A 57,452-nucleotide genomic window follows, 5' to 3' on the forward strand; every position below is an offset into this window, starting at 1 on the left:
CACGCTCGCCGCACGGTGCGGAGGGCCAGGTGGCTCCGCCACATGACCCTCCGCACCGCACGCCGATCGCACGCACCGAACGCCGCTCCTTCTCCTGCGGAGATCCATCAGAAGGGCCCTAGGCCGGCGTCGTCATGCGGGCCGGCTCAGCCGAAGAACACCCCGACTTCCTCGTACAGCCTCGGGTCCACCGTCTTCAGCTTGGCCGTGGCCTGAGCGATCGGGACGCGGACGATGTCGGTGCCGCGCAGGGCGACCATCGTGCCGAAGTCGCCTTCGCGCACGCAGTCGATGGCGTGCAGGCCGAAGCGGGTGGCCAGCCAGCGGTCGAAGGGGCTGGGCGAGCCGCCACGCTGCACGTGCCCGAGGACCGTGGTACGGGCCTCCTTGCCGGTGCGCCGCTCGATCTCCCTGGCGAGCCACTCGCCGACGCCGGAGAGGTGCATCGGTCCGGGAGAGGCCGGTGAGTCGGTCCTGAGCAGCACGTCGTCCTCCTTCGGTCGAGCCCCCTCGGCGACGACCACGATCGGGGCGTACGAGGCCCGGAAGCGGGACGTCACCCAGGCGCACCTCACTGGTGAAGTACCTGTCGACCGGCAGGAGCGTTTAGTCCACGGGGGCCTGCTCGATGAAGCTGGTCAGCGAGCCATAGTTAGTCTCGATCACGCGGTCGGTCACGACGCCGCTGCCGGAGATCTCGCGTCGGCCGTCCCGAAAGGCCAGGTTGGGAATCTGACCCAGGAGGTCCGGGTCGCTGATCCGGCCGTTCTTGGTCACGAGGTCGGCCAGTGCAACCGCTGCGGCTTCTCCAGGGCCGCGGACCACGACGTCCACCAGGCGCTCGCGCAGGATGCTGCGGTAGGCCAGTGACGCGTGGTAGCCACCCCATACGAGCGGAATGCCTGGGGCGTGATCGCGCACCGCTTCGATGGCATCGAGGACGTTCCCGATGCTCGGGCCGGTCATGCAGGAGACGCCGACGTAGAGCGCGTCCCGTGCCTCCTGCGCCAGCCGTGCCCTCCAATCGGGGTCAATCTGGCAGTCGATCACGACCGGGACGTGTCCAGCGGCCCGCAGCGCCGTGCCGACGGTCAGCACGGACAGCGGATGCCACGGGTAGGTGGACTCACCTGTGGACAGGGGGTCAACCCCGGCAAAGAGGATGACTTTTCCCACGGCGTTCACACTCCAAGGGCGAGGGTCGTTGGCGGCTCGGTGGCGCACGTCCTTCAGCCTGGACGGCTCGCGATGGCGTCGGTACGCCATTGGTTTGCCACTCCACTGCCACTTCGCTTCGCGAGGGCGGCTGCCTCTCGCCCGGGTGAGCTGATTCGCCGGGCTGCGCCGTCCCTGCCGTCGACTGGTGGCGCTGGGTCACGGCGCCCGTGCCGCAACTACCCCCGGGGCCCTGGCTGCTCCCAAAGGGATGAATGCCTCATCCGTGACGCGAATAGGAGGCCGGGGCACGCAAATGGCAGATGAGTGGCAGACGAATGGCGTACCGACGACCACTCACAGCCCGGAACGCTGATGTTGTGCACGCGGCGAGTCCCCGACTTCGAACTCGTCGGTGCGCCGCGGTGAGAGCGGATGGGAGGAGAAGGCTGCAATGTCCGTGAGCATCTCCGCAGCCGCGCTGTTGCTGATCGTCGTGATCTTTCTGATCCGCAAGAGCGGCCTACGGCCGACCCACGCCGTAGCCAGCATCCTTCTGGGCTTCTACCTCGCCGGATCGCGGTTCGCACCCGAGCCGAAGCCTGCCGCCGCACCTGCTCGATCTGTCGCTCGATGCCGCGCAGGCTCTTCTGTAGGTCCATGGTTACGTCGACGGTGACCTCCGGCGGATCCGCGAGGAACTCCGCCTCCCTCTCACCCAATGCTCTCAGCTCGACGGCACCGACCGCACCGGAAGCACCGGCGCTCCAAGCCGGCCGTCAGTGCCCTGCCCCGGGCTGCGCCAGCAGCCATGACGCTGGAACTCGTCCACCCACAACTCCGTGCGGAGCGGCCCGCTACCGCGCTATTCCCGGTAGCGGGCCCCCTGCATCTGGTTACGACGACGCGGGCACCGAACCCCCTCGCCTCGACGGGGCTTCTTCGCACCGCCCGCGCCGAACACCTCGTCCTGGCCGACGCCTTGCTCCCGGTCTGCTCCCAAGCTGCCCACAGGCCCGCGGCGGTGCGTAATCCATGGGGACGCTTGGGGCGGCAACACAGTTGTACCCATAACGGCGTTTTTCTGATCGCCTTTGAACGCACTCCGGTAGGGCCCCGGAGTGAAATCCGACCTCGACCACCCGTGACTGCAGATATTTTGAAAGATTTCCCGGCACGACTACACAAAATTCTGCGAAACCATACGGACACGACGTGACGGACTGGGGCTGACTATCCGCCACTGCAGGACGTCCGATAACTTCGGCTTACCTCGTTCGCCTTACAGACGGCCAACGACGATTCCACAACGTTGAAGCAAGCAAGATACCGAATCGCGGGCATGCGTGAGCTCGCGGGCCCCCGACCCTGGGGCTGGAAGGACGTGACCTAGGAGCAAAGAAACTCAATACGGCACCCCAGCCTGCGCAACGCGACATGGCCCGTATTGCGGCAACCACTCCTCGCGGTAGCCCTACGCTGCCACCGGCCGATGCTGGCCAGCGCAGCTCACGTCGTTCCGACGTCATTACGCCGGGGAATTCCATCTACTTGACGGTCGGGTCCGCAAGAGGTTCCGCCGCCAGGAACCGGCCAGCGTCCCTGTCGTCGCCCGAGAGTAGCCCGACAGCCCCTCCAGGCCTGCCCGGACACCGTCCAGGCAGTGCCATCACCCTCTTACATTCCTCTACAAGTGTTTACGACATTTATTGATATAGCGGGGCAAACTCGGCCAATCACCCCTGTCGCAACTGGATGGCTTGAGCTAGCGTCACATCCGTTCATAAACACCTGTTGATGGATGGCTCTGGTGTGCTCGCATCGCAAGGTCGGCGCCCGACCAACCCGCCACAGGTGGAGACGCGTGGCTACAGGAGGTGCGATCTTGCCGGATGCCAAGTTCGGACGCAGGAGGGCCTCGGCTTCGAGTTCACCCGGCATAGTGGACTCGGATGCCCCGACAAGTACATCAAATAAGGCAGGAACACCGACTTGGTATTTCACCTTCAACACGGCGCCGATGGACTAATCGCGGTCTTCTGCGCGCCTATCCTCTTGGCCCGTACTACCGACCCGGTCCAGGAGACAACCGGGGAGGAAACAGGAATGGCAGTCGTGTGCGCTACAGCGAGCAGCAGGTTAACGACTTGTTCGAGCGCATCAAGAAGGGTGAGCTTGCCATCCCTCCCAAGCCACTGGATCCCTAGGTGTTATGGGCTGAGAACAGACCGTCTTCTCTCACGGAAGGGACACATGGCTGAGTCCGACGCACCGTTTGATCGGTGGCATAAGAAGTACCCGAAACCAGGTGATACCCCGTGCAAGTGCGGCACCAAGAGGAGTCCGTTCTATCCATCAGCTGACCACGGGCGCGGACAGCAGTGGCAGGATCGCTACACGGACCCGAACGGCAAAACCCGCCGTCCGGCGTTCGACACCTGGGAGGCAGCCCGCAAGCACCTGGACGAAGTACGGGTGCAGATCCGCAACGGCAGCTGGGTAGATCCGGATCTGGGCAATGAAACGGTTGAGTTCTACGCGAATGAATACCTTGAACGCCGAAGGAAGAAGAAAAAGAACAAGAACACGACTGACACGTACGACACACACATCCGCGTCCACATCATTCCGTTCCTCGGGAAGCACATTGCCAAGACGCTGCGCCGCAAGCACAGCATGGCACTCGTGGATTATCTGATCGACCAACCCACCGTCGGTGGCGTCTACGGTGTTCAGATCTTCAAAACCTGGCGCATCCTCGTCAACTACATGATCGACGAGGACGTACCACTGCCGGCGAACATCGTCTCTCGAATCGAATTGCCGGAAGTGGACGAGCGCGTCAAGGTGTCCCTGAGCCCAGAGCAGGTGAACCGCCTAGTGGCTGCGATGAGGCAGGTTGAGCCGCGGTTCGAAGTCTTCGTGTGGATCGCCGCATGCGCGGGCCTCCGCGAAGGAGAAGCCATCGGCCTCAAGAAGACGTCTGTGGAATGGTCGGAAGGGCTCCAGTACATCGAGGAGCAACGACAAGGCGGGAAGGCCGCCAAGCTCAAGACTAAGGCCAGCTCAGCAACCTCGCCCGTCGACGCCTTCCTCATTGAGCAGCTGAAGAAGCACATCGAGCGTTTCCCCCAGCTGGCACCAGTGAGCCGCCGCACCGAACGCGACCGTCGCCGCCGCAGCTGGGTTCCGCCGCCAGACGAGGGGCTCATCGTCACCAACCGATACGGCCGCCCAGTTTCCAGCCGTGACTTCAACGAAAAGTGGCGTACCGCCGTCAAGCTGGCCGGGCTGCCAGAAGAGACCCGGTTCCACGACCTTAAGCACTTCTACACGTCCCAACTTGGCGCGTCAGGTCGGCACGACCCGAAGACTGTGCAAGCTCTGAGCAGGCACGCAAGGTTCTCCGAGACGTGGGAGACCTACGCCCACCCACCGCGGGCCGTGGAGGGCGTGACCGTCACGACATTCAGCGGACTGTTCGCTCCGTCGGACAGCTCCGAGGAGCACGCCGCTTGACGACCAGCCCACCAGGGGGACTTGACCCGGTCCGCCCCCTAATGTGAAAGACTCCGTGACGAAGCGAGGCTAACCATCGCGGCACGAGGGCGCGTTGACCCCTGGAACGGTCAGCATGCTCGATTCGACCCCGATTCGACCCCGCGAGCGTAGTGCCAGAAAGGCACCTGTTCCGGTCTCGGCCGGCGAGGTGAAGTGAACTGAATACCACGTGGCAGGCAGCAAGCGGCTGACCAGTGGGTTTCCGTCCCACGGAAGTCCTATTGCCGGGGTGGAGGGGACATCGTCATGGTGTGTCCAACACGACGTCGAGGATGACGGGACCCGCTCATGCCGCACATGACTGCTTTTGCCAAGAACCAGTGGTACGTCGCCGCCTACAGCCACGAGGTCGGGCGCGATCTGCTCGGCCGGACGATCCTCGGTGAGCCGCTCGTCTTCTACCGCACCGAGGAGGACGGGACGCCCGTCGTCCTGCACGACCGGTGCGTGCACCGTCGCTACCCGCTGTCCGAGGCCCCGACCCGCCTGGACGGCGACCGGATCGTGTGCGGGTACCACGGGTTCACGTACGACACGACGGGCGCCTGTGTGTACGTGCCCGGGCAGAAACGCGTACCGCGCACCGCGCGGGTCGCCTCGTACCCCGTCGTCGAGCAGGACTCGCTGATCTGGGTGTGGATCGGCGACCCGGCCCTCGCCGACCCGCAGACCATTCCGCGGGCCAAGCACCTCGACTCCCCCGGCTGGGTCACCGTCCGCGGCATGGAGCCGATCGACGCCGACTACGGCCTGCTCGTCGACAACCTTCTCGACCTCTCCCACGAGACGTATCTGCACGGCGGCTACATCGGCACCCCCGAGGTCGCCGAGACCCCCATCACCACCGAGGTCGACGAGGGCGCGGGCATCGTACGGGTGAGCCGGCACATGGACGACGCCGAGTGCCCGCCGTTCTACGCCAAGTCCACCGGCATCGAGGGCCGGATCACACGCTGGCAGGACATCGAGTACCACGCCCCCTGCCTCTACCTGCTGCACAGCCGCATCGCCCCGGTCGGTGTGCTGCCCGAGCCGGACGGCAGCGACCCGAACGGCTTCCACACCGAGATCACCTACGCCATCACCCCGTCCGCCGACGGCAAGGTCTACGACTTCTGGATGGTCTCGCGGGACTGGGCGACGGACGACGCCGAGGTCACCGAGTTCCTGCGGGGCAATAACCACACGGTCGTGATGCAGGACGTCGACGCGCTCAACCTGCTGCAGAAGACGCTCGGCACCGAGCGCACCGGCTACCAGGAGCTGAGCATCAACATCGACACCGGCGGCCTCGCCGCCCGCCGTATCCTCGCCCGTCTGGTCGAGGAGGGCGCGAAGCCCATGGAGAAGGTCCAGTGACGAGCCCGACCGGCGAGATCTACCGCATCGACTGGCTGCCGGGCACCGACATCCTGCACGGCACCTGTCACTGCGGCCGCGAGCACACCGCGCAGGATCCCATCGAGATGTGGGAGTGGATGCTCGCCCATCCGCAGGGACACGAGCCGCGACACGAGCAGCAAGGCGAGCCGCAAGGAAACAGCTCATGACCGTGTACGAAGCCGAACTCGTCGTCGACCGCCGGGAGTCCGCGGCCGACGGCGTGCTCGCCCTCACCCTGCGCCACCCGCTGGGCGAGGAACTCCCCGCCTGGGAACCGGGCGCGCACATCGACGTGCTGCTCGGTCCCGATCTGGAGCGGCAGTACTCGCTGTGCGGGGACCCGGCGGACCGGCAGGTGTGGCGGGTCGGCGTCCTGCGCGAGCCCGAGGGGCGCGGTGGATCCGCGTACGTCCACGGGGAGTTGCGGCAGGGGGACAAGGTCCGGGTGCGCGGACCGCGCAACAACTTCGCCCTCGAACCCGCCCCGCGCTACCGCTTCGTCGCCGGTGGCATCGGCATCACCCCGATCCTGCCGATGCTGGCGGCGGCCGAGGCGGCGGGTGCTCAGTGGACGCTGCTGTACGGGGGCCGGACGCGTGACTCCATGGCTTTCACCGAGGAGTTGGGCGCGTACGGGGACAGGGTGACCATCGCCCCGCAGGACGAGACCGGGCTGCTGGACCTCGGCTCCGTGCTCGACGACCTGCCCGAGGGCACCCTCGTCTACTGCTGCGGTCCGGGGCCCCTGCTGGACGCGGTCGAAAAGCGGTGTCCGGGCGGGCGGCTGCGCGTCGAACGGTTCCAGCCGAAGGAGCGGGAGAGCGGCCCGGACAGCGTGTTCGAGGTCGTGCTGGAGCGCACCGGGCACACGCTGACCGTGTCCGAGGGCGTGTCCATCCTGGACACCGTGCGCGCCGCCGGTGTGGAGGTGCTCTTCTCCTGCACCGAGGGCACCTGCGGCACCTGCGAGACCGACGTCCTGGAGGGCACCCCGGACCACCGGGACTCGGTGCTCACGGACGAGGAGCGGGCGAGCTGCGAGACGATGATGATCTGTGTGTCCCGGTGCCGGGGCGAGCGGCTCGTGCTGGACCTGTGATCCTCAGGTCGGCGTCGATCCGCGCGACGGTCGCCAGCAGGTGGGGCAGCAGGTCGCGGCGGACGGACTCGCAGGAGTTGCGGCTGGCGTGCACCGCGATGTTCACGCCGGCCACCACCTCGCCGTCCCGGTCCCGCACCGGGGCGGCGACCGACCTGAGCCCCTCCTCCAGTTCCTGGTCGACGAGGGCGTAGCCCTGCCGTCGTACGCGGTGCAGTTCCGCGCGCAGGGCGTCCGCCGAGACCAGGGTGCGCGCGGTCAGCCGTTTCAGCTCCGCGCAGGCGAGCCGGGCCTCGATCTCGTCGTCCGGCAGATGGGCGAGGATGACCCGGCCCACGGAGGTGACGTGTGCAGGGAAGCGGGTGCCGACCGTGATGGACGCCGTCATGATGCGACTGGTCGGGACGCGGGCGGCGTACACGACGGCGTCGCCGTCCAGGACGCACAGCGACGACGACTCCCGTACCTGCGCGACGAGTTGCTCCAGGTGCGGTACGGCGATCTCCGGCAGGGTGACACTGGACAGGTAGGAGTAGCCGAGCTCCAGCACGCGCGGGGTGAGACGGAAGAGCCGGCCGTCGGTCTGCACATATCCGAGGTCGGCGAGCGTGAGAAGGAAGCGACGGGCCGCCGCCCGGGTCAGTTCGCAGGCGCGGGCGACCTCGCTCAGCGTCAGCGCCGGATGGTCGGCGTCGAAGGCTCGGATCACGGCGAGGCCGCGCTCGAAGGACTGGACGAAGTACGGTGCGCGAACCGCAGCGGCCATCGGCGCCTCCAGCAGGACGTACGAACGTACGCAGAGCGCACGCTATGAGTGCAGGTCCTGTGATGTCAACGGCCCTCCATCGCACGGGCATTGACCATGACAAGCAATCGGCCATACGTTCTCGCTGTGCACATCCGTGCTGTCTGCGCACAGGCTGTCGGAGCACCAGGTCCGGTCCCACAGGGGGAACCAATGCGTCGTCGTCTGCTCGTCGGCCTCACGGCCGTATCCGTTCTGACCGCCGCCACGGCCTGCGGCTCGTCCGACTCCTCGGGGTCGGACAAGGCCGCCGCGTCCGGTGGCACCACCACGGTCAAGGTCGGCCTCATCCCCATCGTCGATGTCGCGCCCCTGTACCTGGGCCAGCAGAAGGGCATCTACAGCAAGCACGGCCTGAAGCTGGAGATCACCACCGCGCAGGGCGGCGCGGCGATCGTGCCCGGGGTGGCGAGCGGTCAGTTCCAGTTCGGTTTCTCCAATGTCACCTCGCTGATGGTCGCCCAGTCCAACAACGTGCCGGTCAAGGCCGTCGCCAATGCCATCGCCTCGACCGGCGTGGAGGGCAAGGACTTCAGCGGGCTCACGGTCAAGAAGGACAGCCCGATCAAGTCGCCGAAGGACTTGGAGGGCAAGAAGGTCGCCATCAACACCCTGAAGAACATCAACGAGACGTCCGTGCGCGCCTCGGTACGCAAGGCGGGCGGCGACCCGGACAAGGTCAAGTTCGTCGAGCTGGCCTTCGATCAGATGCCGGCCGCCCTCGACAGCGGCCAGATCGACGCCGCCCAGGTCGTCGAGCCCGCCCTGGCCACCGTCAAGAGCCAGGGCGGGCGGGAGATCGCCTCGCCGCTGGTGGACGTGGCACCGGACCTCACCGTCGCCATGTACTTCGCGTCGACGCAGTACGCGCAGCAGAACCCGGAGGTGGTCAAGAAGTTCCAGGAGGCCACCGCCGAGGCCCTGGCCTACGCCGACGCCCACCCCGACGAGGCGCGCCAGGTCGTCACCACGTACACGAAGATCCCGGCGGCCGTGCTGGAGAAGGTGACCCTGCCGAAGTGGCCGGCCGAGCCGAACCGCGCCTCCCTCGAGGCGCTGATGAAGCTGGGCGAGGAGGACGGCCTCTTCAAGTCGACGCCGGATCTGGACAAGTTGCTGCCGTGAGAGGCGCGAACATCGCACTCGGTGCGGCCGGGCTCGCGGCCTTCCTCGCGCTGGGCGAGGCGGCGCCGCGGCTCGGCCTGGTCAAGGAGGCCTACTTCCCGCCGACCAGCCGCATCGCCGACGCGCTGCTCGACGAGGTGGCGGACAGCGCCTTCTGGACCGCGCTCGGCGACACCCTCACCGGCTGGGCGCTGGGCCTGGCGATCGCGTCCTGCGCGGGCATCGTGGTGGGCGTGCTGATCTCGGTCGTGCCGTATCTGCGCGAGGCGACCGCCTCGACGATCGAGTTCCTGCGCCCGATCCCGTCGGTCGCGCTGATCCCGCTGGCGGTGCTGCTGTACGGCTCCGAACTGCGCTCGGTGCTGCTGCTCGTTGTCTACGCCTCGTTCTGGCAGGTGCTGATCCAGGTCCTGTACGGCGTCCAGGACCTCGACCCCGTCGCCGACGAGACGGCGCGGTCGTACGGCCTCGGCACCTGGGCGCGGATCCGGCATGTGCTGTGGCCGACCGCGCTGCCGTACGTGATGACCGGTGTCCGGCTGGCGGCGGCCGTCGCGCTGATCCTCGCCATCACCGCCGAACTCATCATCGGGGCACCGGGGCTGGGCAAGCGCATCGGGGTCGCGCAGGCCTCGCAGGCCGTGCCCGAGATGTACGCGCTGATCGTGGTGACCGGTCTGCTGGGGCTGCTGATCAACGTCGGCGCGCGGACGGTGGAGCGGCGGGCGCTGGCCTGGCACCAGTCGGTGCGCGGGGAGGTGGCGGTATGAGGCGCCTGCTGCTGCGGGTGGTCTTCGTTCTCGCCCTGCCGGCGCTGCTGGTCGCGGGCTGGTGGGTGGCCTCCGACGACAGTACGGACGTGTACTGGCCGCCGCTGCGGACGATCCTGGAGACCTTCCCGGACGTATGGACGAGCGACCGCCTCGAGGACGACGTGCTGCCCAGTGTGCTGCGGCTGTCGGGCGGTTACGCGCTGGCGGCCGTCGTCGGCGTGGCGCTCGGCACGGTCATCGGCTCCTACCGGCGGGTGCGGGCGGTGTGCGAGCCGGTGCTGGAGTTCCTGCGAGCGGTGCCGCCGCCCGTGCTGATCCCGGTCATCATGCTGTTCGCGGGCATCGGCGACACCATGAAGGTCACCGTCATCGCGAGCGGCTGTGTGTGGCCGATCCTGCTCAACACCGTGGAGGGCGTCCGGGCGGTGGACCCGGTGATGGCGGAGACGGCACGCTCGTACGGCATCACGGGCGCCTCCCGCCTGCGCACGGTGGTCCTGCGCTCGGCGAGCCCGCAGATCTTCGCGGGGCTGCGCCAGGCGCTGTCCATCGCCATCATCCTGATGGTGATCAGTGAGATGTTCGCGGCCAGCAGCGGACTCGGCTTCACCATCGTCCAGTTCCAGCGCAGCTTCGCCATCCCCGACATGTGGACCGGCATCCTCGTGCTCGGCCTGCTCGGCTTCCTGCTGTCCGTCGTCTTCCAGCTGGTCGAGCGGCGGGCGCTCGGCTGGTACCACGGTCTGCGCGCATCCACCCGGCGGTCCCGGTGAGCATCGTGAAAGGGCGGTCCATGCACGCGTTTCTTGACGTATCCGGCCTGCAGAAGGTGTACGACGGTTCCGGGCGGCGGGTGGAGGCGGTACGCGACCTCACCTTCACCGTAGACGCGGGCGAACTCGTCTGTCTGGTCGGCCCGTCGGGCTGCGGCAAGACGACCCTGCTGAAGTGCATGGGCGGCCTGCTGGCGCCGACTTCGGGCGAAGTGCTCCTCGAGGGACGGAAGGTGACCGGGCCGCCGCCCGGCATGGCCTTCGTCTTCCAGGAGTACGGGCGCAGTCTGTTCCCCTGGATGCGGGTCGGCGAAAACGTCGAACTTCCCCTGAAGCAGAAGGATCTGAGCAAGGCGCGACGCCGGGAGCTGGTGACGGACGCGCTGCACTCGGTCGGGCTCGGGGACGCGGCCGGGGCGTATCCCTGGCAGCTGTCGGGCGGTATGCAGCAGCGCGTCGCCATCGCCCGCGCGCTGGCGTACGAGCCCCGGGTGCTGCTGATGGACGAGCCGTTCGCGGCGGTGGACGCGCAGACCCGTGCGGATCTGGAGGACCTGGTACGGCGGCTGTGGCGGGAGCGGGGCATCACGATTCTGTTCGTCACCCATGACATCGACGAGGCCATCTATCTCGGTGAGCGGGTGATCGTGCTGTCGGCCTCCCCCACGGTCGTGCAGGAGCAGTTGAAGGTCGATCTGCCGGACGAGCGGGACCAGTTGCACACGAGGGTGGCTCCGCGGTTCGCGGAGTTGCGTACGCATGTGTATGAGCAGATTCAGGCGGCGAAGAGAGGGGCCGGGACCGCTGGGTCCTAAGAGCTCGGTCCAACATGCCATCTGGAGGCTGGGAGCCGGGGGCTGGTCGCGCCCACGCGCGGAGCCGCATGTGTCACAGCCCCGCGTCCCTTCAGGGCGCTGCCCAGAGGCCTCTTACATGGCCGAGGTGCCTGGTCATCACCGCGCGTACGGCGTTCTCGTCCCGGGCGAGCAGCGCGTCGAGGAGTTCCAGGTGCTCCTCGGCGGAGGACTGGAGCCGTCCCGCCTCGGCCAGTGCCGTCAGCCCGTACAGGCGGGAGCGGCGCCGCAGGTCCCGTACCACCTCGACGAGGTGCGCGTTGCCGGCGAGGGCCAGCAGTCCGAGGTGGAAACACAGGTCCGCCTCGACGTAGGCGATGAGGTCGCCGGCCGCGGCGGAGGTGACGATCTCCTGGGCGACCGGGCGCAGCGCCTCCAGGTCGGCGGGGTCGGCCGTGGCCGCGAGTCCGACCGTGGTCGGGATCTCGATGAGGGACCGGATGTGGGTGTACTCGTCGAGCTGTCGCTCCGAGACGGCGGTGACCCGGAAGCCCTTGTTGGGGACGGTGTCGACCAGGCCCTCCTTGACCAGGTCCAGCATGGCCTCGCGTACGGGGGTGGCGGAGACGCCGAAGCGGGCGGCGAGGCCCGGCGCCGAGTACACCTCGCCCGGCCGCAGCTCGCCGGCGATCAGCGCGGCCCGCAGCGCGTCCGCGACCCGCTCCCGGTGGCTGGGTTTCCTGCCGCCCAGCACGGGCAGTTCGGGGATGTGCTGCGGGGCCATGACGGTCGTTCTCCTTCGGTCAGCGGACATTATGGGGGCCGCCCGAGCCGCCTACAGCACGAAGCCCGCCGGGAACGGGTCCGACGGATCGAGCAGGTACTGCGCGGTGCCGGTGACCCAGGCGCGGCCGGTGAAGCTGGGCAGGACGGCGGGGCGGCCGGCGACTTCAGTGGTGCCGAGGAGCCGACCGGTGAACCGGGTTCCGATGAAGGACTCGTTCACGAACTCGGTGTGCAGGGGGAGTTCGCCGCGCGCGTGCAGCTGCGCCATGCGCGCGCTGGTGCCCGTGCCGCAGGGCGAGCGGTCGAACCAGCCGGGGTGGATCGCCATCGCGTGCCGGGAGTGCTGGGCGGTGGCGCCGGGTGCGAGCAGGTGGACGTGGTGGCAGCCGTGGATGGACGGGTCCTCGGGGTGGACGGGTTCCTCCTCGGCGTTGATCGCCGCCATGAGGGACAGGCCCGCCTGGAGGATGTCGTCCTTGCGGGAACGGTCGAAGGGCAGACCGAACTCCTCCAGCGGCAGGATGGCGTAGAAGTTGCCGCCGTAGGCCAGGTCATAGGTCACCGTGCGCCCGTCGGCGAGGGTGATCTTGCGGTCGAGGCCGACGGAGAAGGACGGGACGTTTTTGAGGGTGACCGCCTTCGCGGCCCCGTCCTCCACCGCCACCTCCGCGACGACGAGGCCCGCCGGGGTGTCGAGCCGGATGGTGGTGACCGGCTCGACGACCTCGACCATGCCGGTCTCGACGAGCACGGTCGCCACGCCGATCGTGCCGTGCCCGCACATCGGCAGATAGCCGGAGACCTCGATGTAGATCACGCCCCAGTCACAGTCGGGGCGGGTGGGCGGCTGAAGGATCGCGCCGCTCATCGCCGAGTGGCCGCGCGGCTCGTTCATCAGCAGCTGCTTGATGTCGTCGCGGTGCTCACGGAAGTACAGGCGCCGCTCGTTCATGGTCGCGCCGGGGACGGTGCCGATACCGCCGGTGATCACGCGGGTGGGCATGCCCTCGGTGTGCGAGTCGACGGCGTGCAGGACGAGTTTGCTGCGCATGACCGAACCTCCCTACGCCAGCCCTGCGGCGACGGCCTTGTCGGTGGCGGAGCGGATCGTGGCCTCCTGCTCGGGGAGCAACGGCACCCTGGGCGGACGGCAACGTCCCCCGTGGCGGCCGACGATGTCCATGGAGAGCTTGATGGCCTGCACGAACTCGACCTTGGAGTCCCAGCGCAGCAGTGGGTGCAGTTGCTCGTAGAGCTTCTTGGCGGTGCCCAGGTCGCCGCCGACGGCCGCGCGGTACAGCTCGACGGTGGACTTCGGCAGCGCGTTCGGGTAGCCGGCCACCCAGCCCTTGGCGCCGGCCAGCGCGAGCTCCAGCAGGACGTCGTCGGCGCCGATCAACAGGTCCAGTTCCGGGGCGACTTCGGCGAGCTGGTAGGCGCGGCGGACGTCTCCGGAGAACTCCTTGACCGCTCGGATGTACCCCTCGCCGTGCAGCTTGGCGAGCAGCTCCGGCACCAGGTCGACCTTGGTGTCGATGGGGTTGTTGTACGCCACGACCGGCACGCCCGCCTCGGCGACCTCGGCGTAGTGGGCGAGGACGGAACGCTGGTCGGCGCGGTAGGCGTTGGGCGGCAGCAGCATTACGGCGGCACAGCCCGCGTCGCGTGCCTGTTCGGCCCAGCGGCGGGCCTCGGCGGAGCCGTAGGCGGCGACGCCGGGCATCACGCGCGCGCCGCCGATGGCGGACACGGCCGTCTCGACGACCTTGGCCCGCTCCTCGGGGGTGAGCACCTGGTACTCGCCGAGCGATCCGTTCGGTACGACGCCGTCGCAGCCATTGTCGACCAGCCAGGCGCAGTGCTCGGCGTACTTGCCGTAGTCGACGGAGAGGTCGTCGTTCAGCGGGAGCGCGGTGGCGACGAGCACGCCGCGCCAGGGACGGTGGTCGGTCATGAGAGTCCTCTCTCTGTGGGCTGTCGGGCAAGGACGCCGAGGGGTACGGGCCGCGCGAACGGGCGCCGGGAGGGGGTGAACGCGCACCCGGCGAGGCCGGCGACCGCGGGACCGCACACCCGCCCCTGACACCACCCCATCCCGGCCCGCGTCAGCAGCTTCACGGTCCTGAGGTCACCGGCGCCGAGTCGCTCGACGGCCTCCCGGACCGCACCGCCGGTGACCTCCTCGCAGCGGCAGACGACGGTGTCGTCGGTGACCTGCTCGGCCCAGTGCGCGGGCGGCGCGTACACGGTGTCGAGCGCGGCGGAGAACTCCCGCAGCCGGGCACGGGACTTCGCGGCCGCGGCCCACTCCCGCCGGTCGGGTTCGGCCCCGTGCAGCCGCGCCGCGGCGGAGCGCCCGGCGATGTGCCCCTCGGCGAGCGCCAGGGCCGCCCCGCCGATGCCGGTGGCCTCACCCGCCGCCCAGACACCGGGAACGTCGGTGCGCTGTTCGTCGTCCACGTGAACGTTCGAGTCGTCGAGGCGGCAGCCCAGGGTCTCGGCCAGATCGGTGTGCGGCAGCATGCCGTGGCCGACGGCGAGGGTGTCGCAGGGGACAGGGCGCTCCGTGCCGGGCGTGACCCGCCCAACGCCGTCGAGCGCGGCGACGGTCACCGCCTCCAGCCGCTCGGTGCCGTGCGCCGCGACCACGGTGTGGCGCACGAGGGTGCGCACGCGGTGCCGCAGCAGCCGGGCCGCGTATCCGGCGCCCTCGGCGACCTTGTCCGGCCGCGCGGCCAGTGCGCGGGTCCGCCGTAGGAACGCGCGCGGATCGGCGGACTCGACGAGCGCGGCGACCTCCACCCCGGCCGCGGCGAGCCCGGTGGCCACCGGCAGCAGCAGGGGCCCGGTCCCGGCGACCACGGCGGTCCGCCCGGGCACCGCGAGGACGCCCTTGAGCATGGCCTGGGCCCCGCCCGCGGTGACGACGCCGGGGAGGGTCCAGCCGGGGAAGGGCAGCACCTTCTCGTAGCCGCCGGTGGCGAGGAGCACGGCGTCGGCACGCACCTCGACCGGCTCCTCCTGCTCGGGGCCGAGCAGGGCGTGCACGGTGAAGCCCTCGCCGCGTCGCTCGCCTCGCTCCACGATCCAGACGTGATGGTCCGTCAAGTGCCGTACGGTGCCTGCCCGCACATGGACGCCCAGTCCGTCCCGCAGCCGCTCCCAGGTCCGCCACTGGTGATGCAGGGCCTGCGGGCGGCCTGCGCGCAGTTCGGCGGCGGGCTGCCGGTAGAACTGTCCGCCCGCCTGTGCGGCCGAGTCGAGCAGGGTGACCCGGACGCCGCGGGCCGCCGCGGCGACGGTCGCGGCGAGACCGGCCGGCCCCGCGCCGATCACCGCGAGGCGGGGTCGCTCACTCGGCATGCCCGGTCCCCTCCTGCGTACGGATGGTGTCGCCCGGACGCACCGGCACCAGACAAGCCCGCCTGTTCGGGCGCCCGTTGACGGTCACCAGGCAGTCGAAGCAGACGCCGATCCCGCAGAAGATCCCGCGCGGACGGCGTTCACCGCGGGTGCTGCGCCAGGAGGTGACTCCGGCCGACCAGAGCGCGGCGGCGACCGTCTGGCCGGGCAGCGCCTCGACCGTACGGCCGTCCAGGGTGATGGTGAAGGCGGGGCCCGGCTCGGCCCCGGCGAGGTCCAGGGGGGATGTCACGCGGCCTCCTCGGGGAAACGGTCGGGCCGGAACGGCGCCAGGTCCAGGTCGGGCGTCTTCGCGGTCAGTGCCTGCGCGATCAGGTGCCCGGTTCCGGTGGCCAGTCCGATGCCCGCGCCCTCGTGCCCGCAGGCGTGGAACAGCCCGGGCACGCGGGGATCGGGGCCGATGGCGGGCAGATGGTCGGGCATGTACGGGCGGAAGCCGAGGTAGGAGCGCAGAGCGTGGACATCGGCCAGGAAGGGGAACAGCCGGGTCGCGCCGGCCGCCAGGGCCCGTACCGCCGGCAGCGAGAAGGTCCGGTCGAATCCGACGCGTTCCCGGCTCGCGCCGATCAGGATCGGGCCCGCCGCCGTCCCCTCCACGACCGGTGAGGTCTGCAGTGCGGCGGAGTCGCTGGCCACGTCGGCCACGTAGTCGGCGGCGTACACCTTGTGGCGGACCAGGCGCGGGAGCGGTTCGGTGACCAGGACGAAGCCGCGCCGGGGCAGGACGGGCAGGGAGGTTCCGGCACGTGCGGCGAGCTCGGCGCCCCAGGTGCCGGCCGCGTTGACGACCGCCGGGGCGTGCAGATCGTCCCGGTCCGTGCGGACCCCGCGCACTTCGCCGTCCGCCGTGCGCAGTACGTCCGTCACGGTCCGGCCGGTGAGCAGGCGCGCGCCGGAGGCCTTCAGCAGGTGGGCGGCGGCCAGGGCGGGCATGACCTGGCTGTCCTGCGGGTAGTGGACACCGCCCGGCAGGCCCGGGGCGAGGTGGGGTTCGAGGTCGTACAGTTCGCCGCCCGTGACCGTGTCCGCCACAACCCCGGCGGCGCGCTGCCCGTCGGCGAACCGCTCCAGGGCCGCGAGCCCGCCGGAGGTCGAGGCGACCACGACGCCGCCCTTGGCCTCGTACTCGAAGATCTCGCCGTGCTCCCCCGCGAGTTCCTCCCACAGGCGCCCGGACAGCAGAGCGAGATCGAGCTCGGGACCCGGCTCCTTGTCGGAGACGAGGAGGTTGCCCTCACCGGCGCCGGTCGTGCCGCCGGCCACCGGGCCGCGGTCCACCACGGTGACGTCGAGCCCCGCCCGGGCCGCGTACAGGGCGCAGGCGGCGCCCACCATTCCGGCTCCGACGACCACGACATCGCAGGTCAGTCGCTCGCTCACGGCAGTACTATGTCACATATCGCTGGTCCGGGGAATGCCGCCACCGGCGGGAAGAGGCGGGTTGATCCACTGACAAGGCGCCGTCGGCGACCTGAACGCCGACGGTGCCTGTCAGGCCTCGGGGGCGGGCACCACGCTGAGGTGGCCGGCCGTGCGGCGGGGACGGACGGCCCGCCGCGGGGCCGGCACCGGGCGGCGCGCGGGGCGCAGGACCAGCGTCAGCCGGGTGTAGCCCATGTCCCGCAGGGTCCTGGGCGTCTCGTCGACGACCCGGCAGTCGGTGGCGCCCCAGCGCGGGTCGGGATGCAGCAGCGGGCGGACGGCGCCGTCGTGCTCGACGCCCTGCTCGCCGACCACGCGGATCCAGTGCGGCAGGCCGTGCCGGTAGGCGGCCTCCATGATCGGGTCCTGGGCGATGTCCCGGCGGATCGACTGCAGCCCGTGGTCGTGGCCGTGCCGCTCCACGGCGGCGGCGAAGTGCGCCAGCATCGGCAGGCACCAGCGCGACTCGTGGTCACCGAGGACCGTGCTCGCGTCGGGGTGGAACAGGACGAACCTGAGGAAGTTGTCGCCCGGCATGGCCGTCGGGTGGGTGCCCACGCCACGGAAAAGTGTCTCGAAAGCGGTGTTGGCCAGGACGACGTCCCAGCGGATGTCGAGAACGAGGGACGGGAAGGAGACGGCGTCCAGGAGGGTGGCGTAGTCCTGCAGATACGCCCGGGCCTCGAGACTCTCGGGGACGGGCCGCGGTTCCGACCGCTGCCCACCTGCCTGATATGCCATCGGGAGGTCACCCCTCTTGCCTATGCGGCCTTCACGCGGCGCCTTGATCCTGATGCCCCGACTTGAGCCGTGTCAACTATCGTGGCATTCCACGGCTGTTGACGGCTGAAATTGGCCACAGTTGTGGCGAGACCTGGATGTGAGTTCGAACAACGGGCTACTCTCCGGGAAGTTCACGGCAACCTGCTTGTGAGAAGCCAGTGAGAAACGTAGGAGATCTGTCGGTGTCGGATGGCTTCGAGTCTCCGGGCGACGCGGCGTCGGCCGTACTGCCGTCGGTCGTCGCCCGCGTCACCGCACTCGCCGACCGGCTCGGCGTGCCGCACGCGGAGGTCTTCGACACCGGCCGCCTGTCCGTGGCCTCCGGCGTGCCCGAGCCCGTCGTCAAGGCGCTGCTGAGCGGCCGCCCCGCGGGCGAACCGGACGTCCAGACCCGGTTCCTGCAACGCCTGGACATGCTGCGCCGCACGCGGCTGAAGCCCAACGGGCGCAAGTACACCCAACAGGAGATCGCCGACGGAGCCGGCATGTCCCGGCAGCAGGCCGGCGCGCTCATCAACGGCGACCGCCGCCCCACCATGGAGCACTGCGACGCCATCCAGCGGTTCTTCCGGGTGCACGCCGGTTTCCTCACGGCGGAGGATCCCGAGGCGCTCGCGGGCGCCCTCCAGCGCACCGAGCAGGACCTCTTGCAGAAGCTCGCCGAGCGGGAGGCGGCCGCGGCCGCCGACGACCCGCTGGAGCGGCTGCTGCAGGACCACGGCGTCCGCGGGATCGCCTGGCGGGCCGCGCAGTTGCCCACCGACCAGCACCGCGACAAGGTGGCGGAGTGGCTGGACATGCTCCTGGAGAGCGTCAAGCGGCCCGAGTCCTGATCCGGGGGAGAACTGTGGGCATCGGTAAGGAAATGCGCCGTCTGTGCGGCGAGTTGGTCACGGAGCTGACCCTCGCCGCCCCGGCACGGCCCGAGGACCTGTACGGCGCCCTGTGCGAGGCGATGAGCAGACGCCGCGGCCGCCCCGTGCACTTCCGTACGGCCGCCTTCCCGCCCGGCACGGCCAGCGGGCTGTGGCTCGACATGGCCGACCAGGACCTCGTCGTCATCGAGGAACGCACCGCCCCCGATCACCAATTGGTGATCCTCGGCCATGAGCTGTGGCACATGAAGGCCGGGCACTGCAGTCATCACGTGGAGGGCGCGGCGGTCGCGGCCCGTCTGCTGGACGACGAGGCGGACCTCCAGGCGACGGTGCTGAAGGTCGCCGCCCGCACCCGCTTCGACCAGGCCGACGAGAAGGAGGCGGAGACCTTCGGCCTTCTTCTGGCCAGCAAGTGCCGCACATGGCTGGCCGGCTCGTCGTCGCGGGGCCCGGTGCAGCGCGATCACCTGGCGGGCAGGATCGAGGCGTCACTGGGGTACCTGGGATCACAACAGGGTTGACCGGCGGCTCGCCCCGTAGGGACCGAGCCATCAAGCGACTCACGTCGCACTGCGTTCACTGGCCTCGCGCAAATCACGCTCGATCGCACGGCTGTGAGCAGCGTCGGCCCGGCCCTCCGCCGTCCCCGGCCTTCCCTCCCGCAGCAAGTCCCGCCAGTGCTCCCGGCTCCAGTCGGCCGCGGTCGTACCGGCGGTGAACTCCTCCACCAGGGCGACGAACCGCCCCGGATCGCTGTGGAACGGAAAGTGACCCGCGCCCTCGAAGATCTCCAGCCGGCTGCCCGGCATCGCCTCGTGCGCCCCGTACGCGTGTCGTACGGGCACCACGCTGTCCCGGTCGCCCCACAGCAGCATGGTCGGCATGCCCTCGGTGAGGTAGCAGCGGTCGAGCATGGTCACGACCTGGCCGCGCCAGTCGACGACCGCGCGCAGGGTGCGGATGAAGGCGTTCCGCGCGGTCTCGTCGGGCAGCGCGTCCACGAGGGTGAGCAGTTCGGGGGCGTCCTGTCCGAGGTCGGTGTCGAAGAGCTTCATCAGGTGTGCGGCGAGGCCCACTTGGAGGCGCATGCCGGGCAGACGCAGCGCGGACAGCATCAGATGGGCGCCGGGCAGCGAGACCAGCCGTAGGACGGGGTTGACCTCGCGGCCCACGCCGCCCGCGCTGACCAGGATGAGCCGCTCGGTGCGCTCGGGGAACTGGTAGGCGAACTGCATGGCCACGCCTGCGCCGAGTGAATGTCCGACCAGGGAGGCCGATTCGATGCCGAGGGTGGTGAGCAGGTCGCGCACGCCGTTGGCGTAGGCGGCGACGGAGTAGTCGGCGCGGGGTTTGTCGGAGGCCCCGTGGCCGAGGAGGTCGGGGGCGATCACGGTGTGGGCGCGGGCGAGGTCGGGGATGAGTTCGGCCCAGGTCGCCGAGGAGTCGCCGATGCCGTGGATGAGGACGAGGGCCGGGCCCTGGCCGGCCATGCGGTAGGCGCGGCGGTAGCCGTGCACGACGCGGTACTTCAGCTGGAGTTCCGCCTCGCCCACCGGGCGCAGCCGTACGGTGCGCGCCGGGCGCCGTCGTGGGGCGTCGACCACGCGTTTCGCCTCCTGTTCCAGTGGCCGCGGTGGGGCGGCCGGAAGCCCTTCCTTCCAGCGTAGGGGCGTATTCCTCCCGTGGATTTCGGTGAGGTTTCGCCTCCGCTAAGCGGGCGAACGGACGTGGAGCGGGGCCCGATTGTCAGTGGTGGGCGGCAAGCTGGAAGTGCACCGCCCTGTGGGGGCGTGACAGCACAGACCGACGTGGGGAGAGCCGCCCGATGCACACCGCTGTACTGACCGACCGCGAACGCACCGCCGTCCAGGCCTATCTGCGGCTGTTGCACACCGTGCGGGCGGCGTTCGACGTCGATCCCGGCCCGCCGGGTGCCGGCCGACCACCCGTCGTCCCGCCCGCGGTGCTGGCCGAGGCGGAGCGTGCGCTGAAGGAGGCGGGGCTGGCCGGCAACGAGGAGGCGTTCTTCCGGCTGCTGCACAGCTGGTGCCCGCCGGAGCCCTGACCCGTCAGGGGTTACGCGTGCGGCACGGTTACGGCCGTCGCCACCAGCCCGCGCCGGGCGGTCCAGCGCCCCTCGAAGTGAGTGAACCGCCGACCGCCCACCAGCGGGCCCGGTACGAGGAGTTCGGCCCGCAGGCCGCCGGTCAGCGGGTCGTCCGGGTCCACGGAGAGCTCGATGTCGGCCTCGGAGAAGTCCAGCCACTTCCGGGTGAGGGGGAACCACGCCTTGTAGACGGACTCCTTGGCGCTGAACAGGAGCCGGTCCCAGTGGATGCCGGGGTGCTCGTGGGTGAGTCGGCGCAGGCGGTCCCGTTCCGCGGGCAGTGACACGGCGAGCAGGACACCGTCGGGGAGCGGGCCGTCGCGTTCGGCGTCGATGCCCAGGGAGGCCAGGTCGGTGGCGCGGACGAGGGCCGCCGCGCAGTAGCCGTCGCAGTGGGTCATGCTGCCGGTCAGTCCGGAGGGCCAGCCCGGGGCGCCGCGTTCCCCGGGCAGGACGGCCTGGGGCGGTACGCCGAGCTTCTCCATGGCCCGGCGGGCGCAGGAGCGTACGACGGCGAACTCGCGGCGCCGCTTGGGGACGGCCTGGGCCACGACGGCTGCTTCCTCGGGGTACAGGCACGCGTTCTCGGGCTCGTCGTTGCCGTGCACCTCCACGGCCACCACGGAGTCCGGCAGCAGTTCCGAGATCACCGCGCCCCGACCTCCTTCGGCACGATGCGACGCAGCCGCCCGGGTGGCTCCGGGCGCTTTCGCCATTCGCGGGGGTAGCCCACCGACACCTCCTCGAAGCGGACGCCGTCGTGCCAGGTGGTCCGCGGGATGTGGAGGTGGCCGTAGACCATGGTCTCGACGCGGAATCTGCGGTGCCAGTCGGCGGTCAGCCGGGTGCCGCACCACATGGCGAACTCGGGGTGCCACAGGACGTCCGTGGGGTGCCGGTCCAGCGGGTAGTGGTTGACGAGGACGGTGGGCAGGTCGTCGGGCAGGGCGGCGAGCCGGCGCGCGGTCTCGGCGACGCGGGCCCGGCACCAGGCCTCGCGGGTGGGGTAGGGGTCGGGGTGCAGCAGGAACTCGTCGTTGCACACGATCCCGGTCTCGTGCGCGTACGCCAGTCCCTGTTCCTTGGTCGTGCAGCCGGCGGGCAGGAAGGAGTAGTCGTAGAGCAGGAACAGCGGCGCGACGGCGACGGGGCCGCCGGAGCCGGTCCAGACGGGGTAGGGGTCCTCGGGTGTGGTGACGCCGATTTCCCGGCACAGGGCGACCAGGTGGTCGTAGCGGGCGACTCCGCGGAGGGTGACGGTGTCCTTGGGGTGGGTCCACAGTTCGTGGTTGCCGGGGGCCCAGACGACCTTGCGGAAGCGGCTCGCGAGTGTGGTGAGGGCCCAGCGGATGTCGGCGACGGTCTCCGCCACGTCGCCGGCCACGAGCAGCCAGTCGTCGTCCGACTCGGGCCGCATCCGTTCGACGAGGGCGCGGTTCTCCTCGTAGCCGATGTGCAGGTCGCTGATGGCCAGCAGCTGTCCGGCACCGCCGACCGTCGACGTCACCTGTCGCCCCCTTCGATCACCCGAATGGGAACACGAGAACACATTTGCGCTTCCGAGGACAAGGGCGGACCAGGTCGGCCGATCTTCCCATCGAGTCGGCCGATCTTCCGCACGCCCGGGGCCGGGATGAGCATGATCAGGAAACCGGTGCGAGCATGATCGAAAAATCCGTAACACGCACGTTGCACGCGGCACCCTTTCAAAGCCGTATGATCGCCCCAACACCACCGCCATCAACGCCCTTCGCACGGGGCGGTTTGGTGTCCCTCCATCCACCCTGCCCGGGCACGGGCCTGCTTCGCCCTGCCCGCGAACCGTGAAAGGCGGCCTGCATGGTCTCTCGCGTACGCGTCTGGCTCAACCGCACGTACGCGGAGAACGTGTTCTTCATGGATCAGCTGCGGAGAAATCCCAGCGACCGGGCCGTCGAGATCCATGCGACCCATGGGGACGCCGACTCCCCCGTCCTCGCCGCGGCCGACTCCGCCGATCTGGAGCCGGAGGGTCTGTCCCCGGCCGGGTACGTGGAGTACGCGTTGGACCAGTGCCAGCGCCGCGGCATCGACGTGTTCGTGCCCCGACTGCACCAGTCGGCGATCGTGGCGCACCGCGCCGAGTTCGAGGCGGTCGGTACGGCGCTGCTGGCGCCGCCGCCTGAGGCCGTCGCGGTCTTCCACGACAAGGTGATCGCGTACGAGGCGGTGCAGGCGATCGGCGTGCCGGTGCCGCCGTGGTGGCGGGTGCGGAACACGGACGAACTCGTCGCCGCCGTAGAGGAGTTGGAGGCGGGCGGGCACAAGGCGTGCTTCAAGCCGGCGTCCGGTGCGGGCGGGGTGGGCTTCCGTGTCATCACCCGCACTCCCTTCTCGCTCATGCACCTCAATGGCTTCCCGACTCCGTACGTGCCGCTGGACCTGGTGCTTCAGGTCCTGGAGCAGGCCGACGAGCCGGTGGACTGGCTGGTCATGCCGCGGCTGGAGCAGCCGGAGGTGTCGGTGGACTGCCTGACCGGTCCCGACAACCTGGTCCGGCTGGCCGTGGGGCGCACCAAGAACGGCCGCCGTCGTGGTTTCACGCTGCACGAGCAGTGGCTGGAGCCGGCGCGGCGGATCGCGGAGGGCTTCGGGCTGCACTATCTGTCCAACATCCAGTTCCGGATGTTCGGTGACAGGCCCGTCCTGATGGACGTCAACACCCGCCCGGCCGGCGGACTGCACCAGCTGTCCCTGTGCGGAATCAACGCGCCTTGGGCGGCTGTGCAGTTGGCGCTCGGCGAAGATCCGGGCGAGATCGTGCCGCCGTTCCTGGGCCAGGACTACACGGTGGTGTCGGGCCCGCGCCCGCTGCGGCCGCTGTCGATCCCGCAGCAGCGGACGGAGGCCCCGGAACCGCTGCCGGCGGTGCCCGCCCCCGCGGCGCAGTCGGTCGAGACGGTCACGACGGAGGCCGAGGCTCCTGCCACGGCTACGGCCACCGCCACGGCGTGAGCACACCCTCGGCGCGTTCCTGAGCAGACGGACGGCAGTGGCCCGGCCCGCGTCTTCGCGGCGGGCACCTCTCCAGTGGGGAGAGCCGCAGCCTGGACACGGCCGGCGCCGGCTCCCGATCGCCGCTCATGACCCAGCGGCGACGGGAGCGGCTCGCCCGCGCCCGCGCCACACCGTGCCGCCACCTCGGCGGGCGACTCGGATCGTCCGGCCCTTCGCCGGTCAGCCGCGCGCCGCGAGCGCCTCGCGCCACACCGGGCTGTCGACGTAATGGTTGTCGAACCGCTCCGAGGAGTCCTTGATCTCCTGCGGATCGGTCTCGCCGCGCATCACCCGGCCGAGCAGCCGCAGGTAGTCGAAGCGTCCGGCGCCCGGTGTGAAGACGAACAGCACGTCCGCCGTCGCACCGGGCGCGGCGGCGAAGGCGTGCGGGGTGTGCGGCGGCACGACGAGGAAGTCGCCCGCCTCCAGGACCGTGATCTCCTCGCCCACCAGCACCTGCAGCGATCCGTCGATCACGAAGAACAGCTCGGAAGCCTCGGTGTGCAGATGGGCGGGCGCGCCGACCGCGCCCTCGGCGAAGGTCGAGCGGTAGCTGGTGAGGCGCCCGCCGGTGTCGGCGGAGTCCGCGAGGAGCGTCATCACGCTGCTGGGGTCACGCGTGGTCTCGGCCGCGGCGGCACGGGTGAGGACCGGGGTGAAGTCCGGGGCCTGCGTGGTCTCGTTCTGCTGAGTCGTCGTCATGGCTACGACTTTAGGGAGCTGATCGACCGGTGGCAGGGGGCAATCCGGCGCCGGAATCATGGGTCAATTCCGTGGGCCGAATCATTCGACCGGGTAGCCCCACGCCTTCGCCAACTCCACAAGCCGCGGTGGCAGTTCGGCTTCCGGATCGGCTGCGCGGGCGGGCTGGATGCGGCCCGACTTGATGGTGCTGCTCCAGTCGCCGAGCTGCGGGCGGAACGCGCCGTGGTCCTTGCTGCCGTAGTCGAGCATGGCGCTCTCCCACGGGACGCCGAGGTAGTCGCACAGGCCGCGGGTGGTCTTCTCCGGTTCGGCGGTGAGTTCCTCGTACGTGATCACGTGGGCGTCGAGGCTCTGGCGGGCCTCTTCCAGCTTCTCGCTGTAGTCGAGGACTTCGGCACGGATGGCCTCGTGATCGGGATCCGTACGGCGGTTGGTCAGGGACGTGATGACCGCGCCCGGGTGCCGCAGCAGGACGATGTGGCGGGCGTCCGGCCAACATCGGCGCAGCCGGGGCCAGATGAGAGTGTTGGCCGGGGTCTTGTCGACGATGACGTTCTTGCCGCTGCGGGTGAGTTCCAGGTGCAGCACCCGATCCCACAGGACGTGCTCCAGTTCCTCCTTGTCCAGTTCGAGTGCCTTCATGGCCTCGGCGGTGAAGTCGCGTGTCAACTCGACGTGGAGGGTGCGCAGATGCATCTCGTGCGGGGCACGGATGCGGCTGTGGCTGTTCAGCAGCACCCTGAGCAGGGTCGACCCGGAGCGCACGGAGGACAGCACGAACACCGGCGACTTGACCAGGCGCGGGGCGCGCGGGGCGGTGTACGTCTCGGCCGCGGACCGGGAGCGGGGCGCGGGTACGGCGTCCAGGTTCCGGCGCGGCGGGCTCACGGCCTCTTTCATCAGCCTCCCCCGACGCTTCAGCCCCTTGCCGATCGCGGACATACGCGGGTCTCGCACCGTGACACCTTTCTCTCGCGCTGTGCGCTCCTGATCCCAGGGGTGGCATGCGAACTCCAGGTGTCGCGCAGGCAAAGCACCGTGGTCACGGAACCTCTAATTCCGCCCGTGACCAGGTCATTTACCGATTTCTTAATTCTTGATGGGAACCACCGTGGCCCGGCAGTGGCCCGGCATCTCGGACGCGGCCTCAGAAGCGGCCCGACCCGCGGTACAGCTCCAGTTCGCCGTCGAGTTCGACCGCGAGCACCGTGGCATACGGGTCGATGTCGGCCGCGTCGGGCGAGTCGATCCACAGCACGCCGACGGCCTCGTGGAGCCCGCCGACGACGCGGTGGGCCAGTTCGGTGCCGGTGCCGAGGACGGTGACCTTGCGGACCGGTGTGACCAGGCCGCGGACGCCGATCTCGGCGCGTGGGATGTCGAACACGGTGAGGTAGAGGGTGCGGCGGTCGGCGGAGAGGGTGCTGGGCCCGTAGTGGTGCCCGGCCGGCAGCCCGCGCACCGTCCCGTACACGCCCTCGGCGTGCTTGCGGATCCACTCCCCCAGCCCTTCGAGGCGCTCGACCTGCGGCTCGGGGATGGTGCCGTCCTCCATCGGGCCGACGTCGAGGAGCAGGTTGCCGCCCCCGCCGATGGTCTCGGTGAAGTAGCGGATCAGCTGGCTGAGCGACTTGTGGTTGTGGTCGTGGTGCTGGTAACCCCACGAGTCGTTGATCGTCAGGCACAGCTCCCAGGGGCCCTCGGGCGGCACGACGGGGGCGCCCTGTTCGGGCGTGGCGTAGTCGCCCTCGCTGAGCATGCGGGCGTTGAAGACGACGTCGGGCGAGTACGAGCGGATGAGCGCGGCGAGTTCGCGGATGCGCCACTGCTCCTCGCTGCGGTCCCACTCGCCGTCGAACCACATCAGGTCGGGCCGGTAACGGGAGGCCAGTTCGCGGATCTGGCCGTCACGGTAGGCGATGAACCGCTCCCAGGCCTGAAGGTTCTCGTCCTCGGCCGCGACCTCGGAGTAGCGGTTGTCCTCCAGCTCCGGCGGGCGGCCCGGCTTGCGCGTCGAGGCGTAGTCGGGGTGGTTCCAGTCGGAGTGCGAGTAGTACAGGCCGACCTTCAGGCCCTCTTCGCGCAGGGCGTCGGCGTAACCGGATATGTAGTCGCGGCCCAGGTTGAGGTCGCCGTACGCGGTGTCCCACAGGGCGACGCCGTCGTGGTGGCGGCTGGTCAGGACGGCGTACTTGGCGCCGGCCCGCGCGAAGAGCTTCGCCCAGGCGTGTGGGTCGTACTTGGCGCCGGTGAAGCGGTCGAGCTGGGACATGTACTGATCGTGCGGCACGATGTCGTCGTAGAACGACCAGGACTCCTGGACGCCGTCGACGGCGTAGATCCCCCAGTGGACGAAGATCCCCAACTTGGCATCGGTGAACCAGGGCTGCATGGGCACGGGTGAACTCCTCGACAGGACAGGATCACTTCGTCGGAGGGGGCGGGCACGACGACGTGCCCGCCCCGGGGTGCCGGGTTCTACCGGCCGGTGGCGCCGCGCCGCAGACGGAGCGTCAGCACCTGGAAGGGGCGCAGCGAGACTGCGACCGCGCCGTCGCCGTCGCCGTCGAGGTCCGCGTCCTGAAGGGGCCGCTCCAGCAGGTCGGTGACCTGGGCGCCGGCGAGCGGGAATCCGGTGCGCAGCACGCCGTGGGCGCGGCCGCCGCGGGACTCGTACAACCGCACCACCACGTCACCCGACTCGTCGTCGGCGAGCTTGACCGCCTCGACCGTCACGCCCTCGCCGTCCATGGAGACGACCGGCTCTGGGGCGCCCGAGGCGTCCGCCACGCGCAGCGGCAGGTTGAGGGCGTAGCCCTCGGCGACGGCGTCCTCGATGTCCGCACCGGGGAGCAGGGAGTAGACGAAGCGGTGCCTGCCCTGGTCGGCCTCGGGGTCCGGGATGCGCGGGGCACGGACCAGGCTGAGGCGGACCGTGGTCGTCGTACCGCCGTCCTCGCGGACCGTGCGGGAGACGTCGTGGCCGTACGTCGAGTCGTTGATGACGGCGACGCCGTAGCCGGGCTCGCCGATGTGCACCCATCGATGGCCGGCGACCTCGAAACGGGCCGCCTCCCAACTGGTGTTGGTGTGGGTGGGGCGCTGGACGTGGCCGAACTGGATCTCCGCCGAGGAGTGCGGCGCCCTGATGTCCACCGGGAAGCCGGCCTTCAGGATCTTCTCGGCCTCGTGCCAGTCGATGTCGGTCTCGAAGTCGATGCGCGGGCTGCCGGCGCGAACGGTGATCGTCTGGGTGATCGTCGAGCCCTTGCCGAAGGAGCGCGTGACGCGGATCGCGCCGAGCAGCGGGTCCTGCGAGACGACCTCGACGGAGTCGGGGGTCAGCAGGTCCGTGTAGCGGTTCTTGTAGTGCTTGTCGATGTCCCAGGCGTCCCAGTAGTTGGGCAGGTCCGTGTGGAGGCGGAGCAGGTTGCCCTGGCCGGCGAGGACTTCGCGATTCGACCGTAGATCGTAGACAGACGACAGTGTTCCGTCTTCTGCCACCTCCACACGGACCAGGCCGTTGTCGAGGACGCGTTCCTCGGCCTTCACCGGCTGCGCGGGCTCGGCGTCGGTGAGCGGCGCGCTGCCGCTCGCGGGCACCTCCACGTACGCCGGTGTGCCGTCGGCCGTACGGATCACCTCGGCGCGGTCGCACGGGCTCGTGTTGAACACGCGCGGCCCGCCGGCGCCCAGCGCGGCGATCGCCTCGGCCGTCAGCGCCTGAAGCTCCTGGGCTACACGGGCGTATTCGGCCTCCGCCTCCCGGTGCACCCACGCGATCGAGGAGCCCGGCAGGATGTCGTGGAACTGGTGGAGCAGGACCGTCTTCCACAGCCGGTCCAGCTTCTCGTACGGGTACGAGTAGCCGGGCGCGTGCAGCGCGGCCGTCGTCGCCCACAACTCGGCTTCCCGCAGCAGGTGTTCGCTGCGCCGGTTGCCCTGCTTGGTGCGGGCCTGGGAGGTGTAGGTGGCGCGGTGCAGCTCCAGGTAGAGCTCGCCGTTCCAGACCGGGGCGTCCGGGTACTCCTCGCGGGCCTTGGCGAAGAACGCGTCGGGGTGCTCGACGACGACCTTCGGGGAGCCCTCCAGGTCCTTCAGGCGCCGCGCCCGTTCCATGATCTCGCGGGTGGGGCCGCCGCCGCCGTCGCCCCAGCCGAAGGGGGCGAGCGAGCGCGTACCGCCGCCCTTCTCCGAGTAGTTGCGCACGGCCCGGTCCATCTCCTCGCCGCTGAACCGGGCGTTGTAGGTGTCGACCGGCGGGAAGTGGGTGAAGATGCGGGTGCCGTCGATGCCCTCCCACCAGAAGGTGTGGTGGGGGAACTTGTTGGTCTGGTTCCAGGAGATCTTCTGGGTGAGGAACCACTCGTTGCCGGCGAGCTTGGCGAGCTGCGGGTAGGCGGCGGTGTAGCCGAAGGAGTCCGGCAGCCACACGCCCTTGGTCTCGACGCCGAAGTGCTCGATGAAGAACCGCTTGCCGTGGATCAGCTGGCGGGCGATGGCCTCGCCGCCGGGCAGGTTGCCGTCGGCCTCGACCCACATGCCGCCGACCGGCGCCCACTGGCCCTTCTTCACCGAGTCCTGGATGCGCGCCCACACGTGCGGGTAGTTGTCGCGCACCCACTCGTACTGCTGGGCCTGGGAGCAGGCGAAGATGAAGTCGTCGTACTCGTCGGCCAGCGAGGTGACGTTGGAGAACGTGCGGGACGTCTTGCGCTTGGTCTCGCGGATGGGCCACAGCCAGGCGGAGTCGATGTGGGCGTGGCCGACGCCGGAGATGGTGTGGGCGCTGGCGTGGGCGGGCCGGGCCAGGACGGGCGCGAGTACCTCGCGGACGGCCGCGGCGCTGCCGGAGATGTCGTCGAGGTCCAGGGCGTCCATGGCGCGGTCCAGGGCGTGCATGATCTCGTGGCGGCGCGGTTCGTGCTCGCCGAGGTGGACCATGAGCTCGCGCAGCACCTGGAGGTCCAGGTCGAGGTGCCAGACCTGCTCGTCGAGGACGGCGAGGTCGGCGCGGCGGAATGTATACAGTGGACGGTCGCCTGCCGTCAGTACATCGCCCATGGGCGTCGGGGCCGCGAAGTTGTTCGCCAGGATGTCGGGGTTGGAGGCCGCCTCGACGAGATAGTCGACCGTCTCGCCGCCCGTGGCCGGGTTGGCGATCGCCACGTACTGGTTGAGCGGGTTGACCGCCTTCAGCGGCGTCCCGTCCGTGAGGTGGACCAGCGCCTCGGCCTGGTTGCCGGGCCAGTCGCCCACGAAGCCGAGGTCGATGACCGCCTCGACGCGCTTGCCGGCCCACTCGGCCGGCACCTGGCCGCGCATCCGGAACCAGGTCGTGCCCCAGGGCGGACCCCACGGGGTGTCCATCACGAAGGGCTCGTAGGGCGCGGCGGCGGCCTCCTCGAAGGAGACCGGCTCCCCCGGCGCCTGCCAGGCCTCGACCTCGAACGGGACGGTGGCCGCGTAGATCGCGGGCTTGATGCGCTGGTCGTGAACGCGCTCGACGCGCTCCTCGATCCGGCGGCGTTCGTCGTGCATCAGAATCTCCAGGTCAGAGGGTGGGGAAAGCGCTTACCCAAGGTACGCCAGGCCAGGGTGGACGGCGGTGTAGCCCTCGACGAGCCGCCGTGCCACGTTGACCGAGTCGACCAGCGGGTGCAGTGCGAACGCCTTCACAGCCGTCGCACGGGAACCGGAGTCGGCGGCGGCGAGCACCTCGCGCTCGACCGCCTTGACCGAGCAGACCAGGCCGGTGGCGTGGTCGGGCAGCGGGGCGACGGCGACCGGGTGGGCGCCGTTGGCGTCGACCAGGCACGGGACCTCGATGACGGCGTCCGTGTCGAGCACGGAAAGGGTGCCCTGGTTGCGGACGTTGAGGATCAACGTCGTGCGCTCGTCTCGGGCGATGGCCCGCATCAGGGCGAGGGCCACCTTCTCGTAGCCGCCGGACAGGTCGTCGGCGTCGCGTTCGCCGGCGCCGGCCGTCTCCCGGTTCTCGGCCATGTAGGTGGCCTCGCGCTCGGCGCGGGTGCGGTCCCAGGCGGTCAGGGCGGCGGCGTCGGGGCGCCGCATCTCCTGATAGAAGCGGGCCTGCTGGTCGGCCAGGAAGGCGCCGCGGGTCTTGTCGGCCTGCTGGTAGGCGCGTACGGCTTCCCGGTTGAAGTAGTAGTAGTGCAGGTACTCGTTGGGGATCGCCCCCAGGGACCGCAGCCAGTCGACGCCGAAGAGCTTGCCCTCCTCGAAGGAGCCGAGCAGGTCGGGGTCGGCGAGCAGGCGCGGAAGCTCGTCCCGGCCGGCGATGCGCAGGCCGCGCACCCAGCCGAGGTGGTTGAGGCCGACGTAGTCGATCCAGGCCTCCTGCGGGTTCTTCGCGCCGAGCACGCGGGCGATACGGCGGCCGAGGCCGACCGGCGAGTCGCAGATGCCGATGACGCGGTCACCGAGGTGGCGGGACATGGCCTCGGTGACGAGTCCGGCCGGGTTGGTGAAGTTGATGAGCCAGGCGTCGGGGGCGAGGCGGGCGACGCGCTGGGCGATGTCGACGGCGACGGGGACCGTCCGCAGACCGTAGGCGATGCCGCCCGCACCGACCGTCTCCTGACCGAGGACGCCTTCCGCCAGCGCCACCCGTTCATCGTTGGCGCGGCCCTCCAGGCCGCCGACGCGGATCGCGGAGAAGATGAAGTCGGCGCCGCGCAGGGCCTCGTCGAGGTCGGTGGTGGTGGTCACCTCGGGTGCGTCGGGCACGTTGGCGGCCTGTTCAGCCAATACACGGGCGACTGCATACAGTCGACTGTCGTCCAGATCGTGTAGAACGACTTCGGTAACCCGGCCCTCGCCGCGGTCCGTCAGCAGCGCCCCGTACACGAGCGGCACCCGGAATCCGCCGCCGCCCAGAATCGTCAGCTTCACGCTGCTCCCGCCTTTCCTGCCAGGATCACCTCGACACCCGCCTCCTGAAGGGAGGAGCGCGTCTCCGCGTTCACCGGCGCGTTCGTCACCACCACGTCCAGGTCCTCGGGACCACAGACCTTCGCCATGCCCGTACCCGGGAACTTCGCCGAGTCGGCGAGCAGGACGACCTTGTCACCGGCCTTGATCATGGCTCGCTTGACGGGTACCTCGACGACCGTCGTGTCCATCACCTGCCCGCCCGGCCGTACCCCGCTGGTGCCGAGGAAGAGCCAGTCGGCGTGCAGCTGGCGCAGATTGTCCTCGGTGAGGAAGCCCACCAGGGAGCGGTACTCGCGGCGGACCATGCCGCCAAGCAGCACCAGCTCGATGCCCTCGTCGTCGGCGAGCTCCTCGTACACCACCAGGTTGCTGGTGATCACGGTGAGCCGGCGGCCGTGCAGCTGGCGGGCCAGGCGGTAGGCCGTGGTGCCGATGTCGAGCAGCACCGACTGGCCGTCCTGGACCAGCGCGGCGGCCCGGGCCGCTATCGCGTCCTTCTCGGACACCCGGACCTCGGCGACCTCGGCGAAGGGCTGGTCGCCCTCCTCCACGACCGCGCCGCCGTGCACGCGGGTGAGCAGCCCGTCCTCCTCCAGCTTGACGAGGTCACGCCGGACGGTGGCAGGGCTCACACCGAGTTGCTCGGAGAGGTCGGTCACAGCCGCGGGGCCGCCCGAGCGCAGGGCCCGCAGGATGAGTTGGTGTCGTCGTTCAGCCAGCACGACATGAACAGTACTCGTCATTGTCAATCATTTCTATGCTCAGTTCTGCATGACTCTTGACCAATCTCGCTGTGGGGCGCACGATTCCGGTCACCGAATTGAAGACTTTTGACGAGAGGATGCGCGCGTGGGCGACGACCGGCCCGATGTGCTGCTGACCGGGCTGCTCTTCTACGACCTCGTCCTCACGGGCCTGGGCAAGCCGCCGACGCCGGGCGAGGAGATCTGGACGACCGGTATGGGCTGCGGCCCGGGCGGCATCGCCAACCTGGCGGTCGCCGCCTCCCGCTTCGGCCTGAAGACCTCCCTGGCCACGGTCTTCGGCGACGACTTCTACGGTGCCTACTGCCAGGAGCTCCTCGCTCGCCAGGAAGGCGTCGACCTCGCGCTCTCCCGGGTCGCGGACGACTGGCCCACCCCCGTCACCGTCGCCCTCGCCCACGGCCACGACCGGGCCCTGGTCACCCACGGTCAGGAACCGCCGTACTCGCAGGACGTGCTGATGGGCGACCCGCCCGAGGCGCGCACGGCCCTCGTGCACCTGGAGGCCGAGCCGCGCGGATGGCTGGCGAAGGCGGCGGCGAACGGCACACAGATCTACGCCGACGTCGGCTGGGACCCCACCCAGGAGTGGTCCCGCGACCTGCTCGACCAGCTCGCGCTGTGCCACGCCTTCCTCCCGAACGAGATCGAGGCGATGGCCTACACCCGTACCGACAGCGCGGTCGCGGCGCTCGGCACGCTCTCCGAGCTGGTGCCGGTGGCCGTGGTCACGCGCGGCGGCGACGGCGCCGTCGCCGCCGACCAGACGACGGGCGAGTACGCGGAGGTGCCCGCCCTGGACCTCGACGTCCTGGACGCGACGGGCGCCGGGGACGTCTTCGGCGCGAGCTTCGTCGCGGCCTCCCTCGGCGGCTGGCCGCTTCAGGAGCGGCTGCGGTTCGCGGTGCTGGCGGCCGGGTTGTCCGTAGGGCATCACGGTGGCGCGCTGGCGGCGCCCGGCTGGTACGGCGTCGACCGCTGGTGGCGCTCGCTGACCGACCCCGAGCTGAAGCGGGCGTACGGCTTCCTCGCCGACCGCATCCCGGCGGACGTGGGGCCGCCCGTCCAGTACGCCCCCGTCACGCCGCCCGCACGGCACTGACCCCCCGATCACCCCCACGATCGGCCCTTCTATGCGAAGTCTCGAACAGATCCGAAAGGCGGTGGGAGCTGTGCGGCTCTCACGAAGGGGCCTGCTGCGCGCGGGCCTGGCCGGTACGGCCGCCACGGCGCTCGGCGGCCTGGCGTCCGGCTGCGCGGTGCCGACCGGCTCCACCGGCCGAAACATGGTCCTGTGGTACTGGAGCGGCGGCCTGAGCGACACCGTCGTCAAGGAGGCCCAGGCCCGCTACGGCAAGGACGTCTCCCTCAAGGCCCAGCAGATCGGCGGCTACTACCGTTCCAAGCTGATCACCACCATGGCCGGCCGCGCCCACATCCCCGACATCGCGGGGCTCAAGGGCGAGGACATGGCGTCCTATCTGCCGAACGCCGACCAGTTCGTGGACCTGCGGACGCTCGGCGCCGAGAAGCTCAAGAGCCAGTACCTGGACTGGAAGTGGCAGCAGGGCGTCGCCGAGGACGGCAGCCTCGTCGGCTTCCCCATCGACGTGGGCCCGGTCGTGCACTTCTACCAGCCCGCCGTCTTCGAGAGGGCCGGGCTCCCGTTCGAGCCGGCCGACGTGTCCAGGGAAATGGGCACCTGGGACAAGTTCTTCGCGGCGGGTGAGCAGCTCAAGCAGCGGATCCCCGGCGCACGCATCCTCACCGACGTCGGCAGCGTCTTCGAGATGTCGATCGGCCAGGGGACCACGCGGTTCGTCGACGGGGACCGGCACTTCATCGGCGACGGCGAGCACGTCCGCACCTGCTGGGACCGGGCCGTGGAGGCCAAGCGGCGCGGGCTCGTGTCGGACCTGGTGACGGGCACGCCCGACTCCATCTCGGCCACCGAGAGGGGGCAGCTGCCCAGCCAGCTGAACGCCTCCTGGGCGGCCGGCGACCTCAAACTCCAGTTCCCGAAGACCAAGGGCAACTGGCGGGTGGCCAGCTGTCCGGGCGGCCCGTCGAACGTCGGCGGGTCGTTCCTGGCGATCACCAAGGCCTGCCGGGAGCCCGAGCGGGCCTTCGAGATCATCACCTGGATCCTCAACGCCGACAACCAGGCCCAGGGCTTCGTCGACGCCGGCCTCTTCCCCTCGACCCCCGCCTCGTACGAGATGACGAAGCTGCGCGAGCCCGACCCGTTCTTCGGCGACCAGATCACGATGGACGTCTTCGGCCCGGCCGCCGAGAAGATCCCGGTCGCCTTCAACAGCCCGTACGACATCGCCCTCGGGCAGCCCATCCGGGACGAGATCAAGAACGTCGGCGTCCTCGGCAAGAACCCGAACAAGGCCTGGAAGGACGCCATGAGCAAGTGCCGGCGCATCGCGGACCACCTGGGGGTGAGTTACTGATGGCTACCGCACCCGTGGTCGAACAGCCCCCGACCGTCGTGGCCGAGACACCGGCCGCCCCTCCCAAGAAGGGCATCCTGAGCCACTGGCGGCTCTACGCCGCGATCTCCCCCTTCTACCTGCTCTTCCTCGGCTTCGGCCTCATCCCCGTCGGCTTCTCGCTCTACCTCTCCTTGCACCGCTGGGACGGCCTCGGCTCGATGGAGTGGGCGGGCCTGTCGCAGTACCGCTACCTGATCGGTGACACCGACTTCTGGAGCTCGATCGGGAACACGATCATCATCTGGGCGCTGGCCACCTTCCCCATGATCTTCCTGGCGATGGTGACGGCCGTGATGCTCAACTCCGCGGTGCGCTTCAAGAACGTCTACCGCTTCGCCTACTTCCTGCCGAACGTCACCTCGATCGTCGCGGTCGCGATCATCTTCGGGTCGGTCTTCTCCACCAACTTCGGTCTGATGAACGCTCTGTTGCAGGCCGTCGGCCTGGACCAGGTGGCGTGGCTGAACACGCCGTGGGGCATCAAGGTCGCCATCGCGACGCTGATGACCTGGCAGTGGACCGGGTACAACGCGATCATCTTCCTCGCCGGGCTCCAGACGGTCCCGAGCGAGCTGTACGAGGCGGCGCGCGTGGACGGCGCCGGTCCCGTGCAGACCTTCTTCCGGATCACGCTGCCGATGCTGCGGCCGACGCTGCTGTTCGTGCTCGTCGTCTCGACGGTCACCGGACTGCAGAGCTTCGCCGAGCCCCAGGTGCTGCTGCAGACCACGGCGAACGAGTCCACGTTCTCGGGCGGCCCCGACCACGCCGGCCGGACCATGGTCCTCTACTTCTTCCAGCAGACCTTCGACAACAACGACTTCGGCTACGGCGCCGCCGTGGCGTGGGGCATCTTCCTCGTCGTCGTCATCTTCTCGATCATCAACTGGCGCCTGGTGCAGCGCCGGGGCGAAGAATAGGGAGGCCGGTCACCATGGCATCCATCAAGGGCTCCGGGCGCCGGGGCATCGCACTGCACGCGGTCCTGGTCATCGGTCTTCTGCTGTCGGCCTTCCCGTTCTACTGGGCCGTGATCATGTCGACGCACACGTCGACCGAGATCTTCTCCTATCCGCCGAAGCTGCTGCCGGGCTCGCACTTCCTGGAGAACCTCCGCCACCTCTTCGACAACATCGACTTCTTCGGGTCGATGTTCAACTCGCTGCTGGTCGCCGTCTCGGTGACCGTGCTGGTGCTGTTCTTCGACTCGCTGGCGGCGTTCGTCTTCGCCAAGTTCGAGTTCCCGGGCCGCCGGGCGCTGTTCGGACTGATGATGGCGATCTTCATGGTGCCGGCGCAGCTGGCGGCCATCCCGCAGTTCGTGATCATGGCGAAGATCGGCTGGATCGGCACGATGACCTCGCTGATCGTCCCGGCCGCGGCCAACGCGTTCGGCATCTTCTGGATGCGCCAGTACATGAAGAGCGCCATCCACGACGAACTGCTCGACGCCTCACGGATCGACGGGGCGAGCTTCCTGCGCCAGTACTGGCACGTGGCGCTCCCGGTCGTCCGCCCGGGCCTGGCCTTCCTCGGCATCTTCACCTTCATGGGCCAGTGGAACGACTACGCCTGGCCCCTGATCGCCCTCACCAACCCGGACAACGTCACCCTCCAGGTGGCGCTGTCCCAGCTCAACGGCACGCACGGCACGACGGACTACGGCATGGTGATGACCGGCGCGCTGCTCGCCCTCATCCCGTTGCTGATCGTGTTCGCGATCGGTGCCAAGCAGATCATCAGCGACCTCGGCAAGGGGGCCATCCGCTGATGGATCCCTTGCTGGCGCTGCGCCCCTGGGAGGCACCAGAGGTGACCTCGTGGGGGCGGCTGCCGATGAACGCCGTCGACCGCCGCGCCGGGGCGCTGAAGCTCGACGGCGACTGGCGCTTCCAGCTGCTGCCGTCGCCGGACGCGCCGGTGTCCGAGGTCTGGTCGTCGTCGAACGTCCCCGGTGTCTGGACGATGCAGGACACGGACGACCTTCCGCAGTACACCAACGTCCGTATGCCGTATGCGGAATTCCCTCCGCAGTCGCCCGCCGCCAATCCGACGGGCGTCTACGAGCGCGCGGTGGACGTCCCCGCCGAATGGGCCGGCCGGCGGATCGTGCTCCAGGTCGGCGCCGCCGAGAGCGTGCTGCTCGTGCACGTGGACGGGTGGCCGGTCGGCATCTCCAAGGACTCCCACCTGGCCGCCGAGTTCGATCTGACGGAGGTCGTACGCCCCGGCGAGCGGGCCGTCGTACGGCTGACCGTGGTGAAGTGGTCGGACGCCTCGCACATCGAGGACCAGGACCAGTGGTGGCACGGGGGCGTGACGCGCTCGGTGCTGCTGTACGCGACGGATCCGCTGCATCTCGCCGACGTGACCGTGCGGGCCGGGCGGTACGGGGAGTTGCGGGTCGACTGCCGGGTGCGGGACACCGGCGGTGCGCTGCCCGACGGGTGGTACGTCAGCGGGGAGCTGAGTGGTCAACTCCTCAGCCAGGACACGGAGTTCGACCGACTCAACACCGAGGACGACCGTGTCTCCGACTTCCTCGGCGAGGCCCGGCTGCGGACCACCGTCCCCGACGTGCGCGCCTGGAGTGCCGAGACGCCCGAGCTGTACGACCTGACCGTGCGGCTGCACCGCGCCGACGGCACCGTCGCGGACACCTCCCGCCACCGCGTCGGCTTCCGCGACGTCGAGATCGTCGGCCGGGACCTGCTGGTCAACGGCGAGCGGGTGTTCGTCCGAGGCGTCAACCGGCACGACTTCCATCCGCTGACCGGCCGGACGGTGTCGTACGACGACATGCGCGCGGACCTGGTCCTGCTGAAGCGTTTCGGCTTCAACGCGATCCGCACCGCGCACTATCCGAACGACCCGACGCTGTACGACCTCGCCGACGAGCTCGGCTTCTACGTCGTCGACGAGGCGGACATCGAGTCCCACGACCACGCCCACGAGATCGCCGACGACCCCCGCTATCTGAACGCCTTCGTGGACCGGGTCTCCCGAATGGTGCTGCGGGACAAGAACCACCCCTCGGTCATCATCTGGTCGCTGGGCAACGAGTCCGACTACGGCGCGAACCACGACGCGGCGGCGGGCTGGGTGCGCCGGCACGATCCGAGGCGGCCCCTCCAGTACGAGGGGGCGGCCAAGCTCGGCTGGGCGGATCCCGACCTCGCCTCCGACATCGCCTGCCCGATGTACGCGCCGCTGGAGGACTGCGTGGCGCACGCGCTGTCCGGCGAGCAGACCAAGCCGCTCATCCAGTGCGAGTACTCGCACGCCATGGGCAACAGCAACGGCACGCTGGCCGACCACTGGGCGGCCATCGAGTCCACCCCGGGGCTTCAGGGCGGCTTCATCTGGGAGTTCTGGGACCACGGCATCCTCCAGCGTGTGAACGACGGAAGACCGGTCGGGCGTGGGGGTGCCGGGCTGTACGAGGGCGGTGTCGCCGCGCCGGGTCACCGGTGGGCGTACGGCGGCGACTTCGGGGAGACGATCCACGACGGCGCGTTCATCGCGGACGGCGTGGTGTTCCCGGACCGCACGCCCAAGCCGGTGATGTACGAGCACCGGGAGATCGCGGCGCCGGTGCGCCTGGAGTGCTTCAAGCACGAGGGCATCGTCCTCGGCAACCACCAGCACTTCCGAGGGCTGGACTGGCTGAAGGCCGAGTGGGAGCTGTCCCTGGCCGACGGTGGCACGCGGACCGCGCCTGCCGAGCTGCCCGATCTGCGGCCGGGCGAGACGGCGGCGGTGCCGCTGCCGTTCGAGCTGCCCGAGGACAGTGGCGAGGCGTGGCTGACGCTGCGGGTGACGACCGCCCACGACGAGCCCTGGGCGCCGCGCGGGACGGTGGTGTGTCTGCCGCAGGTACGGCTGCGGGCGGCTCCGCCGAAGCGGTCCGTCCTGGCGATGCGGAACCGTTCCGTCGAGGTCGACGCCGACGGCCTGCTGATCCATCCCCTGCTCACCTCCGCCCCCACGCTGTCGCTGTGGCGGGCACCCACCGACAACGACGAGCTGGGCGGTACGGCCCTGCGCTGGCGGGCCTGGGGCCTGGACGCGCCGGCGCGCAAGGTCGTCGACGTGCGACAGGCGGCCGGCCGCCTCACCGTGCACGCCGAGTACGCGTCGGACGCCGGTGTCGTCCGCCACACGCAGGTGTTCACCCCCGTCGAGGACGGCATCCACGTCGAGGAGTCGGCCGAACTGCCGGTCGCGCTCGCCGATGTGGCGCGGGTCGGCTCGGTGTTCGAGACGGTGGCGGGTCTGGACCTGATGGAGTGGTACGGGCAGGGCCCCTGGGAGTCGTATCCGGACCGCGCCTTCGGGGCGCCCGTCGGCCATCACTCCGTGCCGGTGGACGAGCTGTTCACCCCTTATCTCCGCCCGCAGGAGAGCGGCGGGCGGCACGGCGTACGGCACTTCACGCTGTCGGCGCCGGACGCCACCGGACTGACGGTGGTGCTCGACGAACCGCGTCAGGTCTCGGTCACCCGCTATCACGCCGAGGACCTGACCGCCGTAGGCCATCATGACGAACTCGTCCCGCGGGCCGGTTGCGTGGTGCATCTGGACGCGGCCCACCGGGGTCTGGGCACCGCCTCGTGCGGGCCCGACACCTCACCGTCGTATCTCGTCGCACCGGGTGTCCACCGCTGGAGCTGGACCCTGCGCACTCTCTGAACCCCCCACACCTCCTCTGTCACCTTTTACGCAGTGTTACGGAGCACACGTGTGCGTTTCGCATGAGCACGACCAGGGCGAGGCCGCGCAGGCCGGCGCCGGAAGACGCGGTTTCCTGCGGGCGACGGCGCTGCTGGGCGCGGCCGCCACGGCGGGTGTGGCGCTGCAGGCCACCGCCGAGGCGGCCCCGGCTGCCGCGGCCTGGCGGCCCGACCCCGACAGCCGCCGCTTCACGTTCGCCGTCATGCCCGACACGCAGTACCTGTTCGACGGGCCCAGCATCGACAAGGCGCCGATCGAGGCGTCGCTGCGCTATCTGCTGGAGCACGGCAGGGAAGAGAACATCGTCTTCCTGTCCCACCTGGGCGACCTCACGGAGAACGGCGCCCCGGCCGAAGTCACCGCGATCAGCGAGGCGTTCCGGCTGCTGGACCGGCGCGGCGTCGGCTACAGCGTCCTGGCCGGCAACCACGACGTGAAGTCGTCGACCGACGACCAGCGGGGCGCGACGCCGTACCTGGAGGCCTTCGGGCCGCGGCGGTTCCAGGGCAAGCCGACATTCGGCGGCGCCTCCCCGGACGGCTACAACACCTTTCACCTCTTCAAGGCGGCCGGCCGGGAGTGGATGGTGCTGGCGCTGGACTGGCGGCTGTCGGCGAAGGGGTACGCATGGGCGAAGGAGGTCATGGCCCAGCACCCGCGGACTCCGGTGATCCTCACAACGCATGAGCTGGTGGTCGAGGACGACTCCCTCTCCTCGTACGGGCAGCAGCTGTGGGACCGGCTGATCGAGGACCACGACCAGATCTTCCTCACTCTCAACGGGCATTACTGGCCCGCCGCCCGCGCGACGCGCCGGAACGCGGCGGGACATGACGTCCACCTGCATCTGACGAACTATCAGAACCGCTATTTCGGCGGCGCGGCGATGATCCGCCTCTACCACTTCGACCTGGACCGGAACGTCATCGACGTGGAGACGGTGTCTCCATGGATCCTGGGCCGGGCCGCGAAAGGGCTCAACGAGCTGGAGCGGCAGGAGATCGAACTGAGCGGCGACACCGACCGGTTCTCCGTCGACATCGACTTCGCGGACCGCTTCTCCGGCTTCGCCCCGGTGCCCCCGCGCCCCGCACGCCCCGCGTCGAAGATGCTGGTCCCCGGCACGGTCGCCTACTGGCGCTTCGACGGGCACGACGACCAAGAGGCCGTCACCGGCACGGTCCGTGACCTGTCCGGACGCGGCAACGACCTCACCCTCGTCACGGTCGGCGCTTCCACGCTGACCTGGTCCTCTGACCACCACCCGGACCAACCCGGCCACGGCAGCCTGGAGTTCCACGGCTTCAAGTCTCCGCTGAAGGGCGCCTACCTGCGCACGGTCGACGGTGCGCCACTCAACTCGGCGACGTTCAAGGCCGGTTACACCATCGAGGCCTTCTACCGCCTCCCCGCCGACTGGGACGCCTCCCACAACGCCTGGGGCGGGCTCGTCAGCCGCACCGGCACGGGCGGCGCCGCGGGCAAGACCGAGGGTGACCCGGACGAGCCGCTGGCCACGCTCTCCCTGTCCGACGGACCCGGCCCGCAGTGGGCGGTCCGCCCGCTCAACCAGCAGGGCATCGCCACCAACTGGGGCGACGAGACAGCGCGGGAGGTGTGGTGGCACGTCGCCGTCGTCAACGACGGCTCCCGCACGACGATGTACGTCCAGGGCTGCCCCGTCGCCCGCAATCCGCACGCCTCCGCCGTCGGGCTCACCTCTGTCGGGCTGCCATGGCTGCTGGGCGGCTACGAGTACGGCGGCAAGATCGACCAGATCCTCTACGGCCGGCTCGGCGACGTCCGGATCGTCGAACGGGCGCTGCCCGTCACGTCGTTCATGAACCACTGACCTCATTCAAGGAGTCACGATGAACGAGCAGCAGCTGCCCCCCTGGGCCGACCCGTCCGTCTCCCCCGCCGACCTCGACCCGCAGGGTGTCTCCAGACGCCAACTCCTGTGCCGTGCGGGCTTGTTCGGAGCCGCCTTCGCCCTCGGCTCCACGGCCGTACCCGCGGCGGCTTCCGAAGGGCGCTACGGCGGTAGCGACCCGCACCTCGCCTACCTGGTCGGCGACCACCACATCCACACCGTCTACAGCCACGACGCCAAGTACACGTTCTCCCAACTGGCCACCGCGGGAGCCGAGTACGGCCTGGACTGGATGGTGTTCACCGAGCACTCCAACGTCGGGCACGCCAAGTACGGCGCCCCGCTGGAGCACGAGGAGATCCTCGAGGCCCGTGCCGAGAACCCGCGCCAGCTGATCTTCCAGGGCCTGGAGTGGTACATCCCCGCCGCCGAGCACTGCACGGTCTTCACGGCACCCGGCCCGCACGAGGTCGACCTTCTCACGCGGTTCGAGAACGCATACGACGGCAAGCTCCTCGGCTACACGGAGGGCTCCGCCGGCGCCGCGGACACCGCCCGCAACGAGGCGCACGCCGTCAGGGCCATCCAGTGGCTCGCCGCACAGCGCCGCACCGGCTACGTGGACGACGTGCTGGTCCTTGCCAACCACCCGATGCGCCTGGGCATCGACTCCCCGCACGAAATGCGCAACTGGCGCGACGCGGCCCCCGAGATCATGATCGGCATGGAGGGCGCGCCGGGCGCCCAGGGCGCGGCCGTCCCCGGCCTGCGCGGGACGACGTCGATCCGCGGCGAGTACGAGAACAAGCCGTCGGCGCAGTCGTGGGCCGGTTACCCGGCGGATTCCTACCTCACGTACGGCGGTTTCGACTGGGCGACCGCGACGGTCGGCGGCCTGTGGGACTCGATGCTGGCAGAAGGCAGCCTGTTCTCGATCACCACCAACTCCGACGCCCACCGCGTCGTCTTCGACACCTGGAAGAACGGCGACTGGGCACCCGGGCAGAACTTCGACAACACCGGCAGGCTGCCCGACCCGGTGAACACCGACACCCCGCAGCCCGGCAGTGACTTCTGGCCCGGCCAGTTCAGCCGCACCCATGTCGGCGTCACCCGCTACGGCTACCGCGCGGTGATGGCGGGCCTGCGCGCGGGCCGCGTCTGGCTCGACCACGGGCATCTGCTGGACGGTCTCGAGGTCCGGTTGAAGCGGGAGCGCGACCACGGCCGGGGCGTCACGCTCGGCGGCCGGCTGAAGGTCCGCAGCGGAGACCGGCTCACCCTGAACGTCACCGTGACGACGGCCTCGCGGCCCAACCCCCAGGGAATCCTGCCGGAGTTGGCACACGTGGACGTGATCCGGGGCACCGTGCGCGGCCCGGTGGCCGACCGGGACAGCTGGCGGGCGCCCGACACCAAGGTCGTCCGCGCGCAGGACGTGGCCGGCCGCAAGGGGACGTACACCCTGCGCATTCCGCTGACCGCCGGGGACGAGTCCTTCTACGTGCGGCTGCGCGGCAGCGACGGCAACCGGAACGGCGCCGGCTACCTGGGCGCCTCGGTGGACCCGAACGGTCCGATTCCCCACGAGCCCGGAAACGGTGACCCGTGGGCCGATACGTGGTTCTATTCCAACCCCATCTTCGTCGACGTGGAAGGTCCCTGATGAAGCGTCACCTTCTCACTCTGGCCGGGTTATTGGGTGCCTTCTCGCTGACGGCGACTCCGGCCGCGGCGGCGAGCGAACCGCACTGGGCTCAGACCGGCACGGCGTACACCGACACGCTCGGCGGCGGGCAGGGCCTCGCCAGCCGGGCGGACGGCTCGCTGCTGTACCGGGGCCTCGCCTCCATCCCGCTGGACCTGCGGATCAAGGGCTGGAACCACGTCGGTGACCCGGACATCGCGCGCGGCCACGTCTTCGACGCCTACCAGGGTGCCGACACGGCCACGTCCAAGATGTTCGCGGTCACCACACCGGCCGGGAAGCGCTACGAGTACGTCCACCGGCTCAACCCGGGCGAGAAGCTGAACAACTCCTTCGCCACCGTCTCACCCGACGCGCAGTGGCTGGTTTCCGGCGAGTGGGGCGAGCAGCGCAGACTCCAGGTCTTCCCCGCTCCCCTGCTCAACCCGTCCACTCCCCCGACGGGAGGCGACCTGAAGGAGGCCTGGCAGATCACGCTGGACAAGCCGGTGCGCGACATCCAGGGCTGCGACTTCGTCACCGACACCCGGCTGGTGTGCGCCTCCAACGACGCCACGGGCACGCTGTTCCCCGAGATCCGGCCGCTGCTCCAGGTCGACCTGCCCCACAAGCTGGACGGGCAGCAGATCACCGGCAAGGTGAAGAGCCTGTTCGCGCTGCCGCAGCGCAGCGTGTGCACGGGCACCTTCGAGACGGAGGGCGTCGACTACGACACGAGCAGCGGCACCCTGCGCGCGCAGATGATCCCGCCGGGGGTGTGCGCGGTGGCGACGGCTGTGCACTCGTACCAGCAGGTGACGGACTGATCGAACGGACTGATCGAGCGGAGGTACGGTGGGCCGCGTGACCGGTGAAGAGTCGCTGCGGCCCCAGTCCCTCATGCTGACGTTCCTGGGCGATCAGGTGCTCGGGCGGGACGTCTGTGTGTACTCGGGCAGTGTCATCGACGTCTTCGCGCGCGCCGGCGTCGGCGAGCAGGCGACCCGCTCGACGCTGACCCGCATGGTGAACCGCGGTCTGCTGCGCCGCCAGCGCGAGGGGCGCCGGATGTACTTCGGGCTGACCGAGCGTTCGGCGGCCGTGCTGCGCGACGGTGAGCGGCGCATCTGGCAGACCGGCGCGGTCAACCGGCACTGGGACGGCAGCTGGACCCTGCTCGGGTTCTCACTGCCCGAGTCCTGGCAGCGCCAGCGCCACGACCTGCGCTCGAAGCTCACCTGGAGCGGCTTCGGCCCGCTGTTCAACGGACTGTGGATCGCCCCCGGCGAGGTCGAGGTGTCCTCGCTGGTGGCCGAGCTCGGCCTGTCCGCCCATGTGAAGGTCTTCCGCGCGCACGCCGACGCCGGTATGGACATCGGCGCCATGATCGAGGAGACCTGGGAGCTGACCGAACTGGCGGCGCGCTACGAGGTCTTCGTACGACGCTGGCAGCCGTGGCGGACGCGGGAGCCGGACGCCGACGAGGCCCTCGCGCTCCGGCTCCGACTGCAGGCGGAGTGGCTGCAGGTCATCCGCCGCGACCCGCGCCTGCCGGTCAAGCATCTGCCGGACGACTGGCCGGCGGAGCAGGCCGAGAAGACGTTCCGGGCGGTGCACGAGCGCTTCACCCCGCTCGCGCAGGACGCATCGGAACGCCTTCTCGACCTGGTGCCGGTGCGCCCTGATCAGGCGTAGAAGCGGGACAGGCTCTGCAGGACGGCCGCGGGCTTGGCGCCGCCCTCGATCTCGATCGTCCCGTCGACCGTGATCTGCACCCCGCCCGGCACATCCTCGACGTCCGTGAGCTTGCCTGCCAGCCGGATCCGCGATCCGACCTTCACGGGCGAGGGGAAACGCACCTTGTTCAGGCCGTAGTTGACCTTGGTCGTGACGCCCTGGACGTCCAGCAGCTCGGTGAACAGCGGGATGAAGAGGGACAGGGTGAGGTAGCCGTGCGCGATGGGGGCGCCGAAGGGCCCCGCGGCGGCCTTCTCCGGGTCCACGTGGATCCACTGGTGGTCGCCCGTGGCATCGGCGAAGGTGTCGATGCGCTCCTGGGTGACCTCGATCCATTCACTGGTGCCGAGGTCGCTGCCGGAGAGCTTCTTGAGTTCGTCGAGGCCGTTGACGGTGATGCTCATAAGTAGCTTGTTCCTTCAGGGAGTTGGTGCAGGGAGTCAGTGGTTGCCGAAGCGCTTGCGCACCCGGGATTTCAGGAGCTTTCCGGAGGCGGTGCGCGGGAGTTCGTCCGCGAGGACGACCGACTTCGGGATCTTGTACTTGGCCAGGCGCCCGGCCAGTGAGGCCAGCACCTCGTCGGCGTCCAACGAGGCGCCCTCGCGCGGCACGACGACCGCGCGCGGCACCTCGCCCCACTTGTCGTCGGGCACGCCGATGACCGCGCACTCGACGATGTCCGGGTGGGCGAGGAGGAGGTCCTCGATCTCGGCGGGGTAGATGTTCTCGCCGCCGGAGATGATCATGTCCTTAATACGGTCGACGATGTACACGTAACCGTCTTCGTCGACCCGGGCCGCGTCCCCACTGCGGAACCAGCCGTCGGCGAAGGAGGCGGCCGTCTCCTCGGGCAGACCCCAGTAGCCGGGCATGACGTGCGGCCCGCGCACGACGACCTCGCCGGTCTCGCCGACCTCGACCGGGGCGAGGTCGGGCCGCAGCACCCGTACGTCGCTGAAGAAGTGCGGAACTCCGGCCGAGCCCACCTTGCTCAAGGCGTGTTCGGCGTCCAGGAACAGGGTCCCGGGGGCCGCTTCCGTCATGCCGTAGCCCTGGAGGAAGGTCAGGCCGCGCTCCTGGTAGGCGGCGATCAGCGGGGTCGGCACCGGGGAGCCGCCACAGGTGAGGAGACGCAAGCTGGACAGGTCGGCGTCCTTCCAGCGCGGGTGCCGGGCCACCTGGTCGAACATGGTCGGCACGCCGAACATGAAGGTGATCCGGTGCCGTTCGATCAGGTCGAAGGTGGCCTCCGGGTCGAAGGCCTCGACCAGGACACAGGTGCCGCCCTTGAGCAGCACCGGCAGGGTCAGCATGTTGAGGCCGGCCGTGTGGAACAGCGGGGCGGAGACCAGGGCGCGCTCGTCGGCGATCAGGTCGTGGTCGATGAGGACGTTGATCGCGTTCCAGGTGAGGTTGCCGTGGGTGAGCATCGCGCCCTTGGGGCGGCCGGTCGTGCCCGAGGTGTACATGATGATGCAGGTGTCGTCGGGGGCGACCGGCTCGTCGATGGGGTCGGTGGGGGCCGCGCCGAGCGCCTCCTCGTATTCGGCACCCACCTCGATGTACGCACGTACGTCGGTGTTGCCCGGCAGCCCGGCGACCAGACCCTGGAACGCGGGGCCGTAGACCAGGGCCTTGGCCCCGGAGTCGGCCAGTTGATAGGCGATCTCAGGGCCGGCGAGGCGGGTGTTGAGGGGGACGAAGACCGCGCCGAGGGTGCCCGCCGCGAACAGGGTCTCCAGGTAGGAGGGGTGGTTGGGGCCGAGGTAGGCGATCCGGTCGCCGCGCCGGACGCCCCGGGCGCGCAGGGCGTGAGCGAGACGAGTGGTGCGTGTATGCAGTGTGCGGTAGTCCGTCGACTGCTCACCGTGGATCAGGGCCGAGCGGTGCGGGGTCTTGCGGGCCCGGCGTGCGGGCCACGACCCCAGTCCCTCGTTGCGCATCTTCACGCCTCTTTACGGTTTGGTCAGGCCGAGCAGGCGGGCGGCGTTCTCCTTGAGGATCTTCGGCTTCACCTCGTCCTTGATCGACAGCTTCTCGAAGTCGGCGAGCCAGCGGTCGGGAGTGAGGACGGGGAAGTCGGAGCCGAAGAGGACCTTGTCCTTCAGCAGCGTGTTCGCGTACTGCACGAGCTGCGGCGGGAAGTACTTCGGCGACCAGCCGGACAGGTCGATGTACACGCCCGGCTTGTGCGTGGCGACGGCGAGGGCCTCGTCCTGCCAGGGGAACGACGGGTGCGCGAGAATGATCTTCAGGTGCGGGAAGTCCGCGGACACGTCGTCGATGTGCAGCGGGTTGGAGTACTTGAGCCGGATGCCGCCCCCGCCGGGCACGCCCGCGCCGATGCCGGTCTGGCCCGTGTGGAACAGGGCGATGGTGCCGGTCTCCTCGATGACCTCGTAGAGGTCGTACGCCACCGAGCGGTCGTTGGGGAAGAAGCCCTGGATGCTGGGGTGGAACTTGAAGCCCTTCACCCCGTACTCCTCGACGAGGCGGCGGGCCCGCTTGACGCCGGCCTTTCCCCGGAAGGGGTCGATGGAGGCGAACGGGATGAGGACGTCCGCGTTGGCGGCGGCGGCCTCCGCGACCTCCTCGTTGGGGACCGGCTCGGTGCCGGTCGCCGACTCGGCGTCCACCGTGAAGATCACCGCGGCCATCTTCCGCTCGCGGTAGTAGGCGGCCGTCTCCTCAAGGGTCGGCTTCCGCTTGCCCTCGACCTTGAAGTAGGCGGAGGAGGCCTCGTGCAGGTCGTCGTCCAGGGAGGAGTGGCCCTTGGAGGAGACCTCCGCGTGCGTGTGGACGTCGATCGCGACGAGGTCCTCGACGTTGAGGGTCGCCATGGTGTCAGGCCTCCGGGAACTTGGGCGCCGGGACGCCAACGGTCTGGAGTTCCGCGCCGACCGAGGTGGGCCAGGCGTCGGCCAGGGCGCCGGGGGTCCAGCCGCCGTCGGCGTACGCCGCCCTGAGCTCCTGCGGATGCGACCAGAGTGCCACCTTGTCGCCGCCGATGCCGATGCACTGGCCGGTCACGCCCCGCGCCGCCTCCGAGGCGAGGAAGGGGACGAGCCCGGCGCAGTCCTCGGGGGTGCCGAAGCCCTCGCCCTTGCGCAGGAAGTCGGGCAGCGGCTCGCCGTTCCTCATCGCCTCGATGTACGGGGCGAAGGCGGGGATGGTCTCGGTCATCGCGGTCGCGGCGACCGGGACGATCGCGTTGACGGTGATGTTCGCGCGGCCCAGTTCCATGGACCAAGTGCGGGCCATGGCGGCGATGCCGGCCTTGGCGGCGGCGTAGTTCGTCTGTCCGAAGTTGCCGCGCTGCCCGGCCGGGGAGCCGACCAGGATCAGGGTGCCGCCCTCGCCCTGCTCGCGCATCCGGACGGCGGCGGCGCGGGCGCAGGTGAACGTGCCCTTGAGGTGGGTGGTGATCACCGCGTCGAAGTCGTCGTCGGTCATCTTCCACAGCACCTTGTCGCGCAGGATGCCGGCGTTGGTGACCAGGACGTCGAGGCGCCCGAACTCTTCGACCGCCCTGCTCACCAGCCGGTCCGCGGCCTCGGAGGTGCCGACCGGGACGACCTCGGCGACGGCCGTGCCGCCCGCCTCGGTGATGGACTTCACGGCCTGCTCGGCCACGGCCTCGTCCACGTCGTTGACGACCACGGACGCACCGTGGGCGGCCAGGGCGTGCGCGTAGGCGAGGCCGAGGCCTCGACCACTGCCGGTGACGACGGCGGCCTTGCCGGTGAGATCGATGCTGGGCACGAGCGGGTCCCTTCCCTGGGGGTGGCGACTTCGAGATCGAAGTTAAGAGCAATAATTGGTGACGTCAATAGTTGTTGCCAACCGGGCGGTGCGTCAGACTGGACCCGGACACGGAACCGCCCCTCCCGGGGCCTCGACCAGGGAGCCCGCCATCGCCCGCCAGCCAGACGTCAAGAACCCCGCCCCGATCGACGCGCACGAACCGTGGATGCGCGGGCTGCACGCGGACTCGGGCTATCTCCTGTACCGGCTCGGCCTGCGCTCCGGGCAGCTGTTCAACGCCTTCCTCCAGGAGTCGGGCCTGCGCATGCGCCACTACGCGCTGCTCCGCTTCCTCGCCACCTCCCGGGGCGCGCTGCAACGCGAGCTGAGCACGTCCCTCGGCTACGACCCGAGCGCGATCGTCGGCCTGGTCGACGACCTGGAGAAGCTGGGCTTCGCCGAGCGCCGCCCCTCCCCGGACGACCGCCGCAGCCGGATCGTCGCCCTCACCGAGGCCGGCCGCGCCTTCCTGCGGGACAGCGACGAGGCCGGCCTGCGGGCGACCGACGAACTGCTGGGCCCGCTGAACCCCGACGAGCGGGAGACCCTGCACGCCCTGCTCCTGCGGATCGCCGAGGACGGCCTCAACTGATGTTGTGCAAATGATTGACGGCCGCACAATCGATGCCTAGCTTCACCGGGGCACCGGTGCGGTCCCCCACCGGTGACACCCCCACGGCACCGGCCCCAGGGAGCTCATCGTGCAGCCACCCCGTCCGTCCGCCTCTCCATCGTCCGCCCCTCAACCGTCCCCGGATCACCGGCAGTTGCGCCGCGTCGCACTGTCCGGACTGCTCGGCACGGCAGTGGAGTTCTACGACTTCCTCGTGTACGGCACGGTCGCCGCGCTGGTCTTCGGCGACCTGTTCTTCCCCAAGGCCGACCCCGCCGTCGGCACGATCGCGGCCTTCGGCACCTTCGCCGCGGGCTATGTGGCCCGCCCGCTGGGTGGCATCGTCTTCGGTCATTTCGGCGACCGGATCGGCCGCAAGTCCATGATGCTGCTGACCATGGTCCTGATGGGCTGCGGCAGCTTCCTGATCGGCGTGCTGCCGACGTACGACGCGATCGGCGTGTGGGCACCCGTCCTGCTGGTCGCCCTGCGTGTCGTACAGGGCCTGGCGATCGGCGGCGAGTGGGGCGGCGCGACCCTGATGGTCGTGGAACACGCCGAACGCACCCAGGGCTCCCGGCGCGGTCTGTGGTCCAGCTTCACCCAGCTCGGCGCCCCGCTCGGCTCCGTGCTGTCGGCCGGGGTGGTCACCCTGGTCTCCACGCTCCCCGACGACGACTTCCGCTCGTGGGGCTGGCGGGTGCCCTTCCTGCTGAGCATCGTGCTGCTGGCCGTCGGCCTGTTCGTCCGTCTCAAGGTCGCGGAGAGCCCGCTGTTCGCGCAGGCGAAGCGGGAGCCGCTGGACAAGCCGCCGGTCGTGGAGGTGCTGCGCCGGCCGAAGCCCGTGCTGCTGGCCGCCTGTGTCGGGATCGGCGCGTTCACGGCGCAGTCGCTGTTGACCGGATTCATGATTTCGTATGCGGTCGACCAGGGATACAGCCGACCGCAGGTGCTCACCGCCGTGACCATCGCCTCCTGCGTGGCCCTCGCCGTACTGCCCGCCGCCTCCGCGTTCTCGGACCGGGTCGGCCGCCGCCCGGTGGTGCTGGCCGGTGCCGTCGCCTCGGCCGCACTCGCCTTCCCCGTGCTGGCGCTGGTCGACTCCGGCTCCCCCGGCCTGCTGATCCTCGCCCTCGCCCTCGGCCACGGCGTCGCCCAGTCCACGATGTACGGACCGCTCGGTGCCCTGCTCACCGAGATGTTCGGCACCCGCGTCCGCTACACCGGCGCCTCCCTCGGCTACCAGGCGGCCACCCTGGTCGGCGCCGGGTTCTCGCCGCTGATCGCGAGCAGCCTGCTCGCCTCGTACGGCGGCGGCAGCGCCCCCGTCTCGCTGCTGCTGTGCGGCGGCGCGGCGATCACCGCGCTCACCGTGTGGCGGATGCGCGAGACACACACCGACACTCTCGACCCGACTCCGTCCCGCACCACCACCCCCACACCCGAAGGGACGCCCCGTTGAGGACCCACGCCCGCATCGCCTTACTGACCATAACCCTGTGCGTGGCGACCGCGCTGCCCGCACAGGCCGCCACGGACACCCGTCTGGAGGGCCGGCTGCCGTCAGGGGCGGCGTACGTGATGGACGTACCCGCCGACTGGAACGGCACCGTGCTCCTCTACAGCCACGGCTACAGCCCCGTCGGCGCCCCCAACCCCGCCCAGAATTCCCCCGGTTCGGCCACCCGGGACAGGCTGCTCGACGAGGGCTACGCACTCATCGGCTCCTCCTACGCGACGAGCGGCTGGGCGGTGACGGAGGCCGTACCCGACCAGCTCGCCACACTAGACCTGTTCACGCACAAGTTCGGCCCGGCCCGGCGGACGCTCGCCTGGGGCACCTCCTACGGCGGCTTCGTCACGACGGCACTGGCCGAGCGGCATTCCGGCCGCTTCGACGGCTCCCTGTCGATGTGCGGGCTCGTGCAGGGCGGCGTCGCCAACTGGAACAGCACCCTGGATCCGGTGTTCGCGCTCAAGACCCTGCTGGCACCCGGCGCGGACATCCCGCTCACCGGCTTCGCCGACCAGGCCGCCGCCACCGCCGCGGCGAAGGCGCTCACCACCAAGGTCGCCACGGCCCAGCAAGCCCCCGCCGGCCGCGCCCGCATCGCGCTGGCCGCCGCCCTGCACAACATCCCGGGCCACAACGACCCCGCCCAGCCCGAGCCGGCCCCGACCGACTGGGATGCCCAACAGGCCAACCAGTACACGGCCGTCACCGGACTCCTCCAGCTCCCCGCCTTCTCCTGGCGGCAGGAGGCGGAGAGCCGGGCCGGAGGCAACCCCTCCTGGAACACGGGCGTCGACTACAGCGGCATGCTCCACCGGTCTCCGTTGTACAAAGAGGTCACGGAGCTCTACAAGGAGGCGGGTCTTTCCTTGCGCGACGACCTCACGACGCTCAACCACGCCCCCCGTATCTCCGCCGACCCCGCGGCCGTACGGTGGATGCGGCACACCAGCGCCTTCACGGGCCGGCTCACCGATCCCCAGCTGAACATCCACACCACCGGCGACGCGCTGATCCCCGTACAGGCTGAGAGCGCCTACCGGCGGGCCGCCACCGCGGCCGGTGCGGGCGGCCTGCTCAGCCAGGCCTACGTCGACGGCCCCGGGCACTGCTCCTTCACGCCGGGCGAGATGCTCGGCGCCCTGCACACACTGGAACGCCGACTGGACACCGGCCGCTGGGACACCTCGCCCCATGTCCTCAACTCCCGCGCCCGGCAGGCGGATCCGACGGGCGAGGCCCGTTACGTCACCTACCGGCCCGCCGCCTACCCCCGCCCGTACGACCTCGCGCACCCGGCCGACGCCCCGGTGCCCCCGGGAGGCCCTCGGCCATGACCGTCCGCTCCGCGCCCGACCGGCTGCTGTCCGTGCTCGCCGCGTTCGACCACGAGCACCCGGCGCTGTCCCTGACGGACATCAGCCGGCGGGCCGGGCTGACCCTGACCACCGCACACCGGCTGGTGGGCGCCCTGACCGAGTGGGGCGCCCTGGAGCGCGACGAGTCCGGCGTCTATCACGTGGGGCTGCGACTGTGGGAGGTCGCAGCCCTCGCGCCGCGCGGGCTCGCGCTGCGGCAGGCGGCGCTGCCGTACCTGGAGGACCTGTACGAAGCCACGCACGAGAACGTGCAGTTGGCGGTGCGCGACGGATCCGAGGTCGTCTACATCGAGTGGATCTCGGGCCGCTCGGCAGTCGGCGTACACATCCGCGTCGGCGCGCGCTGGCCGCTGCACGTCACCGGTGTGGGCCTCGTGCTGCTGGCGTACGGCGACCCGGAACTCCAGCAGGAATACTGCGCGAGGCCGCTCGCCTCCCTCACCCCGTACACGATCACCGAGGCGGGACGGCTGCGCCGGGTCCTGGCCGAAGTACGGCGGTCGGGAGTGGCGGTGAGCGACCGCCAGGTCACCGAGGACGCCCTGTCGGTGGCGGCCCCGGTACGGGGACCGGACGGGACGCTGGTCGCGGCCGTGTCCGTCGTGGTGCCCCAGAAGACCGCCCAGGTGCCGGTGCTGATCCCCGCGGTACGGCTCGCGGCGCGCGGTATCTCGCGGGCGCTTGGGTGGCAGCCTGAGGGGAGCCGGGCCGGGAGCGGGGTGTAGGAGGTCGGCGGTCGACGGCTGGCAGTCGACGGCTGGCAGTCGACGGTCGACTGTCGGCGGCTGACCGGTGGCCGACGGTCGGCGACTGGCGGTCGGCGGTATGCAATAGACCCCGTTGGCCGCCAGTCGTCACCATGCCCGCCCCGGCGACGACGGCGCCATGCGGCCAACGGGCCTGGTGAACCCCGAAACCGCTGCGCCGGCCGTACGACCGGTTCGACCTGACGCCTCCCGCAGTCCATCTGAGCGCTACGAAGTGATAACGGATCACAACCGTACGAGAGTTCGCTTCGTCTAGCTCGCCATGAAGATCTCTTTCCTGCTGCACAACGCCTACGGCATCGGCGGCACGATCTCCACCACCTTCAACCTCGCCCAGGCACTGGCCGAGCGGCACGATGTGGAGATCGTCTCCGTCATGCGGCACCGGGAGCACCCGAACTTCACCCTGGATCCGAGGGTGTCGCTGCGGCCGCTGGTGGACCTCAGGCAGGAGAAGGAGCATCCGTTACACCTGAGACCGGCGAAAGTGTTCCCGCGCACCGAGTACCGGTACGGGCAGTACAGCGAGTTGACTGACCAGCGGATCGGCGAATGCCTGGCCGCGATCGACGCCGACGTGGTCATCGGCACCCGGCCTGGGCTGAATGTGCATCTCGCGCTCCAGGCTCCGCGGCACGTCGCACGCGTCGGGCAGGAGCACCTCACCCTGGACAACCATCCGCCAGGGCTGCGCAGCGCCCTGCGCCGGGCCTATCGCCGACTGGATGCGCTCACCACGGTGACCGAGGCGGACGCCGCCGCCTACCGGCGCAAGATGCGGCTGCCGGGGGTACGTGTGGAGACGCTCCCGAACAGCGTGCCGGATCCCGCGCTGCCGGCCGCGGACGGCACCGCGAAGGTGGTCGTCGCGGCCGGCCGACTGGTCCGGGTGAAGCGATACGACCTGCTCATCGAGGCCTTCGCCGTGGTCGCCGCCGAACACCGGGACTGGCAGCTGCGCATCTACGGCAAGGGTGAGGAACTCGACCGGCTGCGCAAGCTCGTCGCGGACCTCGGTCTGTGGGACAACGTCTTCCTGATGGGTGCGGCGGCACCCATGGAGGCGGAGTGGGTCAAGGGTTCGATCGGTGCGGCCGCCTCCAACTTCGAGCCGTTCGGCATGACGATCGTCGAGGCGATGCGCTGCGGCCTGCCGGTGGTGAGCACCGACTGCCCCTACGGCCCCGGTGAAATCATCAAGGATGGGGTCGACGGCCGGCTCGTGCCGGTCGGGGACCGTGACGCGCTGGGCGCGGCCCTGCTGGAACTGGTCCGTGACGACGAGCGGCGCCGGCGTATGGGGCGCGCCGCGCTGGAGAACGCGCGGCGGTTCGCTCCCGGCCCGGTGGTCGAGCAGGCCGAGCGCCTTCTCACCGAGGCCGTCTCGGCGCGAAGGTCGGGGCGGCCGGTGACACAGGAGCCGGCCCGACCGCACCGCGTCCTGGTCAGCCAGGGCTTCGCCGCCCGCGACGCCGCGTACACCGCGGCCGGCAGCGCGCTGCGCATCGTACGGAGGGGGCAGCGATGAGCGCGGAACACGGTACGCAACCACGCGTCGGCTGCGCGGTCGACGCGGACGGCCGGATCACCTTCGACCTTCCGACGCGGCCGGACGAGAGGCACGAAGAGCAGCAGTTGCTGCTGCGGCTGCGGCCGAAGAAGGGACAGCCGGAGAAGGACCTCCACGTCCTCGACCTGGAGCCCGCCGCCGACGGTCGCCTGTATGCCGTCCTGGGTCCGCACACCGTTCTCGCGGAGGGCCGGTGGGATGTATACCGGATCCAGGATGCTGGATCCGGGCGACAGAGGCTGCGCCCAGGCCTGCGCGACCTTCGGGTCCTCGTCGACGGACACCTCCGTGACTGGCAGTCCCCCTTGGCCGTCCGGATTCCCTACGTCACCAAGGACGGCTACCTGGCGGTACGGGCCTGGCTGCGCACCGCCCACGCGGAGGTCGGCCGCATCGACGTCACGAAGAAGTCGACGACCGTCCGCGCGCGCCTGCACGGCACCTCGCTCCAGGCGGGAGCCGTCACACACCTGCGCCTGCGGGGCGGCAACGGCGACATGCGCACCCTGGAGCCACAGGCCGGAGACGACGGCCGGAGCTTGTCCTTCACGGTCGACCACGAGGAACTGGCCGCCGGGACGGGCGCCGGGAGCGGCGCCTGGGACGTCTTCGTCCGCCCCGCGGCAAAAGCCCCCCTCATCCGGGTCGCCCGCCTTCTCGACGACGTGGCGGATCGCAAGGAGGTGTTCGTCTACCCGGCGGTCACGGTCGGCGGTGCAGTCCTGCGTTCCTACTACACGGTCGACAACGACTTCTCCATGGAAGTGAAGAAGGCCGGCAGCGCGATTTAACCCTTTCGCGTCATTCATGAGATGAACTCACCTGCGGCGGAACGACTTTCGCTGTTTCACCTCTTGACGACCGGAGTGACCGAGAGCACATTGGGCGCACTTTGAGAGCGCTCTCAGAGTGTCGCCACAGGGCTCTCGAAGGCACCCGCGCATTCCACTCCGTACCCGAGAGGCACTCCCATGAGCGAAACCTCCGGCATACCCCGCAGACGGCGAAGTCCCCTCCGGCGGGCGCTCGTCGCAGTCGTCAGCGCACTGGGGCTCGCGGCGGCGGCCGCCACGGTCGCCTCCCCGTCCGCGAACGCCTCCGCGCCCCCGCCCCCGACCGGCTGGACGCAGGCCTTCCTCGACGACTTCAACGGCGCCGCGGGCACCGGCGTCAACACCTCCAACTGGCAGTACGCGACCGGGACTTCGTATCCAGGCGGCCCCGCCAACTGGGGCACCGGCGAAGTCGAGACGATGACGAACAGCACGAACAACGTCTCGCTCGACGGCAACGGCAACCTGCGCATCACTCCGCTGCGCGACGCGGCCGGCCGATGGACCTCGGGCCGCGTCGAGACCAACCGCACCGACTTCCAGCCGGCGTCGGGCGGCAAGATGCGGGTCGAGGCACGCATCCAGATGCCGAACGTCACCGGCACGGCCGCCGAGGGGTACTGGCCGGCGTTCTGGATGCTGGGCGCGCCCTACCGCGGCAACTACCAGAACTGGCCGAGCGTCGGCGAGCTGGACATCATGGAGAACGTCCAGGGTCGCAACACCGTCTGGGCCACGATGCACTGCGGCACCAACCCCGGCGGCCCGTGCAACGAGACCACCGGCCTCGGCAACTCCACCGCCTGCCCCAACACCACGTGCCAGTCCGGCTTCCACACCTACACGATGGAGTGGGACCGCTCGGCGAGCACGGAAGCGATCCGCTTCTTCGTCGACGGCGTCAACTTCCACACCGTCACGGAGAACCAGGTCGACGCCACGACCTGGACCAACGCAACCGACCACGGCTTCTTCATCATCCTCAACGTGGCGATGGGCGGCGCCTTCCCGGACGCCTTCGGTGGCGGCCTGGACGGCGACACGCGGTCCGGTGTGCCGATGGTCGTCGACTACGTGCAGGTGCTGCAGTCCAGTGGGAGCGGTACCACTCCGCCGCCGACGGGCAACCGTGACGCCTACAGCGCCATCCAGGCGGAGTCGTACGACAGCCAGTCCGGGACGAGCGCCGAGACCACGTCCGACACCGGCGGCGGCCAGAACCTCGGCGCTCTCGCCAATGGCGACTGGGCTCTCTACCGGGGCGTCAACTTCGGCTCCACCGCGGCCAAGCAGTTCGTCGGGCGGGTGGCGAGCGGTGCGGCCGGCGGGGTCAGCGGACTGGTGGAGGTGCGTCTCGACAGCCGTACCAGCACGCCGATCGGCAGCTTCTCGGTGGCCAACACAGGTGGCTGGCAGTCCTGGCGGACGGTCCCGGCCAACATCAGCTCGGTCACCGGCACCCACGACGTCTACCTCACCTTCACGAGCGGGCAGCCGGCGGACTTCGTGAACGTGAACTGGTTCAACTTCGGTCGCTGAGGAGCACGCTTCAGGCCCGGCGGCGCCAAAGGAAGCCGGGCCTGATCCGTCCCTGCGGCCTGGCACCCCCTTCGTGCCGCACCGAGAGCCGGTCGGCGGGGAGGGCGTCCAGGCCATGGACCCTGCCGGCGTCCACCAGGGTGACGTCGATCTGTCCCCGCCGCACCTTGCGCAGGGGGGACAGGTCGACGGCGGACTGGTAGCTCCGGCACGTCAGGCGCAATGTGAGGGAGGTGAGACCGGGGAACGCCTCTGCGACGTCCGGGATCTGTTCGCCCGTCAGGACGCCGTCCAGGTCCACTGCCGTGACGTCGGGAAGCGGCACCGCGGGGAGCGGGATGCCGTGGGGGGAGGACAGGGAAAGAGATCTCAGATTCGGGGTCCGGCCGAGGAAGGTGAGGTCCGCCCGCTCCGGCAGCCGGTGCAGGGCGAGTTCCTCGGCCTGGCTCTCACCGAGCGCGTCCAGATCGGTAACGACGTCGCACGACTCCACGGCGAGCCGACGCAGCGAGCTCAGGGGCGCCGGTGAGGGCAGCGCGAACGACACCGCGCTGGACGGTGTGACGGACAGTG

51 protein-coding genes and 1 pseudogene (1 of these 52 running past the window's edge) are annotated in these 57,452 nt (G+C 70.0%); 28 read left to right on the forward strand and 24 right to left on the reverse strand.

The window, feature by feature from the left end; all coding sequences use genetic code 11:
• Positions 1-146: 146 nt before the first annotated feature.
• Together ABT063_RS39600 and ABT063_RS39605 are read right to left on the reverse strand one after the other, a co-directional pair.
• Positions 147-569 (reverse strand): annotated as a pseudogene (locus ABT063_RS39600) (6-phosphofructokinase); the annotation flags it as partial.
• 37 nt (positions 570-606) lie between these two features.
• Positions 607-1,176 (reverse strand): cobalamin-dependent protein, encoded by a 570-nt coding sequence (locus tag ABT063_RS39605; RefSeq protein WP_351065556.1) that lies wholly within the window; start codon positions 1,174-1,176, stop codon positions 607-609.
• 2,232 nt (positions 1,177-3,408) lie between these two features.
• On the opposite strand from ABT063_RS39605, the gene ABT063_RS39610 reads away from it, so the two are divergent.
• The 4 genes from ABT063_RS39610 (at position 3,409) to ABT063_RS39625 (ending at position 7,198) form a co-directional block, all read left to right on the forward strand.
• Positions 3,409-4,674, forward strand: a complete 1,266-nt coding sequence (locus ABT063_RS39610; RefSeq protein ID WP_351065557.1) for a site-specific integrase — start codon at positions 3,409-3,411, stop codon at positions 4,672-4,674.
• Positions 4,675-5,004: 330 nt separating this feature from the next.
• Positions 5,005-6,075: a Rieske 2Fe-2S domain-containing protein gene (locus ABT063_RS39615; protein ID WP_351065559.1), complete on the forward strand. Its 1,071-nt coding sequence runs from the start codon at positions 5,005-5,007 to the stop codon at positions 6,073-6,075.
• A complete protein-coding gene (locus ABT063_RS39620; RefSeq protein WP_351065561.1) occupies positions 6,072-6,266 on the forward strand; it encodes a hypothetical protein in 195 nt (64 codons plus the stop codon). The genes ABT063_RS39615 and ABT063_RS39620 overlap by 4 nt, the downstream gene beginning before the upstream one ends.
• Entirely contained in the window at positions 6,263-7,198 is a 936-nt protein-coding gene (locus ABT063_RS39625) for a PDR/VanB family oxidoreductase (RefSeq protein ID WP_351065563.1), read from the forward strand. The genes ABT063_RS39620 and ABT063_RS39625 overlap by 4 nt, the downstream gene beginning before the upstream one ends.
• Here ABT063_RS39625 and ABT063_RS39630 read toward each other — a convergent pair.
• Positions 7,113-7,964: an IclR family transcriptional regulator domain-containing protein gene (locus ABT063_RS39630; protein ID WP_351065565.1), complete on the reverse strand. Its 852-nt coding sequence runs from the start codon at positions 7,962-7,964 to the stop codon at positions 7,113-7,115. The genes ABT063_RS39625 and ABT063_RS39630 overlap by 86 nt on opposite strands.
• Positions 7,965-8,156: 192 nt before the next feature.
• Between ABT063_RS39630 and ABT063_RS39635 the strand changes: the two genes are divergently transcribed.
• Genes ABT063_RS39635 through ABT063_RS39650 form a run of 4 tightly spaced genes read left to right on the forward strand, consistent with a single transcriptional unit; the run spans position 8,157 to position 11,489 of the window.
• Positions 8,157-9,128, forward strand: coding sequence for an ABC transporter substrate-binding protein (locus tag ABT063_RS39635; protein WP_351065567.1), 972 nt, complete (start codon positions 8,157-8,159; stop codon positions 9,126-9,128).
• Positions 9,125-9,898 carry an ABC transporter permease gene (locus ABT063_RS39640; protein ID WP_351065569.1) on the forward strand — a complete coding sequence of 258 codons (774 nt, stop codon included), beginning with the start codon at positions 9,125-9,127 and terminating at the stop codon, positions 9,896-9,898. Before ABT063_RS39635 ends, ABT063_RS39640 begins: the two co-directional genes overlap by 4 nt.
• Positions 9,895-10,674, forward strand: coding sequence for an ABC transporter permease (locus ABT063_RS39645; protein WP_124437658.1), 780 nt, complete (start codon positions 9,895-9,897; stop codon positions 10,672-10,674). The genes ABT063_RS39640 and ABT063_RS39645 overlap by 4 nt, the downstream gene beginning before the upstream one ends.
• Before the next feature lie 20 nt (positions 10,675-10,694).
• Complete coding sequence (locus tag ABT063_RS39650; RefSeq protein ID WP_351065571.1) at positions 10,695-11,489, forward strand: ABC transporter ATP-binding protein; 795 nt, start codon at positions 10,695-10,697, stop codon at positions 11,487-11,489.
• 91 nt (positions 11,490-11,580) lie between these two features.
• Here the strand turns inward: ABT063_RS39650 and ABT063_RS39655 are convergent, their stop codons facing one another.
• From ABT063_RS39655 to ABT063_RS39685, 7 genes are all read right to left on the reverse strand, one after another.
• Positions 11,581-12,252: a GntR family transcriptional regulator gene (locus ABT063_RS39655; protein WP_351065573.1), complete on the reverse strand. Its 672-nt coding sequence runs from the start codon at positions 12,250-12,252 to the stop codon at positions 11,581-11,583.
• Between the two features lie 51 nt (positions 12,253-12,303).
• Positions 12,304-13,305, reverse strand: a complete 1,002-nt coding sequence (locus tag ABT063_RS39660; RefSeq protein ID WP_351065575.1) for a proline racemase family protein — start codon at positions 13,303-13,305, stop codon at positions 12,304-12,306.
• A gap of 12 nt (positions 13,306-13,317) precedes the next feature.
• Positions 13,318-14,208 carry a dihydrodipicolinate synthase family protein gene (locus ABT063_RS39665; protein WP_351065576.1) on the reverse strand — a complete coding sequence of 297 codons (891 nt, stop codon included), beginning with the start codon at positions 14,206-14,208 and terminating at the stop codon, positions 13,318-13,320.
• Positions 14,205-15,617 carry an FAD-dependent oxidoreductase gene (locus tag ABT063_RS39670; protein WP_351065578.1) on the reverse strand — a complete coding sequence of 471 codons (1,413 nt, stop codon included), beginning with the start codon at positions 15,615-15,617 and terminating at the stop codon, positions 14,205-14,207. Before ABT063_RS39670 ends, ABT063_RS39665 begins: the two co-directional genes overlap by 4 nt.
• Positions 15,607-15,909 carry a (2Fe-2S)-binding protein gene (locus tag ABT063_RS39675; protein WP_351065580.1) on the reverse strand — a complete coding sequence of 101 codons (303 nt, stop codon included), beginning with the start codon at positions 15,907-15,909 and terminating at the stop codon, positions 15,607-15,609. The genes ABT063_RS39670 and ABT063_RS39675 overlap by 11 nt, the downstream gene beginning before the upstream one ends.
• A complete protein-coding gene (locus ABT063_RS39680; protein WP_351065581.1) occupies positions 15,906-17,057 on the reverse strand; it encodes an NAD(P)/FAD-dependent oxidoreductase in 1,152 nt (383 codons plus the stop codon). The genes ABT063_RS39675 and ABT063_RS39680 overlap by 4 nt, the downstream gene beginning before the upstream one ends.
• A 111-nt stretch (positions 17,058-17,168) precedes the next feature.
• Entirely contained in the window at positions 17,169-17,840 is a 672-nt protein-coding gene (locus ABT063_RS39685) for an MmyB family transcriptional regulator (RefSeq protein ID WP_351065583.1), read from the reverse strand.
• A 224-nt stretch (positions 17,841-18,064) separates the two neighbouring features.
• Between ABT063_RS39685 and ABT063_RS39690 the strand changes: the two genes are divergently transcribed.
• Both ABT063_RS39690 and ABT063_RS39695 read left to right on the forward strand, forming a co-directional pair.
• The gene (locus ABT063_RS39690; RefSeq protein WP_351065584.1) at positions 18,065-18,715 is read left to right on the forward strand and encodes a helix-turn-helix domain-containing protein; all 651 of its coding nucleotides are present in this window, start codon (positions 18,065-18,067) and stop codon (positions 18,713-18,715) included.
• A 32-nt stretch (positions 18,716-18,747) separates the two neighbouring features.
• On the forward strand, positions 18,748-19,281 hold the full coding sequence (locus tag ABT063_RS39695; RefSeq protein WP_351065661.1) for a toxin-antitoxin system, toxin component: 534 nt from the start codon (positions 18,748-18,750) through the stop codon (positions 19,279-19,281).
• Between the two features lie 39 nt (positions 19,282-19,320).
• Here ABT063_RS39695 and ABT063_RS39700 read toward each other — a convergent pair whose 3' ends face one another.
• Positions 19,321-20,364 carry an alpha/beta fold hydrolase gene (locus tag ABT063_RS39700; RefSeq protein WP_351065585.1) on the reverse strand — a complete coding sequence of 348 codons (1,044 nt, stop codon included), beginning with the start codon at positions 20,362-20,364 and terminating at the stop codon, positions 19,321-19,323.
• Positions 20,365-20,585: 221 nt separating this feature from the next.
• On the opposite strand from ABT063_RS39700, the gene ABT063_RS39705 reads away from it, so the two are divergent.
• Positions 20,586-20,825, forward strand: a complete 240-nt coding sequence (locus ABT063_RS39705) for a hypothetical protein (RefSeq protein ID WP_351065586.1) — start codon at positions 20,586-20,588, stop codon at positions 20,823-20,825.
• Positions 20,826-20,836: 11 nt separating this feature from the next.
• Here ABT063_RS39705 and ABT063_RS39710 read toward each other — a convergent pair whose 3' ends face one another.
• Both ABT063_RS39710 and ABT063_RS39715 read right to left on the reverse strand, forming a co-directional pair.
• A complete protein-coding gene (locus tag ABT063_RS39710; protein ID WP_351065587.1) occupies positions 20,837-21,517 on the reverse strand; it encodes a 4'-phosphopantetheinyl transferase family protein in 681 nt (226 codons plus the stop codon).
• Positions 21,514-22,374: a metallophosphoesterase family protein gene (locus tag ABT063_RS39715; protein WP_351065589.1), complete on the reverse strand. Its 861-nt coding sequence runs from the start codon at positions 22,372-22,374 to the stop codon at positions 21,514-21,516. Before ABT063_RS39715 ends, ABT063_RS39710 begins: the two co-directional genes overlap by 4 nt.
• Before the next feature lie 332 nt (positions 22,375-22,706).
• Between ABT063_RS39715 and ABT063_RS39720 the strand changes: the two genes are divergently transcribed.
• Positions 22,707-23,861 carry an ATP-grasp domain-containing protein gene (locus tag ABT063_RS39720; protein ID WP_351065591.1) on the forward strand — a complete coding sequence of 385 codons (1,155 nt, stop codon included), beginning with the start codon at positions 22,707-22,709 and terminating at the stop codon, positions 23,859-23,861.
• Between the two features lie 222 nt (positions 23,862-24,083).
• On the opposite strand, the gene ABT063_RS39725 is transcribed toward ABT063_RS39720, so the two are convergent.
• The 6 genes from ABT063_RS39725 to ABT063_RS39750 form a co-directional block, all read right to left on the reverse strand.
• The gene (locus tag ABT063_RS39725; RefSeq protein WP_351065593.1) at positions 24,084-24,605 is read right to left on the reverse strand and encodes a cupin domain-containing protein; all 522 of its coding nucleotides are present in this window, start codon (positions 24,603-24,605) and stop codon (positions 24,084-24,086) included.
• An 81-nt stretch (positions 24,606-24,686) separates the two neighbouring features.
• A complete protein-coding gene (locus tag ABT063_RS39730; protein WP_351065595.1) occupies positions 24,687-25,565 on the reverse strand; it encodes a sulfotransferase family protein in 879 nt (292 codons plus the stop codon).
• A gap of 190 nt (positions 25,566-25,755) precedes the next feature.
• Complete coding sequence (locus ABT063_RS39735) at positions 25,756-27,006, reverse strand: alpha-L-fucosidase (RefSeq protein ID WP_351065596.1); 1,251 nt, start codon at positions 27,004-27,006, stop codon at positions 25,756-25,758.
• An 80-nt stretch (positions 27,007-27,086) separates the two neighbouring features.
• Complete coding sequence (locus ABT063_RS39740; RefSeq protein ID WP_351065598.1) at positions 27,087-30,149, reverse strand: alpha-mannosidase; 3,063 nt, start codon at positions 30,147-30,149, stop codon at positions 27,087-27,089.
• Positions 30,150-30,182: 33 nt separating this feature from the next.
• Positions 30,183-31,523 carry a 6-phospho-beta-glucosidase gene (locus tag ABT063_RS39745; RefSeq protein ID WP_351065600.1) on the reverse strand — a complete coding sequence of 447 codons (1,341 nt, stop codon included), beginning with the start codon at positions 31,521-31,523 and terminating at the stop codon, positions 30,183-30,185.
• Positions 31,520-32,287, reverse strand: coding sequence for a DeoR/GlpR family DNA-binding transcription regulator (locus ABT063_RS39750; RefSeq protein ID WP_351065602.1), 768 nt, complete (start codon positions 32,285-32,287; stop codon positions 31,520-31,522). The genes ABT063_RS39745 and ABT063_RS39750 overlap by 4 nt, the downstream gene beginning before the upstream one ends.
• A 127-nt stretch (positions 32,288-32,414) precedes the next feature.
• Here ABT063_RS39750 and ABT063_RS39755 point away from each other — a divergent pair, with 127 nt between their 5' ends.
• From ABT063_RS39755 to ABT063_RS39795, 9 genes are all read left to right on the forward strand, one after another.
• On the forward strand, positions 32,415-33,431 hold the full coding sequence (locus ABT063_RS39755; protein ID WP_351065603.1) for a carbohydrate kinase family protein: 1,017 nt from the start codon (positions 32,415-32,417) through the stop codon (positions 33,429-33,431).
• A 70-nt stretch (positions 33,432-33,501) separates the two neighbouring features.
• A complete protein-coding gene (locus ABT063_RS39760) occupies positions 33,502-34,788 on the forward strand; it encodes an extracellular solute-binding protein (protein WP_351065605.1) in 1,287 nt (428 codons plus the stop codon).
• The gene (locus tag ABT063_RS39765; protein WP_351065606.1) at positions 34,788-35,750 is read left to right on the forward strand and encodes a carbohydrate ABC transporter permease; all 963 of its coding nucleotides are present in this window, start codon (positions 34,788-34,790) and stop codon (positions 35,748-35,750) included. Before ABT063_RS39760 ends, ABT063_RS39765 begins: the two co-directional genes overlap by 1 nt.
• A gap of 14 nt (positions 35,751-35,764) precedes the next feature.
• Positions 35,765-36,601: a carbohydrate ABC transporter permease gene (locus ABT063_RS39770; RefSeq protein WP_351065608.1), complete on the forward strand. Its 837-nt coding sequence runs from the start codon at positions 35,765-35,767 to the stop codon at positions 36,599-36,601.
• Positions 36,601-39,522 (forward strand): glycoside hydrolase family 2 TIM barrel-domain containing protein, encoded by a 2,922-nt coding sequence (locus ABT063_RS39775; protein ID WP_351065610.1) that lies wholly within the window; start codon positions 36,601-36,603, stop codon positions 39,520-39,522. Before ABT063_RS39770 ends, ABT063_RS39775 begins: the two co-directional genes overlap by 1 nt.
• Positions 39,523-39,571: 49 nt before the next feature.
• Positions 39,572-41,416 (forward strand): LamG-like jellyroll fold domain-containing protein, encoded by a 1,845-nt coding sequence (locus ABT063_RS39780; protein ID WP_351065612.1) that lies wholly within the window; start codon positions 39,572-39,574, stop codon positions 41,414-41,416.
• Between the two features lie 19 nt (positions 41,417-41,435).
• Entirely contained in the window at positions 41,436-43,103 is a 1,668-nt protein-coding gene (locus tag ABT063_RS39785) for a PHP domain-containing protein (protein ID WP_351065613.1), read from the forward strand.
• The gene (locus ABT063_RS39790) at positions 43,103-43,951 is read left to right on the forward strand and encodes a hypothetical protein (RefSeq protein ID WP_351065615.1); all 849 of its coding nucleotides are present in this window, start codon (positions 43,103-43,105) and stop codon (positions 43,949-43,951) included. Before ABT063_RS39785 ends, ABT063_RS39790 begins: the two co-directional genes overlap by 1 nt.
• Before the next feature lie 37 nt (positions 43,952-43,988).
• On the forward strand, positions 43,989-44,819 hold the full coding sequence (locus tag ABT063_RS39795; RefSeq protein ID WP_351065616.1) for a PaaX family transcriptional regulator: 831 nt from the start codon (positions 43,989-43,991) through the stop codon (positions 44,817-44,819).
• Here ABT063_RS39795 and ABT063_RS39800 read toward each other — a convergent pair.
• The 4 genes from ABT063_RS39800 to ABT063_RS39815 are packed head-to-tail and all read right to left on the reverse strand — an operon-like array spanning position 44,810 to position 48,623.
• The gene (locus ABT063_RS39800) at positions 44,810-45,265 is read right to left on the reverse strand and encodes a MaoC family dehydratase (protein WP_351065618.1); all 456 of its coding nucleotides are present in this window, start codon (positions 45,263-45,265) and stop codon (positions 44,810-44,812) included. The two genes, ABT063_RS39795 and ABT063_RS39800, sit on opposite strands and share 10 nt — an antisense overlap.
• A 36-nt stretch (positions 45,266-45,301) precedes the next feature.
• On the reverse strand, positions 45,302-46,804 hold the full coding sequence (gene menE, locus ABT063_RS39805) for an o-succinylbenzoate--CoA ligase (RefSeq protein ID WP_351065619.1): 1,503 nt from the start codon (positions 46,802-46,804) through the stop codon (positions 45,302-45,304).
• Positions 46,805-46,816: 12 nt separating this feature from the next.
• Positions 46,817-47,701 carry an amidohydrolase family protein gene (locus ABT063_RS39810; RefSeq protein ID WP_351065621.1) on the reverse strand — a complete coding sequence of 295 codons (885 nt, stop codon included), beginning with the start codon at positions 47,699-47,701 and terminating at the stop codon, positions 46,817-46,819.
• 4 nt (positions 47,702-47,705) lie between these two features.
• A complete protein-coding gene (locus ABT063_RS39815) occupies positions 47,706-48,623 on the reverse strand; it encodes an SDR family NAD(P)-dependent oxidoreductase (protein WP_351065623.1) in 918 nt (305 codons plus the stop codon).
• Positions 48,624-48,831: 208 nt separating this feature from the next.
• Here ABT063_RS39815 and ABT063_RS39820 point away from each other — a divergent pair, with 208 nt between their 5' ends.
• From ABT063_RS39820 to ABT063_RS39850, 7 genes are all read left to right on the forward strand, one after another.
• A complete protein-coding gene (locus tag ABT063_RS39820; RefSeq protein ID WP_095754242.1) occupies positions 48,832-49,257 on the forward strand; it encodes a MarR family winged helix-turn-helix transcriptional regulator in 426 nt (141 codons plus the stop codon).
• A gap of 175 nt (positions 49,258-49,432) precedes the next feature.
• Complete coding sequence (locus tag ABT063_RS39825) at positions 49,433-50,740, forward strand: MFS transporter (RefSeq protein WP_351065625.1); 1,308 nt, start codon at positions 49,433-49,435, stop codon at positions 50,738-50,740.
• Complete coding sequence (locus tag ABT063_RS39830) at positions 50,737-52,128, forward strand: alpha/beta hydrolase family protein (RefSeq protein ID WP_351065626.1); 1,392 nt, start codon at positions 50,737-50,739, stop codon at positions 52,126-52,128. Before ABT063_RS39825 ends, ABT063_RS39830 begins: the two co-directional genes overlap by 4 nt.
• Positions 52,125-52,895, forward strand: a complete 771-nt coding sequence (locus tag ABT063_RS39835; RefSeq protein WP_351065628.1) for an IclR family transcriptional regulator — start codon at positions 52,125-52,127, stop codon at positions 52,893-52,895. Before ABT063_RS39830 ends, ABT063_RS39835 begins: the two co-directional genes overlap by 4 nt.
• Before the next feature lie 304 nt (positions 52,896-53,199).
• On the forward strand, positions 53,200-54,465 hold the full coding sequence (locus tag ABT063_RS39840) for a glycosyltransferase family 4 protein (RefSeq protein WP_351065630.1): 1,266 nt from the start codon (positions 53,200-53,202) through the stop codon (positions 54,463-54,465).
• Positions 54,462-55,298, forward strand: coding sequence for a hypothetical protein (locus tag ABT063_RS39845; protein WP_351065631.1), 837 nt, complete (start codon positions 54,462-54,464; stop codon positions 55,296-55,298). Before ABT063_RS39840 ends, ABT063_RS39845 begins: the two co-directional genes overlap by 4 nt.
• Before the next feature lie 180 nt (positions 55,299-55,478).
• The gene (locus ABT063_RS39850) at positions 55,479-56,879 is read left to right on the forward strand and encodes a glycoside hydrolase family 16 protein (protein ID WP_351065633.1); all 1,401 of its coding nucleotides are present in this window, start codon (positions 55,479-55,481) and stop codon (positions 56,877-56,879) included.
• A gap of 10 nt (positions 56,880-56,889) precedes the next feature.
• Here ABT063_RS39850 and ABT063_RS39855 read toward each other — a convergent pair whose 3' ends face one another.
• Positions 56,890-57,452, reverse strand: the 3' portion of a protein-coding gene (locus ABT063_RS39855) for an NACHT domain-containing protein (protein ID WP_351065635.1). It continues 2,464 nt past the right edge of the window; 563 of the gene's 3,027 nt are visible here — the last part of the coding sequence; its start codon lies beyond the right edge, outside the window; it ends in the stop codon at positions 56,890-56,892.

The organism is Streptomyces sp. NPDC002838, assembly GCF_040295365.1.
Classification (GTDB): domain Bacteria; phylum Actinomycetota; class Actinomycetes; order Streptomycetales; family Streptomycetaceae; genus Streptomyces.

What these genes read in the sequence shown, in the direction of transcription:
- ABT063_RS39610 (WP_351065557.1), top strand. Translation starts at nt 3,409, where the DNA reads ATGGCTGAGTCCGACGCACCGTTTGATCGGTGGCATAAGAAGTACCCG.
- ABT063_RS39615 (WP_351065559.1), top strand. Translation starts at nt 5,005, where the DNA reads ATGCCGCACATGACTGCTTTTGCCAAGAACCAGTGGTACGTCGCCGCC.
- ABT063_RS39625 (WP_351065563.1), top strand. Translation starts at nt 6,263, where the DNA reads ATGACCGTGTACGAAGCCGAACTCGTCGTCGACCGCCGGGAGTCCGCG.
- ABT063_RS39630 (WP_351065565.1), bottom strand. Translation starts at nt 7,964, where the DNA reads ATGGCCGCTGCGGTTCGCGCACCGTACTTCGTCCAGTCCTTCGAGCGC.
- ABT063_RS39635 (WP_351065567.1), top strand. Translation starts at nt 8,157, where the DNA reads ATGCGTCGTCGTCTGCTCGTCGGCCTCACGGCCGTATCCGTTCTGACC.
- ABT063_RS39645 (WP_124437658.1), top strand. Translation starts at nt 9,895, where the DNA reads ATGAGGCGCCTGCTGCTGCGGGTGGTCTTCGTTCTCGCCCTGCCGGCG.
- ABT063_RS39650 (WP_351065571.1), top strand. Translation starts at nt 10,695, where the DNA reads ATGCACGCGTTTCTTGACGTATCCGGCCTGCAGAAGGTGTACGACGGT.
- ABT063_RS39655 (WP_351065573.1), bottom strand. Translation starts at nt 12,252, where the DNA reads ATGGCCCCGCAGCACATCCCCGAACTGCCCGTGCTGGGCGGCAGGAAA.
- ABT063_RS39660 (WP_351065575.1), bottom strand. Translation starts at nt 13,305, where the DNA reads ATGCGCAGCAAACTCGTCCTGCACGCCGTCGACTCGCACACCGAGGGC.
- ABT063_RS39665 (WP_351065576.1), bottom strand. Translation starts at nt 14,208, where the DNA reads ATGACCGACCACCGTCCCTGGCGCGGCGTGCTCGTCGCCACCGCGCTC.
- ABT063_RS39670 (WP_351065578.1), bottom strand. Translation starts at nt 15,617, where the DNA reads ATGCCGAGTGAGCGACCCCGCCTCGCGGTGATCGGCGCGGGGCCGGCC.
- ABT063_RS39685 (WP_351065583.1), bottom strand. Translation starts at nt 17,840, where the DNA reads ATGGCATATCAGGCAGGTGGGCAGCGGTCGGAACCGCGGCCCGTCCCC.
- ABT063_RS39695 (WP_351065661.1), top strand. Translation starts at nt 18,748, where the DNA reads ATGCGCCGTCTGTGCGGCGAGTTGGTCACGGAGCTGACCCTCGCCGCC.
- ABT063_RS39705 (WP_351065586.1), top strand. Translation starts at nt 20,586, where the DNA reads ATGCACACCGCTGTACTGACCGACCGCGAACGCACCGCCGTCCAGGCC.
- ABT063_RS39720 (WP_351065591.1), top strand. Translation starts at nt 22,707, where the DNA reads ATGGTCTCTCGCGTACGCGTCTGGCTCAACCGCACGTACGCGGAGAAC.
- ABT063_RS39725 (WP_351065593.1), bottom strand. Translation starts at nt 24,605, where the DNA reads ATGACGACGACTCAGCAGAACGAGACCACGCAGGCCCCGGACTTCACC.
- ABT063_RS39740 (WP_351065598.1), bottom strand. Translation starts at nt 30,149, where the DNA reads ATGCACGACGAACGCCGCCGGATCGAGGAGCGCGTCGAGCGCGTTCAC.
- ABT063_RS39765 (WP_351065606.1), top strand. Translation starts at nt 34,788, where the DNA reads ATGGCTACCGCACCCGTGGTCGAACAGCCCCCGACCGTCGTGGCCGAG.
- ABT063_RS39770 (WP_351065608.1), top strand. Translation starts at nt 35,765, where the DNA reads ATGGCATCCATCAAGGGCTCCGGGCGCCGGGGCATCGCACTGCACGCG.
- ABT063_RS39775 (WP_351065610.1), top strand. Translation starts at nt 36,601, where the DNA reads ATGGATCCCTTGCTGGCGCTGCGCCCCTGGGAGGCACCAGAGGTGACC.
- ABT063_RS39785 (WP_351065613.1), top strand. Translation starts at nt 41,436, where the DNA reads ATGAACGAGCAGCAGCTGCCCCCCTGGGCCGACCCGTCCGTCTCCCCC.
- ABT063_RS39790 (WP_351065615.1), top strand. Translation starts at nt 43,103, where the DNA reads ATGAAGCGTCACCTTCTCACTCTGGCCGGGTTATTGGGTGCCTTCTCG.
- ABT063_RS39800 (WP_351065618.1), bottom strand. Translation starts at nt 45,265, where the DNA reads ATGAGCATCACCGTCAACGGCCTCGACGAACTCAAGAAGCTCTCCGGC.
- menE (WP_351065619.1), bottom strand. Translation starts at nt 46,804, where the DNA reads ATGCGCAACGAGGGACTGGGGTCGTGGCCCGCACGCCGGGCCCGCAAG.
- ABT063_RS39810 (WP_351065621.1), bottom strand. Translation starts at nt 47,701, where the DNA reads ATGGCGACCCTCAACGTCGAGGACCTCGTCGCGATCGACGTCCACACG.
- ABT063_RS39820 (WP_095754242.1), top strand. Translation starts at nt 48,832, where the DNA reads ATGCGCGGGCTGCACGCGGACTCGGGCTATCTCCTGTACCGGCTCGGC.
- ABT063_RS39835 (WP_351065628.1), top strand. Translation starts at nt 52,125, where the DNA reads ATGACCGTCCGCTCCGCGCCCGACCGGCTGCTGTCCGTGCTCGCCGCG.
- ABT063_RS39840 (WP_351065630.1), top strand. Translation starts at nt 53,200, where the DNA reads ATGAAGATCTCTTTCCTGCTGCACAACGCCTACGGCATCGGCGGCACG.
- ABT063_RS39845 (WP_351065631.1), top strand. Translation starts at nt 54,462, where the DNA reads ATGAGCGCGGAACACGGTACGCAACCACGCGTCGGCTGCGCGGTCGAC.
- ABT063_RS39850 (WP_351065633.1), top strand. Translation starts at nt 55,479, where the DNA reads ATGAGCGAAACCTCCGGCATACCCCGCAGACGGCGAAGTCCCCTCCGG.